Below are 50625 nucleotides of genomic sequence, written 5' to 3' on the forward strand. Positions count from 1 at the left end.
TAACAAATGAAGATAAGAATCCAACAGGTTATACATATGCATCTGATAATTCTGCAGATCAAACAATTACTAAAGATGGTAAGACAGTAATAACGGTTAAAGTAAAGCCATCAACTGACGAATCAACAACTACAGAATAATCAATAACCACCAAAAGTACTTAAACTTATCAAGGTTTAAGTGCTTTTTTCTAACTACTCGAATATAATTCAAATAATATCTACAAATTACTTCAAAACTGTTTTATACTCTATCTTAGAGGAAGATATACTTTAAAATCTCAATTTCGAAAGGAAATGTTAATTATGCCATTAGTACATATTGAACTAATTGAAGGACGCAGCCAAGAACAATTAAAATCAATGGTTGAGGACGTTACAGAAGCTATTTCTAAGAATGTTGGTGCACCAAAAGAAAACATTCATGTTGTTTTGAATGAGATGAAGAAAGATCGCTATGCAGTTGGTGGCGTTCTTAAGAGCGACGAATAGATATTAATAATGTCCGTGTCGATTTTATCGATGCGGATTTTTTTATTTGAGGAGTTTTTTAATATGTTAGATTCTGTTTTACCAAATAAACATCTTACCGATGAGCAACAAGATGTTTTAAATGAAGTCTTAGATTTCTGCCAAAACACTATAAATACTAGTAAAAAAGGATTATTTCAATTAAATGGTGACGCTGGTACGGGAAAGAGCGTTATTTTAACCCAACTATTTTTAAAACTTGAACAAGATGCTAAAAAGTCAGATACCGATAATTACTTTTTAGTTAATCATCCAGAGTTATTAAAGGTCTATCAGGATAATGCTGGCGAGTTTTCTGAGTTACGTAAGAATAGATTTCTTCGTTCAACAACATTTATTAATCGAATGAACAAGACAAATAAACAAGCAGATGTTGTAGTTATCGATGAAGCACACTTACTACTTAGTGAGGCGGATCGCTACAATAACTTCTCACACAATAACCAATTAGAAGAAATTATTAAACTAAGCAAAGTAGTAGTTATCGTTTATGATGAGCGACAAGTTTTAAAGATGAAGAGTTATTGGTCTCAAAAGATCATTGATCAATTTGTTCATCAATATAATTTAAAATATCATCTAAGTACACTTCATACTCAAATGAGAATGAAAGCTCCACGTCAGATAATTCAATGGATCGACGATTTAACTGATAATTTATGTTTAGATAAGGTTACTAAGAAATCTGATAACTATTTGGGCGGAACTTATCAAGGTTATGATTTTAAAGTATTTAAAGACGCAGAAAAAATGTATCAACAATTAAAGCTTGATAATCAAACTGTCAAAAAATCACGAATTGTTGCGACTGCGGACTATCCGTCCACTTTGGATGGTAAGAAACATTACATCAATGAAGGAGATTTTCATTTACCGTGGGATCAGTACAACTATTCTAGTGTCACCTGGGCCGAAAAGGAGTCTACGATAGGCGAAGTAGGGTCGATCTACACGATTCAAGGATTTGACTTAAATTATGTAGCAGTGATCATTGGACCGTCTGTTATTTATGATGGTAATGGCAAAGTTAAAATTGATATTACTAAATACGAAGACCATGAGGCCTTTAAGAAGCGTCATTTGAATGATATTAGTAATATTGATGAAGCTAAGAAACAAATTATCTTGAATTCGATGAATGTTTTACTCAAAAGAGGAGTAAATGGAGTTTATGTTTATTTTCACGATAAACGTATATATGAATTTTTGGAAGAAGAATAAGGTTACATAACAAAAAATATTAGAAGTAAAAAAGTGCGGGCACATGTCAAGTTCAAGTGCAACATCATTCAAATTCATAATTTGCAATCATAGCAGTGCTTAAATTAGCACTGCTTTTTTAGACCTTAATATTTTTTAAAGTATTGAGATTATTTAATGCTTGAATGTTTGATTAAAGGATAATAGTAAATAAAGTAATTCCTTCTATTAAGTTTAGGCAGATCTATTTAGGTAGGGCAAGGTGCATAATTGTCTATTCAGACTTTATTTAGCGTTTAAGCGTGATACAATTTACTTATATAGACATTGTGTTGGTTTAGATGAAGCTTGAAGTAATAAAAGCATAACTGGTGAGTTAACTAATCATACACTATGTTGAAATAGCGGGGCGAAATTATGCAAAGAAACACAAAGACAGAAGACAAAATAAAAAAAGCCTTCATCCAATTGATGAAAGCTGGTTTTGATAATTTAACTGTTAGAGATATTACTGATGTAGCTAAAATAAATCGCAGTACTTTTTATGCTCATTATACTGATAAATATGAGCTGCTAAATCATTATGAAACTTCAGTTTTGAAATCTTTAAGTGAAACTTTAAATAACAATCTCAATTCGTTAATGAAATACCAAGATGTAAAAGAAGATATCGAAGCTTATCCGGTGATTGATCTGATAATGGGATACATTGAATCAGAATCAGATTTAATAAGAGTCTTAATAGTTATTCCTTCATTTGAGAGTAAAATTAAGAATATTTTGCGACAAGTAATTGATAAGGGGTTATATCTAAATAAAGGGAATGATAAAACAGTAGGTTTGATTCCTAACGATTACGCTTATGAGATCATAATTTCTGGATTACTAAATACAGTCGAATATTGGCTTTCTAAAGATAAACCTGAAACTAAAGATGAGATTGTAGATATAATTATGAAAACACGTTATTTGAGTCCGTATGATCTTTTGGGAGTTGATAGACAGTTTGGAAATACTATCAGGGTTTGATTTTTAATTCGTTGATATTGTGAGAACTCATTAGCTGCTTTATTTTGTCCATTAATTCATCATTGTCGTTATAATCAGCAAATGCTATTGCTGTGGTTAATGCATGACTAAGTTTGTTGTAGTCAATTGGTTCTCTTCCTAAAGCGTTCATAGCTGATATGTAATATAATTCGTCAGTAAATTGAGCTGTAAAGTATTTATCAAAACTGTGTAGACCTCGATCAATCAATAAATCACTTTTATTGTAATCTCCTTTATCTGTATACCACTTTGCTAGTCTAATGATACTTGATCGATAATAGTAATATTCACTATTTGAATTAACAACTATATCGATATTGGAATAGGCTTGGTCAAAGTAGTATTTAGCTTTATCGTTTTGTGACTTTTCTAAATATATTTGCCCAAGTTCAGAGTAAATCATTGTACCCCAAAAACTATTACGATTAGTTAATAGTTCTAAAGAATAATTTAGTTGGAATATAACATCATCAAAGTCATTTTTAGATTTTGACAAAAGACTATATAGAAAATGTAAGTGTGCTTTCTCCAAAGAGGGGAGGGCACTCTTTTTTATTGTAGGCAAAACTGACTCTAATATTTGGAAATTATTATCTTGAACTGCAGTATCCAATTGATCAAATTTATCTTGAATAAGGTTGCTCGAAGGTAATGAAGAGAATTCAGAAAATACTTGATCCAGAGTTAGATTTAACCTCTGACAAATAGAAATCAAAATGTTTATCGAAGGAGCAATATTTTGATTTTCTATTTTACTGATAATCGCTTGGGTACATATTCCATCAGCCAACTCAGTTTGATTTATATTAAGTGACTTTCTCTTAGATTGAATAACATTTCCTAAAAGCATATTTTTCCTCCAATAATATTACTATATATTATATTTAACTCTATTTAAGTGGGTTCACATTACATATAGTAATATTATTTTGGGTTTATGGCAAAGTATATAAATTTTAGTGGTGTTAGACGAGTTTGATATTTAATCTTGAGAAAGCAATTCAGGACTAAGTGATCTTGAATTTAAGAAAATATTATATGCATCTTTAGGGTTTCTAACGGGATTTTGACTTAACCAATAGAGGATAAAATCAATGATTCCTTGTGACAAAATTTCATTGGCAAAATCAGTTGGAACTTTGTCTTCAAACATAGCTCCACTATGCACGATTTGTAATATTAATGGTTTTGCTTTACGGATGATAACGGAATCAGGGCTCTTCATCAAAACGATAGCAAGTTCTTTTTGACTATATAAGTACCTAAATAATTGGAAAAAGGCGTTATCATACTTATCACTTTTTATGTCAGTTGACGAGGCTTTAGGATATTTATCAAATATATCTTCAATTTGAAGTAAAACTTCATTTTCATATTTTTCAATTAGATCGTATTTATCTAGATAATGTAAGTAAAAAGTCCCACGATTTATTTGAGCTTCGGTTACTAGGCTCTTGACTGTTAACTTATCGAAGCCATTTAAATTAACTAGTTTTATAAATGCTTTTTGGATTTTTATTTCTGTTTGAATATTTTTGATATTGGTTTCCATAATTTACACCTATTGAACCCTTAGTTGATTTATTTAAGCTAATAATAATAAAAAAAGATATAAATTCAAGTAATCAACACTTTGTTGAATATGTTGAGTGTGTAAGGTTGATACAGCCAATTTTTATATTTAAATGGACGAATACAAATCAACACATATCGAAATATTGAATATTGTTTAAATTGGAAAACTTTCTATTATATGCAATATACAAGACATTGAATGGATGGTGATTAAAATGCTAAAAGCTGAATGGGCTTATTTAATTAAGAATAAGAAGTTTATTGTAGTACTGATAGCAATTGCTTTGATTCCAGCAATTTATTGTTATTTTTATCTATCCTCTATGTGGAATACTTATGGGAAAACTGACAATATTCCTGTAGCAGTAGTAAATCAAGATCGTCAAGTTGAATATAATGGCAAGAATATCGCTATTGGAAGTAATTTAGCGAAGAATCTTGAAAAGAGTGATTCACTTAATTTTAAGATAATGGGTTATAACAAAGCTGAAAAAGATTTAAAGAATGGCAAAGTTTATATGACTGTTATTATTCCAAAGGATTTTTCAAAGAGTGCGACAACTATTTTGACAAAAGATCCTAATCAAATGACAATCAAATATCGAATGAATTCAGGCCAGAATTTCATTGTCTCTAAAATAACTAACGGTGCAGCCACTTCAATCAAACAAAATGTTTCTAAACAAGTGACACAATTGTATTCAAAAATTGTGTTGAGCGCACTAAATGGAGCTACTGTTGGTATGGATAAAGCTGCATCTGGAAACTATCAATTAGCGGGAATTCCCAATACAAATGCCACTGCAAAGGCAGGTAATCAGAAAATTTCCAATTCATTGGCAACTGGAGCTCAAAGATTAGCTCAGATTAGTACTGATACTAAGAATGCTCAAATATTATCAAATCCCATCAAAGAGGGTGTGACAGATATTGCTAAAGTTCCTAATAATGGTACCGGTATGGCTCCGTTTGCGATTGCAATAGGTCTGTATGTTGGAGGAATTGCGCTGGGAACAATGTATGATGGTTATGATCCTCGTAAGTATCCGAGAAGTGCTTTTAGTTGGTGGTTTTCAAAAGCTAGTGTTATTAGTATTGTGGCGCTAATTCAATCGGTTGTTTTATGGTTTACACTAATAAGATTCAATGATTTAGTCGTTAAATCACAATCGGCTTTATTCTTGGAATTGTTATTAGGTTCCAGTTTATTTCTATCATTGATTTTCTGCTTGAGAAATCTCTTAGGCGGTTTTGGAACTTGGCTAGTATCAATCGTTTTAGTACTACAATTAGCATCTTCAGGTGGATTATATCCAACTCAATTATTAAGTCCATTTGCTAAAGTAATGAATCAATGGTTACCAATGACCTACCTAATTAATGCCTTACGTGCAACTATTTCAACGGGTGTTCCAATTCAAAATAATTTATGGACAGTGCTCGCAATTACGATTGGACTTAATTTATTGATTATTGCTAGATTTAAATTAGCGATGGTTAAAAATCCAATAGTAGTCGGTGGTGATGAGTAGTTTGGACTACAAAAATTTTGAAAAGAATAATATTCATGTTTTACGACAAGCACAATTTATTGCTTCAATGAATGTTACATTTTACTTGGTCATTTCTATATCAAAAATAATTATTGGAAGTGTTGCTAAATCGACCGCTCTAAAAGCAGACGGCTATAATGGTGCAACTGATACATTGGCATATTTGATTATTATTATGGGGATTGCCTTTGCAAAACGACCGAAAAATCAAGAACATCGATTTGGATATGCTAAAGCAGAAACAATATCAACTTTGATAACGTCTATCTTGATAATTGAGACTAGCTTTTGGGTGATTTGGAAAGGGATTATTGACTGGATTAATAATAGTTCAGAAAAGCCCGATTCATTAGCAGCAGTGATAGGAATTGGCAGTGGTATACTGACGTTCACAATTTTTTTACTGAACAATTATTTTGCTAAAAAGATTCAGAGTAAACCTTTATTAGCATCATCAGAAGATCAGAAATGGGATAGTATAACTGCGGTATTAACCGGTTTGGCAATTTTAATTTCAGAATTAGGATTTCCTTGGATCGATAAATTGACAGCCATAGTTATTGGACTATTGATGTTTAGAACCGGACTTTTTATTTTAAATAGCAGTGCGTTTAAATTAATTGATGGATTTAGTAATGAATTACTGAATCAAGTTAAGTTGGAATTGGAGAAATTTAATCAAATCGAAAAAATTGTCAAAATTAACGGAAGAGAGTACGAAAATGATATTTATATCTCAGCGATTGTGAAGGTAGATTATCATCTGACAGTCAATGACACGATGGATCTAACGAAGAATATGAAAAATTATTTACAACGAAAATATGGGATCTTTGAATTAGATGTTCAGTATGTTTCTGAGTAAGCTTTTTAATGAAGGTGTGCAAGAATCCCCATAAAAGTTAGATAGAATATCCGACCTTTATGGAGATTTTTTATGTCTAGATCCAGACCTTTTAAGAGTAGGGGAATAAAATTAAAATTCACTATACAAAAAAAGAGTGAACCAAAAGGTCCACTCCAACATTCAACTATGAATGTAATTTAATATATTCTAGAATAGTTTTTTCTTCTTCAGCTGTGGGTTCATAATCACCAGATTTGAGATTATGAATTCTTTCAACTGAAAGGTGACTTTCAAAAGCAAATTGTGTATCATTCATGTTTTTATCACGTTCAAAGTGAATAATTGTTTCAGCAATATTTGGTTTATCCATATCACTACCTCCATTAATTAAATCATAGCATTAAGATGAGATTAATTAAAACGTTGACCATTTATTTAATGGTCAGTAGCGCCATTTGACTTCACCAACAATACTCTTTTTATTGATAAAACCTATAATACGGCTATCTTTAGATACTGTTCTGTGGTCTCCCATTACAAAGTAAGAGCCTGCGGGAACTTTGTTGGTTTTTTCAACTTTTTTAAGATAGCTGCTACTGTATCTTTGCTTATATTCGGATGACTCTTTAGCAAGTTCACTCAATGTAAAGTCGTAAGTATAACTATATGGTTTATTAGCATAAATACTTGTTTCTGGTTCTTTAAGTTTGGAGCCTGCATCTAAGAAAGATTCGTTTAACTTCTTTCCATTAACATAAATCTTGTTGTTCTTTGAAACAACTGTATCACCAGGTAATCCGATGATACGTTTAATATAAAATGATCCAGGTTCGTCAGGAGCCTTCAAAACGATGACATCGCCTCTAGATAGTTTTGTATGTCTAAAAGCAATTACCTTATCTCCGTTTTCAAAAGTCGGTTGCATCGAGGGCCCTGAAACCTTGTCATTTGAAAAAACGAATTGCATAAGTAAGAAGAGAACTGCGTATATGGCTACGGTCAATGCAATTGTCTGCAGCCAGAATTTCCATCCGCCTTCTTCTTCTTTCTTAGGCTTTCGTCTTATTCTTTTGTCTGCCATAATTCACCTCGTATGTATACTAACTAGAATATTACACTTTTTGGAGGTTATTGGAAATAATTGTATTGTTTTTAAATCTTTTTTAATTAACGAATTAACAGACTAATTATTGTATAATGTTTAAGAATTTCATTTAAAGGGGATTGTTATTATTAATTCATCAAAGAGATTGATTTATATTGACTTTATTAGAGTTGTGGCAATGCTTGGAGTTGTTATGGCTCATTCAAGCGCCGATATATTGATCACAAAATCGTTTTCCAATTATTGGAATTTAGCCAATGCAATTATAGTTATTGTTACGCCAGCGGTACCGCTATTCTTTATGATAAGTGGTGCTACTATCTTAAATAGCAAAAAGACCTATAGCGTCGGTTATTTATTCAAACATAGATTAACCAGAGTGTTGATACCGTTTGTTTTCTGGTCATTTGTTTCAACAGCATTCTTTCAGCATATTGATCCAAATACTGGCTTTTCCTGGAGCTTAACGCTTAAGAATATGTCACTTATTTATCACCAGCCAGTATTAGAAGCATATTGGTTTATCTACCCGTTAATTGCCTTTTATTTAATTTCACCTTTAATTAAGGCTTTGGTAGATAATATGAATGATCAATTATTAAATTATGCCTTAATTTTGTGGTTCATTACTAATATGATATTGCCATTTCTAGTTGTCACTATGCCAAGTCAATGGGCTAATATTTTCAAAGTAGATAGTTTTGGTAATCTATTCTTTATTTCTAAGTCATTAGGTTATTTCATTTTAGGGTACAAACTGTCGAAAGTGGATACAAAAAAGCTTCATTTGTCACTCAATTTAATTTTAAGTATTGTCTTGATTGCTGTAATGATAGGTATAAACTATTGGACATATCATGATAGTAGTGTTCATATACCTGTTACGGGCTATGAGCCATCTGTCTTTGTTCCAGTTATATCGAGCTTGATTTTCCTATCGTTTAAGATTATTGATCCAAAGATACCTTTATTTATGGGAAAAGTTATTGAATTTATTGCTCCTTTAACTTATGGAGTCTATTTGGTTCATGGAATTGGAATACGTTTGGCACAGTATTATGTAAGCAATTTAAACTTTTTAGGTGTTTTTGCATTAGCAACTGTAATTTCTCTAGTGATAGTTTGGATTATTAGTTTAATTCCGATTGCCAAAAAATATCTAATTTAGAGGTGTTAGTATGAGTTCAAGTTATATCAGTGGGTTGAGAGATGACGTAGGTGATTTGCCAAATGGGCGACGTTTTAAAGCCAGAATCGATTTTATGGATCATGTATGTCAAGCTTTGTCTAATAAAGAATTACCTAAACATCGTTTCCCATATTTCCAACTATCAGAAAAAGAATTGGCTAGTTATCTAAACTCTTTAACAGATTTAGACCAAGCACAGTTTGAAGAAGTAGTTTCTAAATTACAAAAATTTGATCATGATTTACGTGAGTTTAGAACCTACTTACAAGTTAGATTTGGATATTGGGCTACTATAACTAGTGATCTGATGAAAACTTGGAGTGATCTTTATCCTGACAAGAAGTATTTGGAATTAATGGCTGGTAATGGCTATATTTCTCGGGGGTTTAAAGATAATGGGATAAGTTCGATCTGTACTGATGATTTGAGTTGGGCTAAACAAAGTCAAACTGGACTCAGCACTTTAGTAAATGTTGAAAATTTAGACGCTTTAGCAGCTTTAAAAAAGTATTCACGATCAGTCGATGCAGTTATTTTAGCGTGGAGTCCGGATCGAGAAGAAATAGATTATGATATATTGCAACTGGTTAGAGAAGCTGATTTAGAGTTATTCGTGATCGGTGAAAAAAATGGAGCAACTAATAGCCATAAGTTTTGGGAAAATGCTGAAGTTATCAATAATGACAAAATCGAAATGTTAAATAAAGTTTATAAGCAATACGATCTAGTTAAAGATAAAATATATTTGATTAAATAAAAGAGGGGGCCGTGACATAAGTCACAACTCCTATTTTCTTATAGACTAAACGTGCGACAAAAGGCTGCAACCTCCACATAGCCTTTTGTCCCACTCTTCTATTAGTGTAAAATGAGTTATCGTACAAGTAAGTAAGACTAGGTGGATTTAATGAAAAAAATAATTTCTAGCATTGTAATATTTATTATTGTTCTCTTAGCTGGAACGGCAATATCGAAAAGTGATTCTGTAAAGTACAGTAATACAATGAATCGCTTGGGTATGAGCGAGAATGCGACTGTATTGGAAACCAATTCAAAAAAGAATTTGGTTACAGTTATTAAGGATCTGAATAAAAAAAAGCTTACTAGTTATCAGTTGATCTTCTTTGATAAGAGTAATAGTGATATAGGTTATATATATAACTATAAGAAAAATGACCGCTTACCAATAACTTCGGGGCGATATTTTTCAAAAAGTGACTTTTCATCCCAAATACCATTTGCTGTACAAGGTAAGACATCGGAAATAGAAGTGTATAAGCCTCAAAGTCAGTCCTATATAAAGGTAGGCCAAAGATACATTTCAGTAATTGGTAACATGGGTTTTGGTAACTCTGAATTATTGAATGATCAGACCTTGATTTCTTTATCGCCTAATCAACCTAAGAGTTCTAAAACTCTAAGAAACGTTGTGACGGTTTTAGATGGTAAGGCAATTGGTTCAAAAGAAAGTTATAGCGCTATTAAAAGGACTTTGCATGTTAGAAGTACTCATAAGTATAGTCCGCAAACGGATGATTTTAGTGCGGTCAAAGTTGAGAACAATGGAGAATTATACAAAGTGGGAATGGTATTGCTATTTATCTTAGCGATTGCTGTAGAATCCTATATTTTAGTCCCATTGAAGTATGATCTGCAGAGATCTAATTTAACTGGTGATTTAAAAAACAATTATCGAAATGGATTGCTTTTAAGATATTTACTCTACACATTGATCCCTTATTTATTAGGTTATGTAGTAGTCAATTGGAGAATAGTCATCATCAGCCACACGACATTTAATATGTTTATGATTGGTTCAGTAGTGTTGACGATTATTATAGGGTTACATCAAATATTTTTTGTGAAACGAACGGAGTGAAAGATTTAATGAGAGTTAATTTGAGTGAAGAATTTAAGGCTAAATATACTAAACTACTAGGTGATAGGGCAGACAATCTTTTTAAAGCAATAGAGACAGAGAGTCAAAATTCCTTTCGTCTTAATCCTTTAAAAAACAATTATCAAAATGTTCAATACAGTTTAGATAAGCCAATTGATTATAGTAAAATTGGATATTTTGGTGATATTGACGGTAATTCTATTGATCATATTTCAGGATATGTTTATAGCCAAGAGCCTAGTGCAATGTATGTTGCTGAAGTTGTAAATCCTAAAGCGGATGAAAAAATTTTGGATCTTTGTGCAGCCCCTGGTAGCAAAACTACTTATTTAGCCTCAATAATGGACTCTCAAGGACTTTTAGTAAGTAATGAGATAAATAATAAACGTGCACGAGTACTCTCCTCAAATGTCGAAAGAATGGGTATTAAAAATGCAGTAGTGATAAATAACTCTCCAAAAGACTTAGAAGACGGCTTTGAGGGATACTTTGATCGAATACTAGTTGATGCACCTTGTTCTGGTGAAGGGATGTTTAGAAAAGATCCAGATTCTGTTCAATATTGGTCACCAGAGTACGTTGAACAATGTGCTAATCGTCAAAAGCATATTTTGGATTCGGCTTTTAAGATGCTTAAGGATGGTGGAACTTTAGTTTATTCAACATGTACTTTTTCACCTGAAGAAAATGAAGAAAATATTGCTGAATTTGTAAAACGCCATCAAGAGATGGAGATCGTACCAATCAAAAAGTATCCTGGTATGGAAGACGGACGTCCTGAGTGGGGATACGATAACCAAGATTTAAAAAAGGCTTTACGAATGTTTCCTGACCAGTTTGAAGGTGAGGGGCACTTTATTTGTAAGATGATAAAGTCAGGCATTGCCGGTACTACTAAAGTTAGAACATTTAGGAACCAACCTACTAAAGTTGAAATGTCTTATTTAGACAAATTTATTAAACAAAATCTGTCAGAAATAGATTTAACTGCGATCTTTAAAGTTAAAGAAGATTTATATCAAGCTGCAACCTTTGATACTAGATTCAAAAAACTTCATGTCTTGAGAAACGGTCTCAAATTAGGTGAACTCAAAAAAAATAGGTTCGAGCCTAGCATCTCGTGGATGTTAGAACTCAAACCTAATGATTTGAAATCAGTATATGAACTTGATGATGATCAGTTTGCCAAGTATTTGCATGGTGAATCTGTCATGATAGATCAAGATTTTTCAAATAAATGGATCGGCCTTAGTTATCAAGGAAAATTATTTAGTTGGGGTCGTTATAGTAATAAACAGATTAAAAATGTCTATCCTAAAGGACTAAGAAAATAATTTAATTTGACGCTGTTTAGCGTAGTTTACCAAGCTTTCATCATAAATGATGGGAGCTTTTTTTATTTCTGTCATATTTGTAGCACCAATATTTGCCATGATGACTTTCAATTGAGCAATGAAACTTTCAAAAAATAAATGTGTTTCCTCATAGGAATATTTTTGTAGGTGATGTAGAACAAGACCAGACATTCCTACAGATGTAGCACCTAATCTAATAGCTTTTATGACATCCATTGGAGTACGAATACCTCCTGAAGCAAAGAAATTCAATTCATTTTGGAATGGTTTTGTTTCAATTAAAGATTCAACTGTTGAAAGTGAGAACTGATCTAAATACGTTAAATCTAACTCGTGATTTCTAGCGCTTTCGATTTGAGCAAAGTCAGTACCACCAAAACCAGATATATCGATGTTTTGAACGCCGATATTTTTAAGTTGTTCAATGGTATCTTTAGACATCCCAAAACCAACTTCTTTAACAATAACTGGGACATTAACATTTTTAACGATCGATTCAATATTTTTTAAACAAACAAATTCACGATCACCTTCAGGCATTGCTAATTCTTGTGTGACGTTTAGATGTATTTGTAAGGCATTTGCTGAAACTAAGTCTATGGCTTTTTTTGCTAATTCTGGAGTAGCTTTGGCAGAAGTATTAGCCATTACAAAGCCATCGGGATTATTTTCTCTTAAAACTTTAAAACTATCAGCTGTTTCTGGGATACGGAAATAGACACCCATTGAACCACTTGAAACGGGGATATTTAATTCCTTAGCCATTTTTGCTAATTCACTGTTAAATCTATTAGATTGCCTAGAACCACCTGTAATGGCATTAAAATAAATCGGTAGACTGGCATTAAAGCCTAAGAAGTCTACCGATAGATCGATATCTTTATAATTTAATTCTGGTAAAGCAGCATGAAGTAATCTGACATTATCAAAGTCAGCAAAAGCTTCATCAGTATAATATTTTTCAGCTAAAAAAAGATGTTCAACTTTGCGCTGAATTTGTTTATCTTGTTTAGGCATTAGCGATTATTTCTCCGATTTTTAATGATAGGGGAGTGATACCAACGTTTCTCCACTTTTCCTCTAGTAAATTGAGATTTAAATCACGGTCACTGATAACAATTCCGCAATCTCCACCACCGGCACCTGATGTTTTAGCTGATCCGCCTAGTTCTTGAGCGATGTTGCAAAGATCAGTTAGTAATTCGGTTTCAATGTGGACATTACTAAATTCTGCTAGGTCTGATAAAAGAGTACGATACTGATTTATCATCTCTTTTATCAACTCAGAGTTACATGTTCTAAATCCGTGGATCAATTCTTCAACACTCTTACGACTAGATTTTAAGAAGTTTTGATATTTATCAACCTTTTGAGCTTTTGTTAAGGCTATACGATCGACCAAAATAGAAGTTGAAGCGGGAGAACCAGTCCATCCAACGGTGAGTTCTAGGTCACTAGGTAAAATCAAAGTTTCTATCTCTAAGTCAGGCCAGTTTAATTTAAGTACGGTTGACAGACTGTGGTTTCTAATAATATTGAAGACCCAGTTACGGTCTGGTGACTTGTAAGCGACGATTCCACCAAAGGCACTAGCGGCAATATCACCGAGACTTCCGTTACCTTGAACGGAAAGATGTGCGATAGAAGCCAATTTGTATATGTCCATTGGCGTTAATTTTAATTTATAAAAGTCTCCGAGTGCTTTAACAACAGCAACAGTTACCGCTGCAGAAGAACCGAGGCCATATTTTTTACCATCTTCTGAATCTAATTCACTTGTAACTAGTAGATCATAATATGCTAATTCTTTATTTTTTTCTAAAGCATATTTTTCTACAAAATTTATGGCCGCCAAGATGTACTGTAATTGACTTTCAGTATCGTCAAAAACTAATTCTGTACCTTGTCGGTCCCAATGAATAAGTTCTTTATTAAGATTTTTAGATTGAATGGTACCGCCATCCTCAGATTTATTAATGGTAGCAGTAACATATTGGTTAACTGAAGCTATAACAGCGGGGAAACCAGTTTCAACAACAGCGTATTCTCCTGCTAAATATAACTTCCCAGGTGCTTTTCCTGTAGACAAAAATATCATACCTTTCAATATCTGTATCAGAAGTATTGTATACCATGACCAATATTCGCAACAACTGTAGTAACATCAGATAAATTATTTAAATAAGTTTTAACTTGTTCAATTGATTTATGAGTTCCAAGTATTTTTACATTTGGACCAGCATCTATAGTAACATACGCCATAATACCTTTTTGTCGCAGTTCTTGAATTAAATGAATAATTTCGACAGTTTTTGGCTCAAAATATGTAAAAGCTGGGTTGGCGGATAATGTCAATGCATGCATACTCATTGCATTGTGTTCAGCAATCTCACCAATTTTTTGGATATCTTTTTGCTTGATTGCTTCTTTAATTTCGATTGTTTCTGAAGACACTAGTTTAACCCAATTTGGATAAAAAGGGGAGGTTTCTACACTTTTTTCCATACCAATGGTTGAAGAGATCTTCTTTGCCTTTTGATTTACGACAACTGATAAAACTTCTAAATCAATGTCTGGATTTTCATCAATGGGAACCGCATAAGAGTTTTCATTGTTATCTCCTGCAATCCATTCAACAAAACCACCATAAATGGACCGACTTGCGGATCCAGAGCCATTACGGGCTAAAATGGATAATTGAGTTTTAGTAAGTTTGAGATCCATTGTTTGATCTATTGAAGCTGCTAGTGCAGCAAAACCTGATGCTGATGAAGCAAATCCAGCAGAGGTCGGTACGTGATTGATCGAATTGATTTTAAAGTGTTCCGTAAATCCAAATTGTTTTCTTGTGTTATTTAAATAATTTACGATTCGTTTACTTTTTTGTTCATCTAAAAGTGATTCATTTAAGTAAATAACATCTTTATCAGAGTCGATTATTTCACTTGTCGTATCTGTATAAAAACGATCTAAGGTCAATGAAAGACTATTAGTCCAAGGTAATTTTAATTGTTGATTTTTCTTGCCCCAATATTTTATAAGAGCAATATTAGTAAAGGCCCGAGCTGTCTTAGTCAACGTCAGTTTCCTCCGCATAAATAGATAGTGGTTGGATCCAAGTTTGTTCAGCACCATTTTTGATAAGTGCTTTTTGTACCATTGTAGCGTTATTGATATTTCTTGTTAGAGATATCATGCAACCACCACGACCACCGCCAGTTATCTTACTTCCTAGTGAGCCAGAATTTTTGGCAGCAGTTATAAGTTGATTTGTTTTAGGGATGGCCAAATTTAGCTTAGATAATATCTCATTAGCCTTATCAAAAGTTTGGCCGAGAAGTTTTAGTTGGTTATTTATCAAGCAATCTTTAGTTGTTAGAGTACAATTTCCTAAATCTTCTAGGTACTGTCCGATTTTTGATTTGTTTTCTTGATACATTTGGTGAACATCAGCAACTGTTTCTTTAGTTTTTCCCTTAACACCAGAGTCTCCGATGACGATAAACCCATCGGATGAAAAGCTGAAGTGCTCAATCGTATCTTTACTATATAATACGGGGGTATTAGATATCACTGTTAAAGCATCTAATCCACTAGCTTTACCGTGTGTTACTGTTTCTGATTTGTTAACATATGCTAGTAGTGTTTTTGTATCCAGATTTTTGTCGAACAAATCAAAAAATGCTCTAGTTAAAGCAGCAGCAATTGCTGCAGATGATCCTAAACCGCGCTCAATAGGTAAATTACTATCAATACTTATTGCGTAATTTATCTTTTCTGTGTTTAAGTGTTCATCTAATAAATTAATTAAGTATTTGACACCTGAGAGTGTATCAGGTATTTGGGATATTTTACCAACATAATATTTTGAAGATAAAATATTTTCTTTATTTTGCCTTATTTTAACGATAACGGGGATGCTTACTAAAGGTACCGCAATAGCAGGGTAGCCATAAACTACCGCATGTTCTCCCATAATAATCGTTTTTCCGTGACTCTTTCCAATTCCTTTAAGCACACGCTCACCTCTCAATTTCTTCAAGTACTTATTTTATACATCTATTGTCCGGATTTCCACTTTCTATATAATTATAATGAATAGGATAAAATTTTTTAGGGAGAAATATTATGACATTAAATTTTGTATTGGGAAAAAATCAATTGGACCATCATCAAAAAATGATGGAACTTTTTAAAAAAGATCATACGAAGAATCCCAATGGACAGTTTTTCTTTCTAGTTCCTAATCATATTAAGTTTGAGTCTGAAATTAATATGTTAAAAGAGCTTGGTAGTGATCAAGATAAAGATTCATTGATTGCTACAAGTAATGTTCAGAGTTTTTCTTTTTCTAGATTAGCTTGGTACTTTCTTAGAGGTGATTCCACCTTTAATGCGGAGAGTTTAACTGAGACTAAATCGGCTATGATTTTAAGAAATATTATTGATAAAAACAAAAAATCACTTCACATTTTCTCAGGGATGTCTGAAAAAAGTGGCTTTTTTGAACAATTGTCAAAGCAATTTAATGAATTTCAAAATGGACAAGTTCAGCCAGCTGATATAGAGAAAACTTTAAAAGTTGATGATGAAGTGTTCTTTAAAGATAAAGTTGAAGAACTTAATCTGATTTACAGTGATTACTTAAAAGCAACTGAAAAATATGAAACTAGTGATTACCAACTTAATGCGCTAGCTAATTACATGAATCAAGATTTAAAGTCTAAGAATTATTACTTTTATGTTGAAAGCTTTTCATCTTTTACGGCAGCTGAATTAAATCTAGTTAGTTCTTTACTCGTAAATGGAGCAAGTTTTAATATTTCTCTTATTATGGAGCAACCGGTACTAGGAGATTTAGACAACACAAGTTTTTATTACCGTCCTGAGCATACTTATCAGCAGTTATATCAGTTAGCCAGAAACAATGATATTCCGGTTTATAATAATTTTGCTAAAACGGTTAGAGTCGGTACAGATATTAAGAAACTAGAAGATTATTGGATCCAGTCTAGTGGATCTGGAATAATTCAAGGTGATGAGAAACTAGATAGTCCTAATTCAGTACAAATTTGGAAATGTACTAATAAACAGACTGAGGTTTCTGCTGTTAGTACTTATATTAGACAACTAGTAGCAACGCAAAATAATCGTTATCGTGATTTTTTGATTGTTGCAAGAGATTTAGGACAGTATCGTTCATTTATTGAATCATTCATGGAAATTAACGATATTCCTTACTTTATTGATCTTGAAAAGAAAATGACTGATCATCCGTTTAAGAAGTTGATTGATCTATTATTTAAGGTTTTAAATCGTGGGATGCAAAGTGAAGACGTCATTGCTTTACTTAGAACTGAATTGATGGTTCCAGAAAAGTTTGAATCTATTGCTACTTATCGAGATGCAGTTGATTTGACGGAAAATTATATCTTGGCAGCTGGTATAACTAAGAAAAATTGGCTCGGGGATGATTTTGAACCTGAGGCAGACTTAGATGAGGCAATCGATGCTTCTGTAATTGATAAATACCGTTTGATAAATATTATTAAGAATTTTGTTAAAGAATTTTTTAATGAATTGTATGACTTCTTTGAAAAAGAGCATTCATCAGTTGAAGGAGCAACATTCTTATACAACTTTCTTGATAAATATGGTGTATATAAACAATTATTAAATTGGCAAAAGCAAGCGACAGAACAAAATGACTTATCCTTGGCCAATCAACCTGAACAAGTTATTAATAAATTCAACGAGATCTTGGATGAATATGTCAGTGTATTTGATGATGAAAAATTTGATGCTAAGAACTTTATCGATATTTTAGATGCTGCTTTTGAAACCGCCCAATATTCTCAAATACCTTCTACCTTGGATGCGGTCAATATTTCTGAAATAGGGATGGTTCAACCCAATAATCGTAAGATAACTTTGATTTTGGGATCCACAACTGAAAATATGCCGGCAGCATCAGTTTCAAATAATATTATTACTGACGATGAGCGTAAGCTTATTTCTGATTCTTTAAGTGAAGACAAATTTTTAAAAGATTCAGACGAAGTAGTTAATAATTCGGAACCATTTTTACACGATTTAGTTTTCACGACTCCAAGTAATCGATTGATTTTCACATATCCAGGATTTACCGATGACAACAAGCAAAAAGATCTATCTAGTTATGTGGTCAGAATTAAAAACCATTTTGGACTGGATGAGCAGGATATATTATTTAATCCAGAGGCTGATGAGGATGATGATCAAGTTATACGTTACGTAGGTTCTAAGTCGTCTAGTTTGAACTATTTGATACGTGTATCACGTATGGCAGTCGATAACAAAATGGATATTTCTAATCAATGGAAATATGTAAGAAATAGGCTTTATAATGAGGAACCCGATAAGACTGAATTTGTTTTAGATTCTTTGAATTATAAAAACATACCTCATGATTTGAATGAAAAGACTGTTTCTGAATTGTATGGAGATAATGTTAACGTTTCGATTTCTCGATTAGAAACATTTTATAAAAATGAATACGAGTATTTCTTGAAGTACGGATTACGCTTAGCACCTCGTCAAATATTTGAAGTTACACCAGCACAGACTGGTTCTCTTTTTCATGCCGTATTAGATAGTTTAGTTAAGCATTTGAATAACGACAGTACAAACTTGAGATTTTTATCTGATGAGCAGATTCAAAAATTAGTTCACCAGATATTCAGTGACCAAATAGTTTATCCCGAGAATCGAATCTTTAGAATAAATGATCGTATGGATTTCATTTCGACCAAATTAGAAGCAACTGTACTGCAATTGATCATGTCGATGAAAGAACAGTTAACTCACAATGAGTTTGTTCCTCGTGCGTCTGAGGTTACTTTTGGTCGTATAAGAAACCAACAAAATTTACCAGGGTTATCGTTTGATTTAGCGAATAATCACAAAATAAATGTAAGAGGAAAGATAGATAGAATTGATGAACTGACGATTGATGATATGAATTATTTAGCGGTCATTGATTATAAGTCTAGTCAACATGATTTCTCTTTTGCTGAATTTTTAGAGGGTCTTTCTATGCAGATGCCGACGTATCTACAAAGTTTAGTGGCTAATTTAGATATTTTGGCAGAAGGAAAAGCTACACAAATAGCAGGGGCGTTTTATTCGCATATTCAAAATCCTAAAATTACTTTGAATAAAAAAGTAAAACCGGATATAGAGTTGCTTAAGAAATTCAAACTATCTGGATTGATAGTAGATGACGAAGAACTGCTTGAGAATTTGGATACTCGATTGATCTCTGGCCAATCTACAGTGGTGCCATTACGTAAAAAGGTCGATGGAACTATTACAGTTAAAGAAAATAGCTTAATTACTAAGGATGATCTGTTTAGAATACTTAATTACAATAAGCATTTGATAACTAAGGCAGGGGATGACATCTATTCAGGCCGTTTAAGACTTAACCCATACAGGGATAGGAATTTGAACACTGGATTACAATACAGCGATTACAAGTCTATTTTTGAGTTTGATGCTATGCTTCCAGAAAACGATTATCACGAAATAATTAACTACAATAAGAAAGATGTTTTAGTAAAAATTCAAAGTATTTTGGAGGATGGGTATTAATGCCTGAGTGGACTAAAGAACAAGAAAAAGCAATAAATCATCATGGGCACGATATATTAGTTTCAGCATCTGCCGGATCTGGAAAAACGACAATTCTAATTGAACGAATTATTGAAATGATAAAACATGGTGAAAATGTTGATAACTTATTAGTCGCAACTTTTACCGAAGCAGCTGCGGCCGAAATGAAAGATAGATTAATTAATAGATTAAAAGATTTATCTAATGACCATTTAATAAAAAATGTTTTACGAAAACATATACAGAAGCAAATCTTCAAAGTACCAATCGCAAATATCAGCACTTTGCACGCCTTTTGTCTCAGCATTATAAAAAAATTCTATTACATTATAGATTTAGATCCAAATTTCAGACTTTTAAGCGATGATACCGAAAAATCAATTATTCAAGATCAAGCACTAGATAATGTCAGAAATAAATACTATGAAAAACACGATAAAGATTTTTTAACACTAGTAGATAATTTTTCTAATGATCGTAGTGATGACGGATTGACTGATATTATTTACAAACTTTACAATTTTGCGATCACTAATGATAAAACTGATAAATGGCTTGATCAATTAACGAATATTTACACGATTGAAGGCAAGCTGAACGAATCAAACTTTTATAAACTACTATATGCTCCAGAAATAATGAGAAAGCTTGATCAGATCAAAGATCTTTTAGACAGTGGTTTAGATCTTGCCGCGGGCGACGAAGCAAGTAATACGTATACCCCCGTATTTCAGGATATGATCAAAAAGATTGAAAAGGTAAATGAAGATATTAAATTAGACGTTAGTTACGACGAAATACGTAATGAAGTGTTCGATTTGAGCTTTACTACAAAGAAGAGAGCTCCTAAAGATGCAGAAAGTGACCCTGTACGTTTAGAAATCGTAAAAAGCATCCGTAAGGTTTTAGGAGACAAAGTCACAAAAGATTTAGTAAATAATTTCTTCTTACTTGATGAGAAAGATACTTTAAAAGAGATTTCAAAAGCTAAAGACTTGATAATCAAGCTGACAGAAGTAGAACGAAACTTCATGAAAGAATTTGCGAAACTTAAGAATAGACAACAAGTTCTAGACTTTAATGACTTAGAACATATGGCCATGAAAATTCTTACTACAGAAGTTGATGGTAATAAAGTGGCTCTGCAATTTTATCAAAATAAGTTCCACGAAATTATGTTAGACGAATACCAAGATATAAATGCAATGCAAGAAGGTATAATTCAGCTTTTAAAAACAAAAGATAATAATATTTTCATGGTCGGCGATATCAAACAATCTATATATGGCTTTAGGCAAGCCGCCCCCTATATTTTCGCAGGAAAGTATGAAGACTATCAAAAAGATGAAAATCCTAATGAATTAATTCAACTATCAAAAAACTTTAGATCATCTAAACAAGTTGATGATTTAGTAAATACTATTTTTACTAGAATATTCGACAAAAACATCGGTGAGATAGACTACGATAGACAATCAGAACTTGTAGTAGGGACAAATTTTCCGGATGAGGTCGATACTGACAGTGAAATGTATGTTTTGTCCAATGAAGACGATACAAATAAAGTTGAAAAACGCCAATTACAGATAAGATTTACTGCCAAAAGAATTCAAAAATTGATCAATGATGAATTTAAAATTTTTGATGCCAAAAAAGGGGAAGTACGTACCATAAAGTACTCTGATATTGCGATTTTAGTAAGAAATCGTAATAACAATACAGATTTAATTTCTTATTTCTCTAAAGAAGAAATACCACTAATGGTTACTGATGCACAAAATTACTTTCAAACGACTGAACTGCAAATTATGATGTCTATGTTGGAGATCGTTGATAACCCTAGACAAGATATACCTTTAGTTGCCGTACTTCGCTCTCCAATAGTTGGACTAAATGAAGAGGAATTAGCTCAAATTCGATTAGTTAACAAAAATGAGGATTACTACACCGCGGTTCTTGATTATATATCGGATGAAAATTCTCAGGCTGATCTGGTAAGAAAATTAAAGTCATTTTTACTACAGCTAGAAACTTATAGAGACTTTTCTAATAAGAACACAATTGCTCGTTTAATATGGAAAATCTATCAAGAGACCGCTATTTTGGAATATGTTTCTGGTATGCCTGGTGGAAAGCAAAGATCTGCAAACCTACATGCTTTATATCAACGCGCTAGTGACTATGAGAATAACAATTTAAAGGGATTGCATGCATTTATCGATTTTATTCAACGAATGGAAAAAATGGATAAAGATTTATCACAACCAAATAGTATTGAAGCAACAGATGATACTGTAAAGGTTATGACTATTCATGCTAGTAAAGGACTAGAATTTCCAGTTGTTATTTTATTAGATGCTGGTGGTTCTTTTAACATGCGTGACGTTAATAGCGAAACGTTATTCGATTCAGAATTAGGGCTCGGCTTGACTGTATTAAATAATACAACCAGAGTTGCAATTAGGACCCCACAACATTCATTGATCAGCGAAAAAAGAAATGTATCAACTGTGTCAGAAGAAATGCGTCTTTTATATGTTGCTTTAACAAGAGCAAAGCAAAAAATTATTGTTGTTGGCTATGAAAAAGATACGACTAAAATGCTAAATAAATGGGATCAAATCAAAATATCATCTAATGGAGTCATTGATGATGGATCCAGACTTTCAGCTAAAAGTTATCAGAATTTAATTGGTATTGGAGCATTGAATAGTGATCAAAGAATAAAATCACATTCACATTATGCTAAAAATAAAGATTGCCGTTTGAATTTTGATGTAGTAACTGATGACTTACTCGATAAAAATAGTGATGGCAACTTGTTAAAAGTTGTTGATGTGAGAGAACCAACTGATTTATTTAAACAAACGGTAAACACTATTTTGGATTTTGAGTATCCATATCAAGAAGCGGTAGAAACAACTGCATATCAATCAGTTTCTGAAATCAAAGGATTGTTTGCGGATCCAGATGATGAAAAAATGGCTCAATCTAACTTATTGAGTGACCGTGGAAGATATAACATGGAAAGTTTTGCTAAACCAAAATTTTTAGCTCAATCTAAAGTATCTTCCGCTGATGTAGGTAGTGCCACTCATTTGCTACTTCAACGAGTTTCAATTGATAAGCAACCAGAATTGATTGATTTTCAGAATTTAGTAGACGATTTAGTAAATAATCGAATACTAGAACCAGAAGTAGCAAAGAAAATCGATCTTGTCAGTCTAGCTAATTTTTATCAAAGTGAATTGGGTCAAGAAATTGTCGCTAATAATGAATCGGTTTCTAGAGAAGTTCCGTTTTCATCCCTTATGCCAGCAAAAAAACTTTTCAAAAAGAAAATCGATAATGAATCTTTCAATGATAAAATACTGGTTCATGGTATTATTGATGGTGTGATTGAATTAGAAGATGGAATAAAGATTTTTGATTATAAAACAGATAACGTTACTAGTCAGAATTTGAACGAAAAAATTAATGACTACTCTGGTCAGTTAAATCTTTATGCTCAAGCTATTTCAACAATTAAAAATAAACCAATTCTTGGTAAATATCTTTATTTCTTAAAGATCAATGAAATGGTTGATTTGAATAAAAATTAAACTAGATGAGTGGTGAATTAATTTGAAAAATTCCTACGCTGTTGTTGATTTAGAAACAACAAATGCTAATTGGCATGACAACGGGCGTATTATTCAATTTGGTTGTGCAGTTATTGAAAATGGAAAAATAACTAAGGTCTACAATCAAAAAATCAATCCTCAAGTTCCAATACCAGGTAGAATTACAGCTTTAACTCATCTAAGTGATGAGGATGTTGCTGATTCACCAATTTTCGAAGATGTTGCTCCAGATATTTTTAAAATTCTTAAGAATAGAGTTTTTATTGCTCATAATGTAAATTTTGATTTGACATTTCTTAATAGAGAATTAAAACGTATTGGAATGAACGAGCTTAACGTCAAGGCGATAGATACTGTGGAATTATCACAGATTCTATTTCCAACTATCAGTAGTTACAAATTGCAGGACTTGACTCATTATTTAAGCATAGAACATGACAATCCTCATCGTGCTGATAGTGATGCCTTAGTAACTGCTAAACTCTTTTTGGTTATCAATAAATGTTTACAACAATTACCATTGCAAACTTTGGAATTGTTAGCAAAATTAGGTAAGTCAACTCTTAGGGAAACTAATCTGGTATTTAAAAACGTTTTACGAAAAGTTGAAAATAAAAATAATATTTTGCCTGATTACTTATATGAAAAACATGGATTGGTATTACGTAAAAAGGATTTTCACATAACTGAAAGATTAGATACAGGAAGAAAGTATCCAAATACTAAGGATAAGAAAAAGAAACTTCTTAAGGGTATTTTGGAATACCGTAAAAATCAATCTCAGTTGATGGATAATATTTACCAAACAAGTCAACATCGTAATAAGCAGAAGAAATGGAACTTGATTGAAGCTCCAACTGGCGCCGGTAAAACTTTAGGTTACTTATTACCTCTATCGTATTTAATAAACGGTAAACAAAAGCTGGTCGTAGCAACTACAACTAAGGTTTTACAACAACAAATTGCAGATCAGGCCATCCCGTTACTTAACCAAGTGACCGGGAATAGTCATCATGCAGAAATTGTAAAAAGTAGTTACAATTTTATTGATTTGGATCGCTTTTACGAATCAATCGATAACTATAAGCTACATAGCCATACAGCTATTTTAAAGATGAAAATTATTGTTTGGTTAACTATGACTACAACAGGTGATCTTAGTGAACTTCATTTGACTAATTATAATAGTCCGTTATTTACGATCATTCGTCATCGTGGATCACTTAAAACTAAGACACTATTTAGTGACGATGATTTTTGGCTTTATCAGCAAAATCGTTATCAAGAATCTCTTATTTTAGTAACCAACCAATCTTATTTATCTCGTAATATCGAAAGTCCTATTTGGGGTGAAAATTCATATCTCGTTGTTGATGAGGCAAATCATTTAGCGGATAGTTTTCGAAATGTAGCATCGCCAACGATTGACTTTCTAAGATTGAATGAATACGTTAAAAAAATCAGTGACATCCTTTATCAAAATAGAGTCACACTTAGATATGCTTTTACTGAAGTGACGACTCAACTATGGAATTATCAAGATTTACAAGATATGGAAGCACATTTCCAAGTAATTGATGAGTTGATGCAAAGAATTGAATATAATATATTTGATAATTATGTTAAAAATGAAGTTAGTTTTAAGGATAGGGAACAGTTTGTTTCTATAATTGACAGCGAACAGAAATTTGGTCAGGATAATGACAAATTAGTGGAATTGATCTCCGATTTGATAGTTGAACTGACTTTAGTAGTTAATAGAATCAATACACTTTTTGATCAATATAATTTTCAAAAGAACTTCATTTCAGTTGAACTTTCAAAGGTCATTTCAAACCTAATTATTGAAAATAGTAAGTTACATGGAGAACTAGGCAATTTGGACAAGCTGTTGCAATCATTACATACTCCAAGTAATGAGTTTGGTGTTCAAATTGAAATGCGTGATTACTATGAGCCAAATAGTCTTAAGTTAAGTTGGCGTCAATTTGATATTAAAGACCAGGTTGAGGCTACTAATGAACGCTTTAGTCAAATTTTTGCTGTTGGAGCAGCTATCACTGTTCAAAAAGATTTCTCCTATTTTATTATGAATCTGCAATTAAATCAGAATCAGATCAATCAAATGATTATTTTGCCCGATATGAATAATATGTCTAAAAATAGTAAAATTTATTTGCCAGATCAAATATCTGATATTCAATCTTTAAACAGTGAAGAGTATTATGAAATGGTAACTCATTATATTGTTGAGATATTGAATGATATGGATCATCAAACAATGATTTTATTCAATTCACTAAATACTTTAAGTCATGTCTACGATAAATTAATGTCTACTACTATCAAGGAAAAGTGGGAAATTTTAGCTCAAGGCGTTAGTGGATCAAATGAAAAAATTAAAAAACGTTTTGCAATTGGTCAAAGATCGGTCTTACTAGGAGCTAATTCATTTTGGGAAGGTGTCGATTTTCCAAAGAAATCTCTAGAAATACTGATCGTTACCAGAATTCCATTTGAATCACCTGAACAATCAGATGTAAAAATAAGACAAGATATTTTACATGACCAAAATTTGGATGTGTTTAAAGTTGATACCTTACCAAAGGCTATATTGCAGCTTCGACAAGGACTTGGTCGTTTAGTACGTAGTCCTGAAGATAAGGGTGTTATCTTATTGTTAGATAATAGGATTTTGACTAAAAATTATGGTAAAGATATCCTTGATTCATTACCAAAAGGACTTCCACTTATCAATGAAAGTATGGATTTAATTAAAAAAGATATAAATGAGTTTTTGAATTAGGTAAAAAGTTGCTATACTATTTCTGTTAACTAAGTAAAGGAAGAATTATGACTAGAGTCACAAAAATCTTATTAAGTATATCGTTAGTAGTATTAGCTATAGTATCGGTACTTACATACATCAATATTTCTTTTGCACCGTATTCTAGTGCGAAATCACAAGCCAATAAAATTGCTGAACAAAAAGCTGAAATCGTTCAACCGGATTATTTTGGTAATTATACTCGGACTAAACAATATTATTCCGTTGGCGGTCTGACAAGCAAAGAAAAGTATCGTTATATTATAATTAATGCAAAAACAGGTAAAACTGAAGTTATTAATAAAAATGATGCACCACTTCGTAAAGAAATTGTTCAAGGTGTAGTCGATAGATATGATCCTAAAAAGGTTCTACACATAAATTTGGGTATCTATAAAAACAAACCAACTTGGGAAGTTGCCTTTAAAAATAAAAAGGGAACTATCGGCTATAATTTAGTAGATTTTAAGACGGGTAAAAGTGTACAAATTATAAATAATATTTAACAATAAAGGAGGAGGGAATTTTTCTCGGCCTCCTTTTTGTTATCTTTTGAAGGGAATAAAAAAATGAATGAGGATTTTCTAAAACAAGTAATAAACAGTGGTGCAACTAATCTAAATAATTTGATTTTAAAAAATTACAGCAAATTAGGTATGACTGAAAAAGATCTAGTAATTTATCTTGTATTGTCAATGTATGCACAAAAGGGAGTGCAGTTCCCTATGGCAAAAGACATAGCTAGTGATACAGGAATGGATGAAGCTAGTATTTATACAATTATCCAGGGATTAATAAAATTAGGTATAATTGAATTAAAAACTGTTATTGAGAATCATCAACAAAAGGATATTTATTCTTTAACTCCTATATATCAGCGATTAAATAACCTTTTAGAACAAGAAAATAAAAGTCAAAAGAAACAAAAATTGATGAGTGACACCGAAGAACTATTCAAAAAAATCGAAGTTGAATTTGGTAGACCAATTTCACCAATTGAACAAGAACAAGTTCATCAATGGATCGATGGCGATCACTATAGTATTGAATTAATTGATTTGGCTCTAAAGGAAGCTGTTTTAAATCAGGCCTATTCATTAAAATATATGGACAGAATTTTAATCAGCTGGGAGAAAAGTAATATTAAGACTGCTGAGCAACTACAAGATAGACGAAAGAAGTTGGGTTACTAATGTTAAAAGACGAACAAATACTATGGGCTATAAAAGAAATGGAAAAGGAGATGGGTCCAGTTGGCCCCTCACTAGATTCAAGAACACCTTTTCAATATTTGATTTCTGTCATTTTAAGTGCTCAGGCTACGGATGTATCAGTAAATAAAGTAACTCCAATTTTATTTTCAAAATATCCTGAACCAAAGGATCTTATGAACGCCGATTTGGAAGATGTTGAGACAATTATTAAAAGTGTAGGTCTATTCCATAACAAAGCTAAAAATATCATTAAAACGGCCCGTATCGTGCATGAAGAATTAAATGACGTGGTACCTACAACTAGGTCAGGTATTATGGCATTACCAGGTGCGGGTAGAAAAACAGCAAATGTAGTTTTGAGTGACGTTTTTGATCAACCAACATTCGCAGTTGATACCCATGTTTCGGCAATTTCAAAAAGAATGCATTTTGTTGATCAAAAAGCTACACCGATACAAGTGGAGAAAAAAATCGTCAGTGTTATGCAGCCTGAAGAGCTCCATAGGGCTCATCATACAATGATTGAATATGGTAGAAAATATTCAATGAAATTAGCACCTGAACAAGAAACTAATGCATTGATCAAAGAATGTGATCGCTTAAATGAGCAAAATTATTTGCTAGATAACAAATAAAATTATCGGAATAGGGCATAAAAAAAGTTCTAAGTAGAAGTTTATTCTACCTAGAACTTTTTTAATTATTTAACGAACTACTTTGAGTCGTTGATCCTTGAGAGGAACCACCTTGAGTGGAACTATTGCCACCGTTCCCACCGGTATTGCCAGTGTTACCAGTATCTGTTCCTCCGTTGTTATTACCACCAGTCGTACCGCCGTTATTATTGCCGGTATTACCAGTATTGTTATTGTTGTTATTATTTCCACCATTATTGGTTGAACCAGTATTTGAATTAGATTCATTATCTGAATTTGTAGAGCCATCACCGGTCTCTGTATTGCCATTTTCAGTATTATTAGTTGTTGTGTCAGAATCTGACTCCTCATTATCAGTTGTTCTTCTATTTGTAGTTACATCATTAGAACTTGATTCTGAGGTACTGTTTGATGAAGATGAATAACTTTCACCTTTGTAAGGATTATTAGGAGCATGTCCTTTAACGAACAATTCTTTAGTATAAGAACTGCTTGAAGAACTAGGGGAGGCAACTATAGGTGTTGCTGATCCACTGTTCTTGATCATTAATGAGACAACACTACTTGGTTTCTTCCAATCAGAATTAGTCTGCTTAGATTTTAAGTATGCCATTTCTGCTTTGTATACTTTACCGGCGACATTTTGATAAGCGTCAGTTATACCTTCTGAGTTGGGAGAGTCGTATCCAGTCCAAACACTCATAGCATAATTTTTTGTATATCCAGCATACCAAGCATCTTTAGCTTTACCACTAAGGGCAGAATTACTTGCAATAGCATTATCACCATAGTTGGTTGTACCTGTTTTTCCTGCTTGGTAAAGTCCAGGTATATTTGCATATTCTGCATATGTCTTTGGAACACCCTTTAAAACATCCGTAATCATGTAAGCAGTTGAGTCTTTCATAACTCGTTTGCCTTTAGGATGATATGAGTGTGTTATTCCATCGGCTGTTTCAATCTTAGAAACATATGATGGTTTGTAATATTTACCACCGTTAGCAAATGCTGCATATGCTGATGCGTTTTGTAAACTAGATACATCACTACCAATACCAGCAGATAGTCCTTGATCAGATCCAATTTTAATACCTAAACCTGACGCAAATTTCTTGGCTTTTGAAAAGCCAACTGCTGATAAAGTCTTTATAGCAGGTACATTTCTTGAATTAACTAAAGCTTCACGAAGACTCATTTGACCTTCGTATTTTTCATCCCAGTCCTTTAAAACAATATCTGTTCCAGGATAAGTATATTCTGTATCTTCAACTTGATGATAGGTTGACCAGTTAAGATATTCAAAAGCAGGTCCGTAATCCAGAATAGGCTTCATAGTTGAACCATTACTACGTGTTGTTTGAACGGCACGGTTTAATCCAAATTGAATGTTTTCAAGATTTCTACCACCGATCATAGCAACCACTTTACCGTTATTTGGATCAACTATAGATGCACCAACTTGCATTTTAGAATCCTGGAATTGAACATAACTTGATGAATTAACGATATTATATAATTTCTTTTGAGCATCATAATCCATGTTGACCGTGATCTTTAGATTATCTCGATATGGGTCAAATCCTTTTTTCTTAACTTCAGTAATAGCTTCTTTAATATAAGGATCTGCAATTGTACGACGTTCATCATTACTATTTGAAACTTTTCTATATGGCTTTAGTCCATCGGTTATAGGGGTATTAATAGCCTCTGTAGCCTCTGATTTAGTTATCTTATTGTTATTGTACATAGCATATATAACAGAATCACGACGGTCTTTGGCAGCCTCTGGATGAGTATATGGATCATAATTGCTTGGTGCATTTGGCAAACCGGCTAGTAAGGCCATCTGCGGCAAACTAAGATGTTTTAGGGTTGTTCCATAATAATATTTGGCACCTGTTTCAGCACCGTATATACCATTATTTAGATAAACCTTATTAATATAGAACTCTAAGATTTGTTGTTTTGAAAATTTCTGACTTACTTTCATTGCTAACCAAGCTTCTTGCATTTTACGCTTAAAAGTTTGGTCTTTAGTATCAGTAGAAAATACTGTTAATTTTATCAATTGTTGAGTTAAAGTACTTCCACCTTGTAAAGTTCCTCTAGTCAAATTTGTATATGCAGATTTAACAATACGAACAGGGTCAATTCCCAATGGCTCATTGTAAAAGTTCTTATCTTCAATTGAAACAACAGCATCTTGCATCTGTTGTGGGACTTTATCGATTGTTACGTAATTTCTTTTATTGTCTCCAAGAGAAGCAATCGTTTTGCCGGTGGTATCGACAATAGTAGACGAACCACCGCTTTGAAGATTCTCCTGACTGACTACAGGAGCACGTAATGCATAGTAGATAAATATAACTAAAAATATACCGATCAATATTCCTAAGATAGCTCCAAGCCATTTCATTATATTACGAAAGGTTGAGGGGGCCTTAGGGTTTCTCCTATCTTTAGATGTATTGCTCATTATTTCTCCTTCTCACTATCAATTAATTGTTGTACAGCCTTAATATAAGGCAGAGTAGGGTTATACGACGAATTGATCTCGATGGAACAATCAGTAATTTGTTTAAATTGAATTGATTTTGCTCCATCGTGTTTTTGATTATCCCAATATGTTATCAGATTTTGAGCCGGCATGATAAAATATCTTTTCAATAGAACGTATTTTATTATTACAAAGCAAATTCCGCCTTGTTTTTGGCAAGCTTTCAAGTGATCAATTTGATGTTGATGAAAGTTTTTTAATGGAAAAGTATTTTTGTGCTTTGTCTCTTTTGCCTCAAAGTCTATATAGTATCCATTGTAAATTCCGTTATAATCAGTAGTAGATGCTTGTCTAAAATAAGCCTCTTTTATAACAGCACGACTTCTTTTAGGGTAGTCTACTTTTACTATTTGAATAGGTGTAGGTTTTTTATAGATAACAGCAATGTCATGGCTACGGTAATATTTATTACTTTCATTGATTTCTTCTTCAAGAGTCATACCTCTGTCACCAAAAAGAATTTTCTTTTTAGCAGAGGTTGATAGTGTTGGTTTGTTTGATGGTCGATTGAATTTTCGTCCATCAGGATAGTTTAAATTCAAAATATCAACTCCTATCTGTGAATTATACCATGGCAATGAAAATATTAATTAATGGAGGAACGCTCAAATGCTCAAAAATTTATGGATCACTGGGTATCGTTCCTATGAAATAGGTATGTTTAAAGATGATGATCCAAAAGCTTCTGTTATTCAAAAATTTTTTGAAGAATGTTTGATAAACTATATTGAAGATGGTACTGAGTGGGTGTTAACTGGAGCACAGTTAGGAACTGAACAAATAATTGGCAAAGCAGTAACTTCTTTAAAAGATAAAGGTTATAATATAAAGCATGCAGTAATGTTACCGTTTGCTGAATTTGGGGACAAATGGAATGACAATAACAAACGATTACTAAATATTTTTTTAAGAAATGCGGACTATGTCAATAAATTAACAAATATGCGGTATCATTCAGGTAAACAATTAAAGATATGGCAAAACTTTATGTTAGAACATAGTGATGGCTCTATTATTTTTTATGATCCAGAGAGTGGCGGCAAGCCCCAATATGATTATGATGCGATGAAGAATTATGTGGATCATGGAAAAGATTACCAAATAGAGCTTGTTGATTTTGATACTATGCAAGATTTTGCTAATATTATGTATGACAACTAGTTCAATTTATTTTTTTGCTATTAAAATAATGCAATGGGGTGTTTTTAATGAACAATATGAATCAGATGAATGGTTATAATCAACAAAATCCATCTCCAGAAAGTAATGATGGTAGCAAGTTTGCTTTAAATTATCAACCAAATGATATTCTACAAAAAGAATTTAAAAATAAAATGCGTGGATATGATCCAGTTGAAGTTGACCAATTTTTAGATGGTGTCATTAAAGATTATGAAACATTCTCCAATGAACTTAACCGTTTAAAAGACGAAAACGACGGTCTAAAACAACAATTAAGTGCTGGTGGAAATAAGCCAAACACTGAGCAACCAAGAGGATTGAAAAATAATATGCGTTCTACTATGCAACCAGCTCGTCCTGTTGCAAGTGCGAAAGCTGAAAATCCATCAACAAATTATGATATTTTAAGAAGAATATCGAATCTTGAAAGACGTGTATTTGGACATGATTTTTCTAAAGGTGTTCCAAATGAAGAAGAACATGCAGGGGTAAAACAATTTGCTTCAGCAGCCGTTCCTAACAACAATATGAATCATGATAATATGGAAAATGGCCACAATAAAATCAATCCCAATCCGATGAATAACATGGGACAAGGCCAAATGAATAACCAAAATGGTTTCAACGGCTCACCAGACCATTTCCAAGCAAATCGTCCTAACCCCAATCAAGGACAAAATATGAATGGTTTTAATAAAAATATGAATAATAGTGGAAATTATAATCAATTTTAGTTATAATAGTCCCATTGGTAAATTTTGAGTAATCGCGGCCTAGTTGTCTAGGCTGAGGAAAGTCCACGCCCGCACGGGCTGAGATGCTGGTAGTGTTCGTGCTTGGCCCAATAAGCCAAGGTACCTTTTGGTAACGGCAACGAAAGCACTAAGGTTTTTGACTATGTGTTAATAGTTTGAAAGTGCCACAGAGACGTAGTGTTGAGGGAAATCTCAGCAGTGGAACGAGGTAAACCCCACGAGCGGGCAACCCAAACTTTGGTAGGGGCGCTTCATAACGAGAAATGAATCTACTGTGAAGGCTTAATTGTAGATAGATGATTACTAACTGTATCGGATCGCCTAATCGATACATGAACAGAACGTGGCTTATAGAAATTTGCCCAAGGCAGAGGACGACTTTGTTCGTCCTTTTTTTGTATAAAAAATAAAGTTTAAGAGGAATAACATGAAATTAATTGCAACCATGTCTAGTGGTTTTGAATCTATTACAGCAAGAGAACTTCAAGATCTCGGCTATGAAACACAAACTGAGAATGGCAAAGTTTACTTTGAAGGTGAACAAGAAGATATTGCTAAAGCCAACTTATGGCTAAGAAGTGCAGACCGTATTAAGATTCTCATTGGAACTTTTAAAGCAACTACTTTTGATGAGTTATTTGAAAAGGTTTATGCCATTGATTGGGATAACTGGTTGCCATTAAATGCTGCATTTCCAATTAAAGCAAGAACTGTAAAATCAGCTTTACATTCAGAACGTGATATTCAAGCAATAACTAAAAAAGCCATTGTAAATAAAATGGCAGATATTTATATGAGACGTGGTAGACTCCCAGAATCAGGCGCTACATTTCAGATTGAAACTAGAATCCACAAAGATGAGGTCGAAGTTACATTAGACACAACAGGGGCTTCTCTTTATAAACGTGGATATCGTCAAGAACACGGTGCTGCACCACTAAAAGAAAACTTTGCTGCAGCAATGATTCTTTTAACAGTTTGGCATCCAGATATGCCATTTGTTGATCCAACAACAGGTTCTGGTACTATTGCAATCGAAGCTGCGCGCTTGGCTAGAAATATTGCACCTGGTATTCAAAGGCATTTCTTATTTGAGGATTTTGATTGGTTTGATCCTAAACTTTTAGCTAATCTCAAAGAAGAAGCAAAAGCAGGCGAGACTAATCCTGAATTAAATATTTTTGCAAGTGATATTGATGGTTCAATGATCGATATTGCAAAATTGAATGCCCATGATGCAGGTGTGTTACACGATATTCAATTCAAGCAAATTGCTTTAAAAGATTTAAAAATAGAAGGTGACGATGGAGTTGTCATCGCTAATCCACCTTATGGTCAACGTATGAGTGAAATTTCAAAAGTTAGAGAACTATACAAAGAAATGGGAACAGTTTTTTCAACCATCCCCACTTGGAGTAAGTATATTTTGACTAGTGATTTGGAATTTGAAAAGTATTATGGCGAAAAAGCCACTAAAAAGCGAAAATTATATAATGGATCTATCAGAACTGATTACTATCAATACTGGGCTACAAGACGACACTAAGATCTATCTCGTCTATTAAGGTCCCAAAGTATCAGTCCTATCATTAAAATAGTTAGAATAATGGAGAATATCCAAGACCATTTCTTATCTGAAACCGGTAATGGCATATTCATTCCATAAAAACCAGATACGATCGTGGGAATACTTAAAACAATAGTATATATTGTTAGTATTTTCATGGTCATATTTGTTTGGTTATTCAAGATATTATTATAGGTATTAGCAACACGATCAATAATATCTGAAGTTAAACTTGCTTGTTCTCTTATTTGTTCGATTTCTACGATAGAATCGTGTAAATGTTCGTGAGAACTCTTAGTTAAATTAATGCTGTGAAGTTTGCCACTAGAAATAATTTCCATTTGTTTAACAACATTAAAGTTTCCATTTATAGATGTACTAATATAAGTTATTAAATCTTGTAGATTTGAAAGCTCAAATATTTGTGAATTACCTGATCTCTTTTTCTTGATATGATCTTGAATACGGTTTCTATTATGGTTAATTTCGTTTATCATGTCGTTATAGTCATTAGTTATTTGATCGAAAGCATTAAATATCAATGACCAAATCCTATCATCTGAATCGTTCTCCAACATTTTGTTAGCTTTAATAATATAGTCTTTAACATAATGGGTCTGATTGTTAGTGAATAAAAATATATTGTTTTCTTTAATGGCAAACGAAATAGGTAAAGTGATTTCTGAAGCTTCACCTAGTATGCTTTGTTCATTTTGAGCATTAAAAACAATTAAAAATACATCACTTGGTTCATCATATTCAAGACGAGCACGTTCATTTGTATCATCGGCATAATCTAAAATTTCATTAGTTATTCGATAATTTTCGATTAAATTGGTTCTATCATCATCGTTAAGTTCCTTTATTGAATGAATATCAATTAAGTTAATATTGTTAGTTATTTTTTCTTGGGTAATCATAATTGAACTCCTTGTCGAAAATAATCATAGCATAAATGCCATATAACCGAAGTAGAATAATATGTCAAATTCTACTTTTTCTTTTCGTGACAAAATGTCCAATGACAAAACAAGAGTAGGGTACATGTAAATTATATTTAAATAAAAAAGGGTCGCAATATGCGACCCTTTTTCCAATACTTTATGGAGTAAATAAAGTTACCAAGTCATCCTTAGGGATTCCTTTAAAGTAATCATCCAAATTGAATTTATCTAAAATTGCTAAAATATCATCACGATCAAATTTAACATTTAAAAGTTCTTTCTTAAGATCAGTTGTATCTTTCATACCGAAATAATCACCGTAAATTTGAACATCAGAAATTTTACCATCGGCAATATTATAACGAATATCAACTGTTCCCATGTCGAAATGTTTTCTCTTCTTTGAAGTGAAAGCAGGTGATTTTCCATAAACCCAATCCCAATTGTAATAGTACTTTTCTTTGAGTTTATCGATTTCTTTTTGATCCTCTGGTGTAATTACATATTCGTGTGACTTAATATCATCAAGATTTTTGGCATGGAATAATTCTAGTAATAGCTTATCTCTAAATTCTTCAGTACTTAGGTTTTGATACTCTTTTGCTAAGTATGGACGAAGATTAGTTACACGACTTCTAATTGATTTGATACCTTTTGATGCAATCTTATCTTTTTGAACGTGTAATGCATCTGTTAAGACATCTAAATCCACATCAAGTGATAATGTACCATGTGAGAATGTTTTACCATTTTTAGAATACATTGCGTTTCCAGAGAATTTCTTGCCATCAACAAGCAAATCATTTCTACCTGAAACTTCTGCGGTTGTTGCTCCCATTTGATGTAGCGCATCGATGATTGGTTGTGTGAATGACTTAAAGTCACCAAAATTACTATCATCTGAATCTACCATGAAACTGAAGCAAAGATTTCCAAGGTCTTGGTATACAGCACCACCACCAGATAGACGGCGAGTAACTGTAATATTATGATCTTTAATGTAATCAGCGTTGATTTCTTCCATTGTATTTTGGTTTCTACCAACAATGATACATGGTCCTTCAATGTAAAACATAACAAGTGGTTCGTTAAATTCAACATTGTTCATCAAATACTGTTCAGTTGCTAAATTATCACGAATATCGCGATCTTTCATTACAACGTAGTACATACAAAGTGCCCCCTCGGCTATTAATTGAAAACGTTTTTATCATACCATATAATTTAAGAATTATATAATGAAAACAATTGTTATAAACGTCTAATCTTAAGTAATTCCTGATGAACTAAAGCATGCGCCTGTCTATTGTCCTTGTCAGCAATATGTTTTACAAAATAGCTAGGGAAGTACTGAAGTTTCTTTAATATTTGGTCTAATATGTCTTGATAACTTTTAGAGTATTTTTTTCCTATACTATCGGTTAAAATCTTACTATCGGAATGAATAAAGAGAATATCTAACATTTTCATTTCAATAATTTTATCTAAAGCTTTGTCTAAAGCTAAGAATTCCAAGTAATGATTATCGACTGCTTTTGTCTGTTGGACAAGTGTTGTCGTTTCGTCATTATTTTTTATTACGTATGCAATGGCGGCAATATTTAAATTAGTATTTAAACCAGCGTCGGTGTACAATTTAATCATATTATCAAAAGCCTTTCAGGAGAAATTATGAAGAAGTATTACGTACAACCCACAGGATCATGGGGCATTATTATATGGTCTTTAGCATTAAGTATCATCTTTTTTGGGATAATTATGCAATTAGAGATTTTTGAATTAAGTATTGTGCCCTTCATTATTTGGTTTGTAGGAATCATTTATATTTTTTATGTAATATCTAATTCTTGGATTAAAGTATCCAAAGATCAGATCATTGTCAAAGAACCTAACTACTACAAGGCAAGAATTTTTGATCGTGACGATGTTTGCTTAAAATATATAAACGATTACTTAGTTATGATTAGTTTTAAAAATCATGATTACTTTCCAATGAAGGTTGTTTCAACAAAGAAGATTTTATCATCAATTAAAAGAAAAGCGGGTGGAACAAATGTCATTTCCAAGTGATATTGAAATAGCTCAAATAAATGAACACGATAATATGAAAAATATCGAAAGAATATCTGGATTATTAGGTTTAGATACTGAAGATATTGAACCTTATGGTCACTATAAAGCTAAAATTTCTAGTAATGGAATTAGAAAAGCAATGAAACAGGAGAATGGTAAATTAATTTTAGTTACATCTATTAATCCTACTCCTGCCGGTGAAGGTAAATCCACAGTAGCGATTGGTCTTGCTGATTCTATGCAGGCTATTGGTGAAAAAACGGTTTTGGCTTTACGTGAGCCTTCTTTAGGCCCTGTTATGGGTATGAAGGGTGGAGCTACTGGTGGAGGATATGCTCAAGTAGTTCCAATGGAAGATATTAATCTGCATTTTACTGGTGATATGCATGCATTAACAAGTGCAACTAATACTTTAGCAGCCTTGATCGACAACCATTTACATCAAGGCAACAAATTAAACATTGATCCAAGAAGAATCGTTTGGAAGAGAGTTCTAGATATAAATGATAGAGCTCTAAGAAATTCCGTAATAGGAATAGGTGGGCCAACAAGCTCTATTCCACGTGAAGAACATTTTGAGATCACTGTTGCCAGTGAATTGATGGCAATTCTTTGTTTATCACAAGACTTAGATGATCTTAAAGAACGTATCTCTAAAATTTTAATTGCTTACACCTATGATAAAAAGCCTATTTTTGTTAGGGATTTGGGTGTTGAAGGCGCAATAACAGTATTGCTTAAGGATGCCTTGAAACCAAACTTAGTACAAACTTTGGAAAATACTCCAGCCATTGTTCATGGTGGTCCTTTTGCTAACATTGCTCATGGATGCAATAGTATCTTAGCAACAAAGTTAGCTATGAAATTAGGAGATTATGCAGTCACAGAAGCTGGATTTGGTGCTGATCTTGGTGGTGAGAAATTCTTAGATATAGTAACGCCTAAATTAGGTCATACTCCTGATGCAATTGTTATTGTAGCAACTGTTAGAGCTCTTAAATATAATGGTGGACAAAAACTTGCTGAATTAAAAGAAGAAGATTTAAACGCTTTGACAGTCGGCTTTAAGAACTTAAAACGTCATGTTCAAAATATGCGTTACTATCATATTCCAGTTGTTGTTGCTATAAACAAATTTGAAACGGATACCGATAATGAGCTTAAATTATTGAGAACTCTTTGTGAAGGTATTGGAGTAGACGTAGAAATAGCTGATATTCATCATAAAGGTAGTGATGGTGGTAAGGATTTAGCTCGTATGGTCGTACGTGCTACTGATAAAGAATCAAATTACACTAGATTATATGATGATGCTCAACCAACCGTTGAAAAAATTGCTACAGTTGCATCAGAAATTTACGGTGCAAATAATGTTGAATATAGCAAGAAAGCTGAGAATCAGCTAAAAGTATTAAAAGAAAATGTTTGGGACGAAATGCCTATTTGTATCGCTAAAACACAATACTCATTAAGTGACGATCCTAAGCTACTAGGAAGTCCCAGAGATTTCACTCTACATGTAAAGGAAATTGTTCCAAAGCTTGGTGCAGGATTCATCGTAGTTTTGACCGGAAGTATTTTGACAATGCCTGGTTTACCAAAGAAACCCGCAGCATTGAATATGAATATTGATAATGATGGAACAATTAGCGGATTATTCTAATGCCGGCAATTTATGCTATTGTTTTAATTTTACTAGTGGTAGGTGACCAGACTCTTAAGTTATATGTGGTAAATAATATCGCCACTTTACACTTTCAAGAAGTTATACCTGGAATCTTATCTTTAACACATATTACAAATACAGGTGCAGCTTGGAGTATGTTGGAAGGAAAAATGATTTTCTTCTATATTGTAACGATTATTGCTATTATTATTTTGAGTTACTTATTTATCAAAGCTCCCAAAAATAGTTACACTTATCGATTTTCTTTGATTTTTCTTTTAGCGGGAGCGATAGGTAATGCAATCGATCGATTTACTCAGCATTATGTAATTGATATGTTTAGTTTTGATTTTATTAACTTCCCAATTTTTAATTTGGCCGATACTTATATAACCGTAGGAGTCATTTTAATAATTATCTCTTTAATTTTTACGTCAGCAGGTGATCAATATAAGCACTAAAGTACAATTAACTTTTAACGAACCAACAAAATCTCGTTTGGACAATTTTGTTAGCGAAAATTTAAATGATCAGACAAGATCACAAATTCAAAAATATATTAAAGAAGGAAACATCTTAGTAAATAGTAATATTGTTGAAAAAACCGGTGCTAAATTAACTTCCGGCGATGTAATTGATATAACTATTCCTGATGAAAAGCCCATTGAGGCAGTTCCGCAAGATATTCCACTTGATGTTATATATGAAGATAGTGATGTATTAGTAGTTAATAAACCACAAGGAATGGTAGTCCACCCGGCTGCCGGACATCCTGACCATACGCTAGTCAATGCAATTTTATATCATAGTAAAATCAATGATAACGATATCTTACGTCCAGGTATTGTTCATAGGATCGATAAAGACACTTCTGGTTTATTGATGGTTGCAAAAAATGATTTGGCAAAACAATCTTTAATGAAGCAATTGAAAGATAAAACCAATTTAAGAGAATATCTAGCAATTGTTCATGGTAACTTCAAGGAGACGAATGGTAAAATCAATGCTCCAATTGGACGTTCTAAAAAGGATCGTAAAAAACAAGCAGTCGTTGACGATGGACGTTCAGCTGTTACTCATTTTACTGTTTTAGAACAGTTTGACGAATATTCTTTATTAAGATTAAAATTAGAAACTGGAAGAACTCATCAAATAAGAGTTCACATGAAATATATTGGACATCCAGTTGCAGGTGATCCTCTTTATGGACCTAAGAATACTTTACAGGGAAATGGACAGTTTCTACATGCCCAAAAATTAGGGTTTGAACACCCAAGAACTCATAAATGGCTAGAATTTTCAATCGACCCGCCAGAAATTTTTCAAGAAACTTTGAATAAACTGCGCAGTTGACAGTCGTAGCTTAGTGCTATAATCTGAAAATAAGTTTATGTGAGAAAAATTATAAAGATCACTCACAATAGTGGGTGATCTTTTTTATAAGGAGAAGCTTTATGGCTAAAGAAATAATTGACGGACAAACAATGACTCGTGCATTGACTAGAATAACTTATGAAATAATAGAGCGAAATAAAGGAATTGACGATTTAGTTTTAGTTGGTATTAAAACTCGTGGAGTTTTTGTAGCACATAGAATAGAATCACGCTTAAAACAATTGGAAAATATCAGTATCCCAGTCGCAGAACTAGATATAACTCCTTATCGAGATGATATGACACATGAAGAAATAGAAAATATTAATATTCCACCATTGGATATTGATATTGATAAAAAACATATTATTTTAACAGACGATGTTTTATATACAGGTAGAACAATTCGTGCCGCTATGGATGCTTTAATGAAATTTGGACGCCCTAAAAAGATCTCTTTAGCAGTTTTAGTTGACCGTGGACATAGAGAATTACCAATTAGAGCCGATTTTGTTGGTAAAAACATACCAACATCTCAAAAAGAAAAAATTCGCGTTTCAATGAAAGAAATTGACGGCGAGGATAAGATCGAAATCGAATAATTTGAAGGAGTTCCTTTCAATATGAAACGATATCTAATTTTGGAAGATGGAACAGTATTTCCTGGTGTTGGATTTGGATCTTCAATAATTACTACTGGACAGTTAGTTGTTTCAAACAATAGAACTGGTATTGAGCAATCAGTAACTGATCCTGATTCTGAAGGTCAAATTATAGCATTTACCGTTCCTGCAATAGGATTATCTGGAATAAATAGAGACTTCTATGAATCAATTAATTCACAATGTAAGGGTGTAGTTATAGGTTCATCTAGTTCAGCAACCGTTGATGGATCAATTCCTTTTGGTGATTGGATTGAAACACTTGGAATCCCTGGAATTAAAAATGTTGATGTAAGAGCTTTGTCAAAACATATATCTGAACACGGCGAAATGAAAGCTAGTATTATGGATACTCATGATGAGCATGCAATTGATCAGATCAAGGCCTTAGTATTGCCACCTGATCTTGTAAAGCGTGTATCTACCAAACAATCTTATCCCAATCCAAATATGGGATTAAAAATGGTAGTAGTTGATTTGGGATTGAAATACTCAATCTTACGACAACTTTCATATAGGGACTGTAATTCGGTTATTGTGAATTATAATGCTTCACCTGAGGAAATTGAAAGTTTACATCCGGACGGAATCATTTATTCAAATGGACCCGGTGATCCAACTGACCTTCCAAATACAATTGAAAATATTAAGGTACTGCAAAAAAAATATCCTATTCTAGGAATTGGATTAGGTAATTTATTAATTGCATTAGCAAACGACTGTAAAATCGAACCATTAGACCAACCTCATCACGAATCATCCTTAGCTGTAAAAGAAGTGGCCAGTGGGAAAATTGATTTTGTTAATCATAACCATTCATATACAATTGATCCTAAATATATTAGCGCTTCTGATTTTATCGTAACTAATATCTGTGTTGCTGACGGTAGTATCGAAGGTATGCGTCATGAATATTTGCCAATTATGTGTGTCTTATTTGAACCTGAGGCAGCTCCTGGCCCAACCGATGGTTATTATGTTTTTGATGAATTTATTGATTTAATTGGTTCAACTAAGAACCAGTATGGAGGTGTTGATCGGTGGCAATAAGTGATGTACACAACATTTTAATTATTGGCCCAACGTCAAGTGATAAAAATGTAGATTTATCAACGGCTCTTTACGATACGGTAGAAATACTTCATAAGTTAGGATACAAAACATCCATTATTGTTGAAGACCCAACGTCGTTACTATCATCAGGAGAATTTTTGGATCGAATTATCGTAGAAAAAGTAACTGGAGATAATATTTTAAAATATTTAAATGACTATCATCCAGATGCAATTTTACCAACCATTGGCGATAAAAATGCTCTTGGAATCGTAGCAAGTTTAAACGGGAAAATAAGTAATATAAGAATTCTAGGAACCAATTATTTGGCCTCATTAGCGACATTTAAACGTGAACTATTCATTAAACGATTGAGTCAAAATGATTTGCCAGTTATTAATTTTGTTTCTTCCGATGATGAAACAGAAATCTATAGCTTTATTAGAAAAATCGGTTTTCCCATAATTGCTAGACGAAAATATTCTAATCGTCATTTTAGTGGTTGGACAAATATTAATAATCTGTTTGAATTAGATAACTTTATGGCACTAGAGGAACTAGAAGATACTAAAATTGAAATTGAAAGAAGCATTCGTGGTTTTAGTGAATATTCATTTACTGTCATGCGCGATCGTTATGAAAATGCGGCTTTAGTCGGAACTATCGAAGATATTGAACCTATTGGTATTCACCATTTGGACTCTAATTTAATATCCCCAGCGGTTTCTTTGAATGACTCTAAATTACAAAAATTACGTAACTATTCTATCAAGTTGGCTCAAGCTTTCAATGTAGTTGGCGCTTGTACAGTTCACTTTGCATATAATCATAAAACAAATGAATGCTATATTACTGAATTTATCCCACGCTTGAGTGAGGAAACTAAATTCTTAGAATATGCAACTAGTTATCCATTAGCAACTGTTGTAGTCGAATTGAGTCTTGGATATCACCTTGATAAGGTCCAACTAGATTCAGGTAGTAATTTTAATGGAGCAACCGAACCATTTGTAGATCATATAACCTCAAGATTCCCACTTTGGACTGATCCTAAACAAAAGTATTTGGGTCCAAGTAAAACTTCAAATTCTAGTATTGTCGTCAATGGATTCAGTATTGAAGAGGTCCTCAATAGAGGTGCTTTGAATGACAAAATAAATGATAATCTTGAGCGATATAACAAATTGCGTCAATTAAATGATGATGAACTTTTTGAAAAAATTATTCATCCAACTAATTGGATGCTTGATGTATTATTAGAAGCTTTAAGAAGAAAGTTCGAAATACCTGTTTTATCTGAAGTAACTAGTATTAATGTACCTTATTTAGTGGCACTACAAAATGTAATGGATAATAGTGCGGTTATTCGAGATGACGAAGTTGACGAAAACAATATTGAAAGACTTGTTGAATATGGAATTAAGGGTGTCGGCAATAGTAAATTATTGATGAACTCGGATGATATTGTTACTAAAACAGTCGTAAAGAGCAAACGCTCGATTGGAGCATCTGGACCTGGATTCATGAATCATAACTACTTTGTTACAAGTGGAATATCGAATGATATAGAATTTAATGATAGAAATAAAATAATAGTTAGATCTCCTATAATTACTTCCAAAAGAGATATTATGGTTCGCCAATTTGTTTTATTACAACTTGTTAAATCTATCGAACAAAATGGATTAGAACCAGTCGTAATAGGGCGTGAACCTTGGACTGCTCCTTTGTCAGTTCGATACAATGTTTTAGAAATAGATGATCCTCATCGTGAAATGAGTGAATTGAATTTAATTCCAGAGAACAAAATCTTTAAGATTATCGATTTTTCTAAATTTTGGAACTTGGATACAAGCGACAGTGATAATAAAAATATTTTTCAAATAAATGCTAGAGAACTAAAAAATGTAAATATTGCCGGCGATACAACTATAAAGGTTATGGTTGTTACTGATGGTAAAAATTACCTAGCACCATCAATTATTTACAGAACAAAGAAAAATTCTCAAACATACGAAATAAGTGACTTTAACAACTTTTTGAGTGTTGAAAATAAAGATGAAATTTTGACAATTATCAAGCATGAATTGGATCTATATAAAGAGATAAATATATTTAATTTAGAAATTGTAAAGAGAAATGATCACTGGGTCGTAACTAAAGTTTATGAGGGTATGACTGAAGATATAATTAGACATGAATTAGCTAGTTCAGTTCATGTTATTGATACATTAGTAAAATTAATCTTAGGTAATAAGATTGATGAAGGATTAAATCTAGATGAAATTTTTAAAAACTATGATAGTGATTATCTAGTTACTGTTAATGAGAAGAAATTTAGGTTTATGGATTATGATGAAGTTAATAAACTAATTCAGAGTATATAAAAAACGTCGAATTTACACTTCAAATGTAAATTCGACGTTTTCTTATTCTTTTAATTTAGCTACTAAATCTCTATCTGGATCAACAAGAATTGTTTTTTGACCTTCAAAAATTACAAATCCAGGCTTAGCACCATTGGGTTTTCTTATATTACGAACTTGAACATAGTCAACCGGTACCTTATCTGAATCCCTTGCTTTTGAGTAATACGCCGCAATTTTAGCTGCTTCAACAATAGATTCTTCATCAGGGTCGCTATCTTTTAAAATAACATGTGATCCTGGAATATCTTTAACATGAAGCCAGTAATGATTCTTTTGGGCTAGTTTCATTGTTAATTTATCGTTTTCGATATTGTTTTTACCGACAACCATTTCTATTCCGTTAGTAGTAACAAATTTTTCACCGACAGTCTTTTTGCGCTTCTTACGACCATTTTTACGCTTCTTCTTAATGTAACCAGATTCTATAAGCTCTTCAATAATACCGTCAACATCCTCTATATCAACATATTCCAATGATGCTAAAACAGATTCCAAATAATTTATTTCATTATTTGTTATTTCAAGTTGCTCTTTAATATGAGGGATAGAATTTTGTAATTTACGATATTTCTTATAGTAACTTTGAGCATTATCTGACGGTGAATACTCAGGGTTCAACTTGATTTCTACTTCTTCATTATTGTAGTAGTTAGTCAACTTAATAGATTTAGAACCACGTTGAATCTTAGACATATAAGTCGTCAATAATTCGCCGTAAAGGTTATATTTATCCATTATCTCAGTTTGCTTAAGTTGTTTATTGAGCTTCTTAACCTTAGACTTATCCTTTTTAAGGATAATACTCAATCTGTGAGTAATACTCTTTGTTTGCTGCTCAATACGATCAACCCTAGCACGATCCAAATAATAATTATCCAGCAATTCACTTAGACTACTATAATTTTTAGAATCTTTGGTAGTTTTACTAAACGGAATAGGGAAGAAACCCAGTTTTCCATTCTTAATCAGATGTGCTGCATTAGGAGTAGGTGAGTCATAACTCAAAATAATATTATGGGCTTCATCTAAACGAGCAAATAATTCATCTGAAGTATCAATGCCGATACCTTCAAATTTTTGACGAATATCACCTGCAGACTCCAATCCATCAAATTCTTTTTGACTAGCCTCAAACGGATTCATTTTGTCTTGCTTTGGAGGCAATTTATAATCATCGTTAGGTAGTAGGCCACGAAAGCTATTGTTTTCCGGAGAAACACGTTTAATTAAATCGATAATTTTACCTGTTTCCTTGTTAATTAAGAAAATGTTGCTGTGACGACTCATAATTTCTATTATAAGTGTATATTCATGAATATCACCTAATTCATTTTTTGCACTTAATTCAATCATTACGATACGATCGTTATTAAGCTGATGAAATCCTTGAACAATAGCACTAGTGATATATTTTCTAAGTGACATAACAAAAGTGGCCGGTTTTGCAGGATTTTCAAAAGGCTGTTTAGTTATTTGCACTCTGGCATAACTAGGATGAGCAGACAGTAGTAATTGTTGGTTTTTTCTATTACTTCTAATTGTCAAAATCAACTCATTTGCAAAGGGTTGTTGTATCTTGGCAATTCTGCCACCCGTTAAATTTTGGTTCAATTCGTTTACCATAGCATGCGTAAACATTCCGTCAAATGACATATTTAAAGTAATCCTCTCTTATAAAAAATAATTAAAAAACAAATTTTGCTTTTTACCAAGTGGCAAAAAAATAGCAAAAGTAATATGATATAATCTAATGGTCATACAATCATTATACGTAAGTAAAACAAGGAATTGATAATTTTATGAAAATAGCCATCGTTACAGATAGTACATCATACCTACCGCGAGATATCGTCGATAAATATCATATAACTGTTGTTCCAATAGAGGTAGTTTTTGATAATAAGACATATCGCGAAGATATTGATATCACAACAGCGGAGTTCTATGAACTCTTGAATAAATCAAAGGAATTGCCATCTACAGCGCAACCTTCAATCGGTGAAATGATGAATATCTACGATAAATTGGCCAAAGAAGGCTATGATACCGTAATTTCCATCCATTTAGCAAGTACAATCTCAGGATTTGTTAATAATTTAAAAAGTGCAGCTGCATCAATTAAAAATATTAAAGTTATACCATACGATTCATGGATCACAGTTAGATTAATGGGGTATATGGTTCAAGAAGCCGCAAAAATGGCACAAGAGAACAAGTCACTTGATCAAATTATTGAAAGACTTAATACTCTCAGAGATTCAATGGGAGAAGCATTCGTAGTAAATGATCTTAAGAATTTAGTTAAAGGTGGACGTTTGTCAAACACTTCTGCAGTAATTGGAACAATGTTAAACATTAAACCTTTACTAGAATTTGACGATAAGAGTCATAAAATTGTCGCATACGATAAAGTACGTTCAATTAAAAAGGCTAAACTAAAAGCTGAAGAAAAGCTAGAGAAAGCCATCGGAAATTCTCAATATCCTTTAAGATTATTAGTTATTGATGCTGACGATAAAGAATCTGGAGATATCTGGGCAAAACACTTAAAAGAACGTCATCCTGAATTAACTTTAGATAGATCATATTTTGGACCAGTAATTGGTGCACATTTAGGTAAAGACGCATTAGCAATTGCTTGGATAAGAGATTTCGAAAAATCTTAACGAATTTATTTTTAAAGAGCCATAAGGCTTTTTTATTTTGCCCTTTTACTTTAAAATATAGTTTATAGATATTTATTTTTATATCGTTTATTTTCCTATAAGAAAAGGGGATTTATTATGTTTTCAAAAACAAAAAAAATAGCTGTTCTTTTAGCTTCAGGAGTACTATTATCAACATCATTTAGTACAACTGCATTTGCTGATACAACAGCTAATTCAGATACAGCGGTTTCTACGGCTACCAACAATACCGACAACGGTAATAGCCAAGTTAATACGACAGATTCTAATGCTAACAATAGCAGTAATACAAACACAGCGTCTACTCAAAATAATAAGCAAACTGCTATAACTCAATCTAAGGCTTCAGATATTGATGTAAATGCTGTTAAAGAAGCAATGCTAACGGAAATAAACCGTTTGCGTTCTCAAAATGGACTAAATCCCTTGACCTCAGTAGATGTACTAAATACATATGCACAATCAAGAACTGATAGCTTTACTAATACTGGTGTAGATGATCACGCCGGTTGGGATTCAGCAAACATGTACCCATATAATCAAAGCGCAGAGGAAAATATTGCTCAAACCCCTTTGTCAATTATGGGAACTAATGATCCTACAACAATTGCACAAAAAATTACTACAGAATTTTATGTAGAAAAATATGATCCTGAACCAAATTATGGTCATCGTAAAAATATGTTGAATCCATATGTAAACTACATTGGAATTGGTGTTACAGTTGCAAATGGCATGATCTACTTCTCACAAGAGATCGGTAATGACCAGGCAGCTAATGACAAAAATGATGCAAATGATATGTACAATTACTATTTAACTAATAACAATGATTTTGCTAATGTCTCCAATTACGATCTAGCTGATTCAGCTCGTGAAAGTACAAATCCGGACTACGTTTCAAGGGATAACTACACAACCTTAGATCTTCGTGGTGGTGTAACAACTAAGGGCAACTATGTCAGCGTTTATGATAGAAATGGTAACAAGTATGACAGCATTGCATTACAACCTCATACTGATTGGGCTTCAGATTTAATTTCTATCATTAATAATAATATTTATTTCCACGTGTCTACTAATGGTTTTGTTTTAGCCGATGATGTTTTACCATGGGCAACATTCTTAGCGGGTACAATCGTAAGAACTAACACTAATGCTCAAATATATGATGATTATGGAAATCCTACAGGACAATATTTAGCCTCAGGTTCCGATTGGATCACTGATCGTCGTTCAACAAACTTAACTACTGGTTCAAAAATGTATCGAGTAGGAACAAATGCTTGGTTAAGAGCTGCTGATTTATCATATTAAACATTTTTAAGATATTTGCTTTTAGCAAGTATCTTTTTTTATTGATTTAGTTGTGTCATAGTACATGTAAAAAGCAGTCTGATCTCTTTAGTTAATAAAGAGACCAAACTGCTTTTTTTAGCCGTTATTTATACATAAAACTCATTTTAAACTACATCTTATCCAATCCTTGACGCTGCTCTTCATCAATAATATGAGTATATAAACCTGTAGCACTGGTAGAATTTTGACCTAACTGAGTGGCCACTAATTGTTCATTCTTTGTGGCCAAATATAACTTGGATGCTAACGTATGTCGCAATTTATGAGGTGTTATGCGCACTTTAAATACGGATGAATATTTAGCAACCATTTTTTCTATTGAATTAGCTTGCATACGTGATGCTTTCCCTCGATAAACGCTCAGAAAAAGGGCACGATCAGCATTAGTAGCGTGATATATTTCTTTACGATCATTAATATAATTTTGGATATATGGTAAAGTCCATGGTGCAATTGGGACAGTATCACGTTGACCACCTTTACGAACGACTCCAATTGTCCCAGTCTTTAGGTTTATGTTACGAAGATCAGCATTTGCGGCTTCGGATACACGAAGGCCGCTTCCCAATAACAACGCATTAATTGCTAGATCCCGCTTTTTATCACGATAAAAGTAACGTTTCTGAACAGGGGAAAGACTAGATTCATATTTATTATCAATAAAATCAAGATAATCATGATCAGTATTACCTAGCATCAATTTCGTTTTTAAATTGGCAGCCCTTGTCGCATAAGTCTCACTAGTTCTAACCAAGGAGATTTTATGCATAACGTTTCGGTAAAAGTAGGCTTCACCATTCTCGTCTTCAGTATCTTCGGTTAAATATTTAAATAACGATGAGAGGGCATTTAAGGAACGATTAATTGTTGGATGTGTACGACTGCCTGTCGCACCCGTCAGCTTTGTTTGATTGAGTAGGGCAGACTTGTACAATTCAACTGTTTCTTTTTTTAATTTTGCTAATACTTGAATATTAATATCAGCAGGTTGGGTTACGGGTACGATGTTCTCACTGATCAACCAGTTAAAGAATCGTCTAAATTCTGTAAGGTATTGATACAATGTAGCGGGTGACAGGGGGATAGTTGATTTTGCTTGATAATATTCTTTAACGTACCAAGGTGAACTGGAAAGTTCTTCTTCGATTAATTTTAAATAATGTTGTTTTTCCATAGGAGTATTCTCCAAACGTATGTTCTAATAGTATTTATGATACTGATGAATGTAAAAATAAGCAAGTCCCCTAGCAAATTTTTACTTACCACTGTCTTTAAAATATTTGTTTTAATGAAAGTACACAATTAAGAACACACAAGATACTCAATGGATCATTAAGTCTAATAAATACTATAGTTATTGAAAAACCACTCATATCAAGGTTTTTGAGTAATTATATAAATATTTCAACAATTACTCACAACCGTTGAAGTAACTAATTAAATGGCTACAAATGGCTTCACAACAACTTTCGTGGAGGTTTTGAACTGTAATTATACATACATATTTGGATTCTATCGATTATATTATCGAATTAAAATGACAATAATCAATCAAATACTGTTTAAGTTTTTTTAGTATCTGATGATGCACAATAATATTTAATATCAGCATTTAAATAGTAATTATGACTTATGTTTTAGACGGACCCTGAGACGTCGAGTTCATTTAACAGCTATAAGGTTATGGTTTGTCTGTTAAAATCAATACAGCTTAGATATATAAATTACCAATGTGTAAGATTTAATTGGTAGCAAAGCAATAATTACGTAAGTGAATTCTAAGCACAAGTTCATACTTTAGTTGGTGTGGTCATCGTTAAAATGTCTTAGAATGATCCTAGAAGGATACTTAAATGTTGGATTTACAAAATCAAGTCTTTAAGTATGTTTGACTGGTGTTAGATAATTATATTATTATCCTAAGCATTTTACTTAATCAATTTGCTGACGAACAATCAATTGAATAAAGACAATAAGTTGATTGTGTAAAAGGCACCCGTAAAATGTAGGAAAACGGCAGGTTAGAACTGTTGGTTTTCC

Annotated in this window: 41 protein-coding genes, 1 other RNA gene and 1 pseudogene; 28 read left to right on the forward strand and 15 right to left on the reverse strand. The window is 32.6% G+C overall.

What is annotated here, in order from left to right:
• The first annotated feature begins 305 nt into the window (after positions 1-305).
• From FC72_RS04855 to FC72_RS04865, 3 genes are all read left to right on the forward strand, one after another.
• On the forward strand, positions 306-491 hold the full coding sequence (locus FC72_RS04855; RefSeq protein WP_057765345.1) for a 2-hydroxymuconate tautomerase: 186 nt from the start codon (positions 306-308) through the stop codon (positions 489-491).
• A 63-nt stretch (positions 492-554) separates the two neighbouring features.
• On the forward strand, positions 555-1751 hold the full coding sequence (locus FC72_RS04860; RefSeq protein WP_057765348.1) for a DUF2075 domain-containing protein: 1197 nt from the start codon (positions 555-557) through the stop codon (positions 1749-1751).
• Positions 1752-2147: 396 nt separating this feature from the next.
• Entirely contained in the window at positions 2148-2759 is a 612-nt protein-coding gene (locus tag FC72_RS04865) for a TetR/AcrR family transcriptional regulator (protein ID WP_057765350.1), read from the forward strand.
• On the opposite strand, the gene FC72_RS04870 is transcribed toward FC72_RS04865, so the two are convergent.
• Positions 2749-3630, reverse strand: coding sequence for a helix-turn-helix domain-containing protein (locus FC72_RS04870; RefSeq protein ID WP_057765352.1), 882 nt, complete (start codon positions 3628-3630; stop codon positions 2749-2751). The two genes, FC72_RS04865 and FC72_RS04870, sit on opposite strands and share 11 nt — an antisense overlap.
• A 132-nt stretch (positions 3631-3762) precedes the next feature.
• Positions 3763-4332 carry a TetR family transcriptional regulator gene (locus tag FC72_RS04875; protein ID WP_057765354.1) on the reverse strand — a complete coding sequence of 190 codons (570 nt, stop codon included), beginning with the start codon at positions 4330-4332 and terminating at the stop codon, positions 3763-3765.
• Between the two features lie 238 nt (positions 4333-4570).
• Here FC72_RS04875 and FC72_RS04880 point away from each other — a divergent pair, with 238 nt between their 5' ends.
• Positions 4571-5887, forward strand: a complete 1317-nt coding sequence (locus FC72_RS04880) for a YhgE/Pip domain-containing protein (protein WP_057765356.1) — start codon at positions 4571-4573, stop codon at positions 5885-5887.
• Between the two features lies 1 nt (position 5888).
• Complete coding sequence (locus FC72_RS04885; protein ID WP_057765358.1) at positions 5889-6773, forward strand: cation diffusion facilitator family transporter; 885 nt, start codon at positions 5889-5891, stop codon at positions 6771-6773.
• 166 nt (positions 6774-6939) lie between these two features.
• Here the strand turns inward: FC72_RS04885 and FC72_RS04890 are convergent, their stop codons facing one another.
• A complete protein-coding gene (locus FC72_RS04890) occupies positions 6940-7125 on the reverse strand; it encodes an LBP_cg2779 family protein (protein ID WP_057765360.1) in 186 nt (61 codons plus the stop codon).
• Between the two features lie 72 nt (positions 7126-7197).
• The gene (lepB, locus tag FC72_RS04895; protein ID WP_057765362.1) at positions 7198-7836 is read right to left on the reverse strand and encodes a signal peptidase I; all 639 of its coding nucleotides are present in this window, start codon (positions 7834-7836) and stop codon (positions 7198-7200) included.
• Between the two features lie 169 nt (positions 7837-8005).
• On the opposite strand from lepB, the gene FC72_RS04900 reads away from it, so the two are divergent.
• From FC72_RS04900 to FC72_RS04915, 4 genes are all read left to right on the forward strand, one after another.
• Complete coding sequence (locus FC72_RS04900; RefSeq protein WP_057765364.1) at positions 8006-9028, forward strand: acyltransferase; 1023 nt, start codon at positions 8006-8008, stop codon at positions 9026-9028.
• A 10-nt stretch (positions 9029-9038) separates the two neighbouring features.
• On the forward strand, positions 9039-9806 hold the full coding sequence (locus FC72_RS04905; RefSeq protein WP_057765365.1) for a hypothetical protein: 768 nt from the start codon (positions 9039-9041) through the stop codon (positions 9804-9806).
• Between the two features lie 150 nt (positions 9807-9956).
• On the forward strand, positions 9957-10928 hold the full coding sequence (locus FC72_RS04910; protein WP_057765367.1) for a hypothetical protein: 972 nt from the start codon (positions 9957-9959) through the stop codon (positions 10926-10928).
• A gap of 8 nt (positions 10929-10936) precedes the next feature.
• Positions 10937-12283: an RsmB/NOP family class I SAM-dependent RNA methyltransferase gene (locus tag FC72_RS04915; RefSeq protein ID WP_057765369.1), complete on the forward strand. Its 1347-nt coding sequence runs from the start codon at positions 10937-10939 to the stop codon at positions 12281-12283.
• Here the strand turns inward: FC72_RS04915 and fni are convergent.
• The 4 genes from fni to mvk are packed head-to-tail and all read right to left on the reverse strand — an operon-like array spanning position 12272 to position 16322.
• Positions 12272-13321 (reverse strand): type 2 isopentenyl-diphosphate Delta-isomerase, encoded by a 1050-nt coding sequence (gene fni, locus FC72_RS04920; protein WP_057765371.1) that lies wholly within the window; start codon positions 13319-13321, stop codon positions 12272-12274. The two genes, FC72_RS04915 and fni, sit on opposite strands and share 12 nt — an antisense overlap.
• Positions 13314-14393, reverse strand: coding sequence for a phosphomevalonate kinase (locus tag FC72_RS04925; RefSeq protein WP_057765373.1), 1080 nt, complete (start codon positions 14391-14393; stop codon positions 13314-13316). Before FC72_RS04925 ends, fni begins: the two co-directional genes overlap by 8 nt.
• A 26-nt stretch (positions 14394-14419) precedes the next feature.
• Entirely contained in the window at positions 14420-15382 is a 963-nt protein-coding gene (gene mvaD, locus FC72_RS04930) for a diphosphomevalonate decarboxylase (protein ID WP_057765375.1), read from the reverse strand.
• A complete protein-coding gene (mvk, locus tag FC72_RS04935) occupies positions 15375-16322 on the reverse strand; it encodes a mevalonate kinase (RefSeq protein ID WP_157051112.1) in 948 nt (315 codons plus the stop codon). The genes mvaD and mvk overlap by 8 nt, the downstream gene beginning before the upstream one ends.
• 110 nt (positions 16323-16432) lie before the next feature.
• Here mvk and FC72_RS04940 point away from each other — a divergent pair, with 110 nt between their 5' ends.
• The 6 genes from FC72_RS04940 (at position 16433) to FC72_RS04965 (ending at position 28256) form a co-directional block, all read left to right on the forward strand.
• A complete protein-coding gene (locus FC72_RS04940) occupies positions 16433-19936 on the forward strand; it encodes a PD-(D/E)XK nuclease family protein (protein WP_057765381.1) in 3504 nt (1167 codons plus the stop codon).
• Positions 19936-23559 (forward strand): helicase-exonuclease AddAB subunit AddA, encoded by a 3624-nt coding sequence (gene addA, locus FC72_RS04945; RefSeq protein ID WP_057765383.1) that lies wholly within the window; start codon positions 19936-19938, stop codon positions 23557-23559. Before FC72_RS04940 ends, addA begins: the two co-directional genes overlap by 1 nt.
• 22 nt (positions 23560-23581) lie before the next feature.
• A complete protein-coding gene (locus FC72_RS04950) occupies positions 23582-26386 on the forward strand; it encodes a helicase C-terminal domain-containing protein (RefSeq protein ID WP_057765385.1) in 2805 nt (934 codons plus the stop codon).
• Positions 26387-26433: 47 nt separating this feature from the next.
• Positions 26434-26913 carry a hypothetical protein gene (locus FC72_RS04955; protein ID WP_057765387.1) on the forward strand — a complete coding sequence of 160 codons (480 nt, stop codon included), beginning with the start codon at positions 26434-26436 and terminating at the stop codon, positions 26911-26913.
• Between the two features lie 63 nt (positions 26914-26976).
• Positions 26977-27600 (forward strand): DnaD domain protein, encoded by a 624-nt coding sequence (locus FC72_RS04960; protein WP_057765432.1) that lies wholly within the window; start codon positions 26977-26979, stop codon positions 27598-27600.
• Positions 27600-28256 (forward strand): endonuclease III domain-containing protein, encoded by a 657-nt coding sequence (locus FC72_RS04965; protein WP_057765388.1) that lies wholly within the window; start codon positions 27600-27602, stop codon positions 28254-28256. The genes FC72_RS04960 and FC72_RS04965 overlap by 1 nt, the downstream gene beginning before the upstream one ends.
• A gap of 61 nt (positions 28257-28317) precedes the next feature.
• Here FC72_RS04965 and FC72_RS04970 read toward each other — a convergent pair whose 3' ends face one another.
• Together FC72_RS04970 and recU are read right to left on the reverse strand one after the other, a co-directional pair.
• Positions 28318-30753: a transglycosylase domain-containing protein gene (locus FC72_RS04970; RefSeq protein ID WP_057765393.1), complete on the reverse strand. Its 2436-nt coding sequence runs from the start codon at positions 30751-30753 to the stop codon at positions 28318-28320.
• Positions 30753-31376, reverse strand: a complete 624-nt coding sequence (gene recU, locus FC72_RS04975; RefSeq protein ID WP_057765396.1) for a Holliday junction resolvase RecU — start codon at positions 31374-31376, stop codon at positions 30753-30755. Before recU ends, FC72_RS04970 begins: the two co-directional genes overlap by 1 nt.
• A gap of 67 nt (positions 31377-31443) precedes the next feature.
• On the opposite strand from recU, the gene FC72_RS04980 reads away from it, so the two are divergent.
• The 4 genes and pseudogenes from FC72_RS04980 (at position 31444) to FC72_RS04990 (ending at position 34317) form a co-directional block, all read left to right on the forward strand.
• Entirely contained in the window at positions 31444-31995 is a 552-nt protein-coding gene (locus FC72_RS04980) for an SLOG family protein (RefSeq protein WP_057765398.1), read from the forward strand.
• 65 nt (positions 31996-32060) lie between these two features.
• Positions 32061-32459, forward strand: a pseudogene (gene gpsB / locus FC72_RS10630) (cell division regulator GpsB); the annotation flags it as partial.
• Positions 32460-32770: 311 nt separating this feature from the next.
• Positions 32771-33127, forward strand: an RNA gene (rnpB, locus tag FC72_RS10635) — RNase P RNA component class B.
• A 71-nt stretch (positions 33128-33198) separates the two neighbouring features.
• Positions 33199-34317 (forward strand): THUMP domain-containing class I SAM-dependent RNA methyltransferase, encoded by a 1119-nt coding sequence (locus FC72_RS04990; protein ID WP_057765400.1) that lies wholly within the window; start codon positions 33199-33201, stop codon positions 34315-34317.
• On the opposite strand, the gene FC72_RS04995 is transcribed toward FC72_RS04990, so the two are convergent.
• From FC72_RS04995 to FC72_RS05005, 3 genes are all read right to left on the reverse strand, one after another.
• Entirely contained in the window at positions 34314-35258 is a 945-nt protein-coding gene (locus FC72_RS04995) for a magnesium transporter CorA family protein (protein ID WP_057765402.1), read from the reverse strand. The genes FC72_RS04990 and FC72_RS04995 overlap by 4 nt on opposite strands.
• A gap of 181 nt (positions 35259-35439) precedes the next feature.
• The gene (locus FC72_RS05000) at positions 35440-36453 is read right to left on the reverse strand and encodes a lipoate--protein ligase (protein WP_057765404.1); all 1014 of its coding nucleotides are present in this window, start codon (positions 36451-36453) and stop codon (positions 35440-35442) included.
• An 80-nt stretch (positions 36454-36533) separates the two neighbouring features.
• Entirely contained in the window at positions 36534-36926 is a 393-nt protein-coding gene (locus tag FC72_RS05005) for a reverse transcriptase-like protein (RefSeq protein WP_057765406.1), read from the reverse strand.
• Positions 36927-36953: 27 nt separating this feature from the next.
• Between FC72_RS05005 and FC72_RS05010 the strand changes: the two genes are divergently transcribed.
• From FC72_RS05010 to FC72_RS05040, 7 genes are all read left to right on the forward strand, one after another.
• Positions 36954-37352, forward strand: a complete 399-nt coding sequence (locus tag FC72_RS05010; RefSeq protein ID WP_235805150.1) for an EbsA family protein — start codon at positions 36954-36956, stop codon at positions 37350-37352.
• Positions 37336-39018: a formate--tetrahydrofolate ligase gene (locus FC72_RS05015; RefSeq protein WP_057765411.1), complete on the forward strand. Its 1683-nt coding sequence runs from the start codon at positions 37336-37338 to the stop codon at positions 39016-39018. The genes FC72_RS05010 and FC72_RS05015 overlap by 17 nt, the downstream gene beginning before the upstream one ends.
• On the forward strand, positions 39018-39482 hold the full coding sequence (lspA, locus tag FC72_RS05020; RefSeq protein WP_057765413.1) for a signal peptidase II: 465 nt from the start codon (positions 39018-39020) through the stop codon (positions 39480-39482). The genes FC72_RS05015 and lspA overlap by 1 nt, the downstream gene beginning before the upstream one ends.
• Positions 39472-40374, forward strand: coding sequence for an RluA family pseudouridine synthase (locus FC72_RS05025; protein ID WP_057765434.1), 903 nt, complete (start codon positions 39472-39474; stop codon positions 40372-40374). Before lspA ends, FC72_RS05025 begins: the two co-directional genes overlap by 11 nt.
• Before the next feature lie 101 nt (positions 40375-40475).
• On the forward strand, positions 40476-40997 hold the full coding sequence (gene pyrR, locus FC72_RS05030) for a bifunctional pyr operon transcriptional regulator/uracil phosphoribosyltransferase PyrR (RefSeq protein ID WP_057765415.1): 522 nt from the start codon (positions 40476-40478) through the stop codon (positions 40995-40997).
• Positions 40998-41018: 21 nt separating this feature from the next.
• Positions 41019-42107, forward strand: coding sequence for a carbamoyl phosphate synthase small subunit (locus FC72_RS05035; RefSeq protein WP_057765417.1), 1089 nt, complete (start codon positions 41019-41021; stop codon positions 42105-42107).
• Positions 42098-44497 (forward strand): ATP-binding protein, encoded by a 2400-nt coding sequence (locus FC72_RS05040; protein ID WP_057765419.1) that lies wholly within the window; start codon positions 42098-42100, stop codon positions 44495-44497. Before FC72_RS05035 ends, FC72_RS05040 begins: the two co-directional genes overlap by 10 nt.
• A 42-nt stretch (positions 44498-44539) precedes the next feature.
• Here the strand turns inward: FC72_RS05040 and FC72_RS05045 are convergent, their stop codons facing one another.
• On the reverse strand, positions 44540-46192 hold the full coding sequence (locus FC72_RS05045; protein WP_057765421.1) for an Rqc2 family fibronectin-binding protein: 1653 nt from the start codon (positions 46190-46192) through the stop codon (positions 44540-44542).
• Between the two features lie 146 nt (positions 46193-46338).
• Between FC72_RS05045 and FC72_RS05050 the strand changes: the two genes are divergently transcribed.
• A complete protein-coding gene (locus tag FC72_RS05050; RefSeq protein WP_057765423.1) occupies positions 46339-47205 on the forward strand; it encodes a DegV family protein in 867 nt (288 codons plus the stop codon).
• A 117-nt stretch (positions 47206-47322) separates the two neighbouring features.
• Positions 47323-48543: a CAP domain-containing protein gene (locus FC72_RS05055; protein ID WP_057765425.1), complete on the forward strand. Its 1221-nt coding sequence runs from the start codon at positions 47323-47325 to the stop codon at positions 48541-48543.
• Positions 48544-48694: 151 nt separating this feature from the next.
• Here the strand turns inward: FC72_RS05055 and xerS are convergent, their stop codons facing one another.
• Entirely contained in the window at positions 48695-49759 is a 1065-nt protein-coding gene (gene xerS / locus FC72_RS05060; protein ID WP_057765427.1) for a tyrosine recombinase XerS, read from the reverse strand.
• Between the last annotated feature and the right edge of the window lie 866 nt (positions 49760-50625).

This window comes from Companilactobacillus tucceti DSM 20183 (assembly GCF_001434665.1).
In the GTDB taxonomy this organism is placed as follows: domain Bacteria; phylum Bacillota; class Bacilli; order Lactobacillales; family Lactobacillaceae; genus Companilactobacillus; species Companilactobacillus tucceti.

Bases quoted from the DNA above. Each gene is read 5' to 3' on its own strand.
- FC72_RS04955 (WP_057765387.1), top strand. From the start codon at position 26,434: ATGACTAGAGTCACAAAAATCTTATTAAGTATATCGTTAGTAGTATTA.
- FC72_RS04960 (WP_057765432.1), top strand. From the start codon at position 26,977: ATGAATGAGGATTTTCTAAAACAAGTAATAAACAGTGGTGCAACTAAT.
- pyrR (WP_057765415.1), top strand. From the start codon at position 40,476: ATGGCTAAAGAAATAATTGACGGACAAACAATGACTCGTGCATTGACT.
- FC72_RS05055 (WP_057765425.1), top strand. From the start codon at position 47,323: ATGTTTTCAAAAACAAAAAAAATAGCTGTTCTTTTAGCTTCAGGAGTA.
- FC72_RS04870 (WP_057765352.1), bottom strand. From the start codon at position 3,630: ATGCTTTTAGGAAATGTTATTCAATCTAAGAGAAAGTCACTTAATATA.
- FC72_RS04995 (WP_057765402.1), bottom strand. From the start codon at position 35,258: ATGATTACCCAAGAAAAAATAACTAACAATATTAACTTAATTGATATT.
- FC72_RS05015 (WP_057765411.1), top strand. From the start codon at position 37,336: ATGTCATTTCCAAGTGATATTGAAATAGCTCAAATAAATGAACACGAT.
- FC72_RS04890 (WP_057765360.1), bottom strand. From the start codon at position 7,125: ATGGATAAACCAAATATTGCTGAAACAATTATTCACTTTGAACGTGAT.
- fni (WP_057765371.1), bottom strand. From the start codon at position 13,321: ATGCCTAAACAAGATAAACAAATTCAGCGCAAAGTTGAACATCTTTTT.
- FC72_RS04865 (WP_057765350.1), top strand. From the start codon at position 2,148: ATGCAAAGAAACACAAAGACAGAAGACAAAATAAAAAAAGCCTTCATC.
- FC72_RS05050 (WP_057765423.1), top strand. From the start codon at position 46,339: ATGAAAATAGCCATCGTTACAGATAGTACATCATACCTACCGCGAGAT.
- FC72_RS04970 (WP_057765393.1), bottom strand. From the start codon at position 30,753: ATGAGCAATACATCTAAAGATAGGAGAAACCCTAAGGCCCCCTCAACC.
- xerS (WP_057765427.1), bottom strand. From the start codon at position 49,759: ATGGAAAAACAACATTATTTAAAATTAATCGAAGAAGAACTTTCCAGT.
- FC72_RS04875 (WP_057765354.1), bottom strand. From the start codon at position 4,332: ATGGAAACCAATATCAAAAATATTCAAACAGAAATAAAAATCCAAAAA.
- FC72_RS05010 (WP_235805150.1), top strand. From the start codon at position 36,954: ATGAAGAAGTATTACGTACAACCCACAGGATCATGGGGCATTATTATA.
- addA (WP_057765383.1), top strand. From the start codon at position 19,936: ATGCCTGAGTGGACTAAAGAACAAGAAAAAGCAATAAATCATCATGGG.
- FC72_RS04915 (WP_057765369.1), top strand. From the start codon at position 10,937: ATGAGAGTTAATTTGAGTGAAGAATTTAAGGCTAAATATACTAAACTA.
- FC72_RS04990 (WP_057765400.1), top strand. From the start codon at position 33,199: ATGAAATTAATTGCAACCATGTCTAGTGGTTTTGAATCTATTACAGCA.
- FC72_RS04880 (WP_057765356.1), top strand. From the start codon at position 4,571: ATGCTAAAAGCTGAATGGGCTTATTTAATTAAGAATAAGAAGTTTATT.
- FC72_RS05035 (WP_057765417.1), top strand. From the start codon at position 41,019: ATGAAACGATATCTAATTTTGGAAGATGGAACAGTATTTCCTGGTGTT.
- FC72_RS04980 (WP_057765398.1), top strand. From the start codon at position 31,444: ATGCTCAAAAATTTATGGATCACTGGGTATCGTTCCTATGAAATAGGT.
- FC72_RS04860 (WP_057765348.1), top strand. From the start codon at position 555: ATGTTAGATTCTGTTTTACCAAATAAACATCTTACCGATGAGCAACAA.
- FC72_RS04940 (WP_057765381.1), top strand. From the start codon at position 16,433: ATGACATTAAATTTTGTATTGGGAAAAAATCAATTGGACCATCATCAA.
- FC72_RS05005 (WP_057765406.1), bottom strand. From the start codon at position 36,926: ATGATTAAATTGTACACCGACGCTGGTTTAAATACTAATTTAAATATT.
- FC72_RS05045 (WP_057765421.1), bottom strand. From the start codon at position 46,192: ATGTCATTTGACGGAATGTTTACGCATGCTATGGTAAACGAATTGAAC.
- FC72_RS04910 (WP_057765367.1), top strand. From the start codon at position 9,957: ATGAAAAAAATAATTTCTAGCATTGTAATATTTATTATTGTTCTCTTA.
- lspA (WP_057765413.1), top strand. From the start codon at position 39,018: ATGCCGGCAATTTATGCTATTGTTTTAATTTTACTAGTGGTAGGTGAC.
- FC72_RS04965 (WP_057765388.1), top strand. From the start codon at position 27,600: ATGTTAAAAGACGAACAAATACTATGGGCTATAAAAGAAATGGAAAAG.
- FC72_RS05000 (WP_057765404.1), bottom strand. From the start codon at position 36,453: ATGTACTACGTTGTAATGAAAGATCGCGATATTCGTGATAATTTAGCA.
- FC72_RS04905 (WP_057765365.1), top strand. From the start codon at position 9,039: ATGAGTTCAAGTTATATCAGTGGGTTGAGAGATGACGTAGGTGATTTG.
- FC72_RS04855 (WP_057765345.1), top strand. From the start codon at position 306: ATGCCATTAGTACATATTGAACTAATTGAAGGACGCAGCCAAGAACAA.
- lepB (WP_057765362.1), bottom strand. From the start codon at position 7,836: ATGGCAGACAAAAGAATAAGACGAAAGCCTAAGAAAGAAGAAGAAGGC.